This window comes from Hymenobacter aranciens, from assembly GCF_030580865.1.
GTDB classification, from domain to species: Bacteria; Bacteroidota; Bacteroidia; order Cytophagales; family Hymenobacteraceae; genus Hymenobacter; species Hymenobacter aranciens.
Map to the genome: position 1 here is coordinate 169,056 of NZ_JAUQSY010000007.1, position 57,486 is coordinate 226,541.

Consider the following 57,486-nt stretch of genomic DNA (forward strand, 5'->3'; position numbering starts at 1 on the left):
GCCTGCCGTGCCCTGCACCATTTACCAGTATAAGGTGGGCGAAAACGGAAAATTTGTGGCCGCCGACAGCGTGACCATCCCACAGATGACCACGAACGTCGGCCAGCACATCGACGCCGAAGGCCCGACCGGCATCCAGAATCTGGGCAACGACGACGGGGTAGCCTACCGGGTTGAGTTCAAAAAAGACTTCCAGCCATAAGGCTGCTTCGACCCCACGGCTTGCTAACTCAAGTTGTGAAGTAGCGAAGCGGCAGCACATTGGTAGCTCGCACCAGCTTTTAGCGCCCAGAGCCGCGACGCGGCTACGCCGCAGCTTGGGTTTGCTCTAAAAAGAAGAGGCCCTTGCCGATTGGCAAGGGCCTCTTTTGCTGCAAAAGCGGGCATGCTTACTCCACCACCACGCGGCGGGTGGCGGGCGCCTGGCCGGCGGCCTGCACCGTGAGCAGGTAGGTGCCGGCGGCCAGCCTCGTGGTTGTCAGCTCGGTGCGCAGGCCGCTGAAGCTGTGCTGCGCCACCGCGCGGCCCAGCACGTCGCGTAGCATAACGGTGGCTGTGGTGGCCTGCTCCAGCTGCACGTGCAGGGCCGCTTTGTGCGAAGCCGGGTTGGGCCACACGCTGAATTGCAGCGTACCGGGGCCGGCCGTGGCCGTCACGCCGGTGGGGCGGCTCAGTAGCAGCTCGAAGCGGCCATTGAGGGCGCCGGCCTGGGCGGCGGTGAAGGCATAGTTCGTCACCTGGCGCAGGTCGGTGCGGGTGTTGAGCTGGTGGTCGAGCAGGGTGGCGGGGGCGTTGGCGTCGAAGCCGCGCAGGTCGAGCACGTCGAAGTGGTAGGGGCCGGCAGCGGGCACGCGTAGCGTGAGCGGGATGCTGGTGACGGGCGCGCCGGTCAGCGGCAGGCCGTTGATGGCCAGGGGCTCGTGGCCGGGCATCTGGGAGGCCAGGCTGAGGCGAGCCCCGGGGCTGGTCAGCTTGGGGGCGTCGTGGGCGGCGTCGGGGCCGGTGGCGGTGGCGCCGTTTTCGAAGTACACCACGGTTTCATCGGGGCCGGCGCTGGCGGGGCCGCTCAGGGCCAGGCGCAGCTGCGGGCGGGCATCGGCCGTGCTACGCTGGAAGGCGGGGGCGAGGCTGGTATTCAGGCGGTCGGTGTTGCGGAACGTGAGCTGGCCGCTGCCGCCCACGGTGGCCGTGCGCACGAAGAAGCCCTGCCCCAGCGGCAGCACCGGCCCGCCGTTATTGGCGCCGATGCCGTTGACGTAGCTGGCGTAGCTGCCCGCGTAGGCACCGCTCGATTTAAAGACGTACAGCGCATTCTCCAGGCCCGAGAGGCCGCCGTGGGCCAGCAGCGAATCCCAGTGCAGCGGGGCGGGGTAAGGGTTGCCGAGCAGGTGCCAGCCGGCCTGGGCATCGGTGCCGCGGCCGAGGTTGGCTTTGCTGAAATCTGTCTGGGCCGGGGTGCCCACAAAATCAATCGTGATGCCGGCCGGAGCGTGTACGGTGTAGCCTTGGCCGGAGCTCATGGTTTCGCTGAGGGCGGCGGGCGAGAACCAGCCTTTGTCGAAGCCGGTGAGGTTGTTGGCCGTGCTGGCCAGGCGAGTTTGGTCGTAGCCAAATACGGTGGGGTAGGGCAGTACGAGGCCGGGCTGGGCGGCCGAGTTGTAGGCCGCATTCACCACCGGCGCGAAGCTGCCGGCGGCCAAATCGGCGAAGCTGGTGTTGGTGACCGGGGCGCTGAAGTGGCGGTAGCCGGGGCCGCTGTTGAGGCTGCCATCGACGTAGCGCTGCGCCGTGATGGGGCCGCTGATGCTACCCGCCGAGGGGCGGGTGGAGGCTACGTAGGCCGTGCTGCTGGCCGTGGAAAGGAGGGTGAGCACGCGGCCGGTGGTGGTGAAGGTGCCGGCCGCCGGCGTCAGCGCCTCACGGATGCTGACGTTGCCGCTCAGGGTCACGCCGCCGGGGTTGTTCACGGTCAGGTTGCGCACGGTGGCGGGCAGGCCGGGGCCGGTTTGCTGCGCCTGCGTGCCGCGGTAGGTGTAGCTGGCATCATCGGAGAAGCTGCGGGCGCCGGTGTTCCGGATGCTGCCGGTGGCGCCGCTGGGGCTCAGGCCGGCCGGGTCGAAGACGTGCAGGTTGCCGCCGGCTTCGAGGGCGAAGCTGCCGCCGCCCTGCACCAGGTTGTAATTGGTGATGAAGGTGCCGCCGCTCTGCACGGTCATGGTGCCGGCCACGGACAGCGCACCCGTTAGGGTGAGCGTACCGGTGCTGGTGACGGTCACGTTGTTGTAGCTGCTGGCAGGGATGCTCGTCGTGGTCGTCACCAGCAGGTCGGGCAGCGTCACGGTGAAGGCGAGGCCGTTGCTGGTGCCGCTGGGCGTGGTCACGGTGACGCTGCCGGTGCTGGCGCCGGCGGGCACGGTGGCTGTAATCGAAGTAGCCGAATTGACGGTGAAGCCGGGGGCGGCCGTGCCGTTGAAGCTCACGGCGGTGGCACTCGTCAGGCTGGTGCCCGTGATGGTGACCGAGGTGCCCACCGGCCCGCTGGTGGGGCTAAGGCTGCTGATGCCCGGGGCTGGCGTCGGGGCCGTGATGGTCCAGGTGGCGGTGGCGGGCGTGGGGTCCACGTTACCGGCCGCATCCACGGCCCGCACCTGGAAGGTGTGCGGACCCACGCTCAGGCCGGTGAAGGTGAGCGGGCTGACGACGGTAGCAAAGGCCGCGCCGTCGAGGCTGCCCTGGAAGCTGCTCACGCCGCTGCCCGCGCCATCGGTGCCCGAGAAGGTGAAGGTGGCCGAGGTGCTGGTAGTGGTGGCAGCCGGGCCGTTGTCGATGGTCGTATTGGGTGCGGCCTGGTCGAGGGTGTAGAACTCACCGCCGAAGAAGGTGTTGCTGCTGCCCACGCCGTTGCCGGCCACGTCGCGGATGGCGGTGCCGATGGCCGTCACGTTGAGGCGGAAATCGCCGGCACCGCTCAGGTTGTTCACCACCACGTCGTAGGTGGTGCCGCTGCCGCTCACGCTGGCAATGGTGCCGCTCACGCTGCCCAGGTTGCCGATGGTGAAGTCGTTGACGTCCACGTTCAGCACGGCTTCGCTGAACGTGACGCGGAACGTGACGCTGCTGCCGTTGGTAATGGCGGCCGCTGGCGTCAGGCGGATGCTGCTGAGCGTGGTGGGCCGGATACCATCGACCAGAATAGTGCTGGTATTGGGCACGTTGTTGAGCGTCAGGTTGGCGTCGGTGCCGTTGCCGCTGCGGATGGTGCCGCCGTTGAGGCTGATGGCGCCGAGCGTGATGCCGTCGGTATCAAGGTCGCCGGCCTGGATGACGTAGGCAAACGACACCTGCGTACCGCTGGTGTTGGTGGCGTCCAGCGCCGCCTGCCGCACCGTCGAGCCGATGGTCAGGGCCAGCGTGGGGCTGCCCGTCACGGTCAGGTTCTGGTTGAAAACCACGCCCACCGGCAAGGTCTGGCCCAGCAGATAAGTACCGTTGGGAATCAGTACGCTCGTCACCACCGGCACGGCGTAGGTGAAAAAGAATGTCTGGGCCGCGCCGGAAGTGGCGCCGCCCGCGCAGTTGCTCGCCACGCTCACGGTGTAGTTGGTGCCGGGCGTCAGGCCCGTCAGGCTCACCGCGGTGCCGGTGGGGTTGGGGCTCACGGTCTGAGCGCTGCCGCCGTTGGGCGTGTAGGTCACGGTGTAGCTGGTGGCGCTGGGGCTGGCCGTCCAGCCCACCGTCACCGAGGTCGAGGTCTGGTTGCTGGTGGTGAGGGCAGTGGGCGCGGTGCAGGGCGGCACCGGGTTGGTTACGCAGATGGTGAAGCTGCCCGTCACCGCTCCCGGGATGCTGGTGTAGGGGTAGAAGCGCACGTAGTATGTGCTGCCGCTGGTGAGGGTGCTCAAGGTCAGGTTTTCAGTGGTGCCCTGGCCGCCGCCATCCGCACAGCCCAGGCTGCTGAGGCTGCCGCAGGTGCCGGAAAATAGCTCCAGCACACCGTCGAGGCTGCTGGCAGCCGTGATGGTGTGGGTGGTGCCGGTGGCTACGAAGGCGTACCATACATCCTGCACCGTAGTGCTGGTAAAGCCGTTGCAGTCGAGTGGAGCGCGCGACTGCGTGGCTCCGGTGATAGTGCCCGCCATTGGACTGCAGCTCGTGGCCGAGGTCAGCAGCACCGCGCCGGCGCACTCGTCGTTGGCGGGCACGGCCACGCTGGTGGTGAAGCTCGTCGTGGCGGCCGGGGCCGTGGCGCCGGCCGCGCAGTTGCTCACGATGCTCACGGTGTAGGCCGTGCTGGCCGTCAGCCCGCTGAAGGACACGGGGCTGCCCGTCACCGTCTGGGTGGTGGTGGCGGGTGAGGTCGTCACAGTATAAGAAGTAGCCGAAGCGCTGGGCGTGAAGCTCACCGTGGCCGAGGTGCTGGTGACGCTGCCGGCCGTCAGGCTGGTGGGCGCGGCGCAGGGGCTGGTATTGGTGGTGGCGAAGGTGGTGGTGGCCGCCGTCGAAGTCAGGCCGTTCTGGCAGCTCGTGGCGATGCTCACGGTGTAGCTGGTGCCGGGCGTCAGGCCCGTCAGGCTCGCGGGCGAGGCCGTGATGGTTTGCGTGGTGGTGGCCGGCGAAGTTGTCACCGTGTAGGAGCTGGCCTGGGCATTGGGCGTGAAGCTGATGCCGGCCGAAGTGTTCGTGATGCTGCCCGCGCTCAGGGCGGTGGGCGCGGCGCAGGTGGGCGCCACCGTGCCGGTCACGCAAAGGGTAAAGCTGCCGTTGGTGGGAGCGGTATCGTAGGGATATACCCGAATGTAGTAGCGGGTGTTGGCCGTGAGGCCGGTAAGGCTCAGGGTTTCGGTGCCAGCTGCATTCTGGTCGCGGCAGCCCAGGCTGCTCAGGCTGCCGCAGCTGCCGCCGAAGGCCTGTACTACTCCGTCAAAGCCCGGGCTGTTCAGGGTTACCGTGTGGGTGGTGCCGGTCGCCACAAAGCTGTACCACACGTCGAGGGCGGTGGTGCTGGTCGCGCCGTTGCACGTCGAAGCTGCCTGCGACTGCGTGGCGCCCGTCACCGAGCCCGCCGTGGTGGTGCAGCTTGTGCCCGAAATCAGCTGAATGGCCCCGGCACAGTTATCGTTGGCCGGCGGGGTACCGAAGGTGATGCTGGCCGTGGCCGAGCCGCCGTTCGAGCAGTTCGTTTGAATGTTCACCGTGTAGCTAGTGCCGGCCGTCAGCCCGGTCAGCGCCACCGGCGAGGCCGTCACGGTGTAGGTGCTGGTGGTGGGCGAAGTCGTTATCACGTAGGTGCTGGCCCCGGCGCTGGCCGTGAAGCTCAGGCTGGCCGAGGTAGCCGTGATGCTGCCCACCGCTGCGTTGCTCACCGCATTGCACACCGGCGGGGCGGCCGTGGTGAAGGTAGTAGCGGCGGCCGTGGAAGTGGCGCCCGCCGCGCAGCTGCTTTGCACGAATACCGTGTAGCTGGTGCCGCCCGTCAGCCCGGTCAGCGTTACCGGCGAGGCCGTCACCGTCTGGGTGGTAGTGGCGGGCGAGGTCGTCACCACGTAGCTCGTGGCCGAGCCGCTGGCCGTGAAGCTCAGGCTGGCCGTGATGGCTGTGATGCTGCCCACGCTCAGGCCGGTAGGTGCCGCGCAGGCTGTGGCGGCGGTAATGGTAAAGTTGGTGTTCGAGATGTCAAAGAAGTAGTTGTCGGCCGCTTCTACCATCACGCGGGCCGTAGTAGTGGCCACGCTGGGCACCGTGACGGCTGCCGAGCCGTCGTTGGCCGTGCCGGCCAGCAGCACGGTGGGGTAGGTGAAGCCGCCGTCGGTGCTCAGCAAGATGTTGACCGTGGCGCAGTTCACGCCGTTGGCGCTGGTGCCGGCCACGTTCCAAGTCACGGTTTGCGAGGTGTTGCCGGCCCAGGTCACGGCCGTATTCGGGGCCGTCACCAGGAAAGGGCCGGCTGCGCTGGTGCTGCTCAGGGCTACCACGGTGCTGCTGTTCACGCCGCCCGTCACGCCAAAACCCGTGTTGTTGGTGGTGTAATGGTCGCGCAGCGTCACCCGGAAGTTCAGGTCGCGCGTCACCAGCGGCAGCCGCTCGCCCTTCGGGGGCGTGCTATTGGAAATAACGTAGGTGAGCTGCGGGAAGTAGCGCGTCGGGCTGCTGCTGGGCACAAAGGAGCGAAACAGCGGCACGTCGTCGTTGGCCACCTGCGTGGCGGTCGGGGTGCCGGCCGAGCCCAAATCGTATTCCTCCCAGCAATACGTCACGGCGTCGCCATCGGCATCGCTGCCCAGCGCCGTCAGCTTAAACGGCGTGCCGATGGGCAACACCTTGCCACTGGCCGGCAGCGTTGCCACCGTCGGCGGCGTGTTGCCAGTGGCCGAGTTATCGGCGCAGCTGATGGTGCCCAAAAAAGCCTGAATCTCCTCGTAGCTAACTACATGGAAGTAGGCGTTGGAATTGTTCTGCGTGTTGTTGTCGGTGCCGCAGATGCCGGCATAGGCCATGATGGTCGTGCCCGAGCCCGGCTCGTAGGCCGTGCTGGCGTTGCGGTTGCCATCGCAGGCATCGCTGCCGTTGCCATCGGCGTTGAAGGTGTGGTTGCCCCCGAACTGGTGCCCCATCTCGTGCGCCACGTAGTCGATGTCGAAGGCATCGCCAACCGGGCTGAAAGAACCCGTGACCCCCTGCGCCTTGCCGCTGCCACACACCGAGCGCAGTTGCGCTACGCCGCCGCCGCCGGTGCTGAATACGTGGCCGATATCGTAGTTGTTGACGCCGATGACGCTGTTGATATTGCTTTGATTCTGGCTGAGCAACGCGTTGGGGTCGTTGTCGGTGTACGGGTCGGTGCTGGCATTCGTGTACACCAGTGACGAGTTGTTGTTCACCAGCACCAGGCGCACAGCCAATTCTTTCTCAAACACCCCCACCACGCGGTTGACGCTCGTCACGATGGCCGCCTGGCCCAGCGCCACCGTGCCGCCGTGAAAGGCCGTGTACTCGCCCGTAGCCGCCACGGCCAGCTGGAAGCTGCGCAGCGTGCCGCCACTGGTGCGCAGCGCCGCGCCGGCCGGGCCGCTGCCCAGGCTGCGCCGGGCCGTCTGGCTCACGGCGGGCGCGGCCACGCCGCAGCTGAAGCGGCTGGCCGGCATGGCCGTGCGGGCAAAGCTCAGGTAGTGCCGCGTATCGGTCCGCGTCACGGGGTCGATGTACACCGTGCCCCGGCGGTCCGACAGTATCTGGGCGTGAAAGCCGCCCGGCGTCAGGTCCAGCCGCACGCTGGCCGTGGGGTCGTCCACGCCCACGCCGCGGTAGGTTTTGATGCCCGGAAACTGCGCCGCCAGGCCCGGCTCCATCACCGCCGTTTCCACCACCCGAAACTGCTCGCTCGTGCCATCGGGCAGGGGCAGGGCCAGCAGCAGCGGGGTCGCGCCGGGTTGGGTTTCGGACGGGGCCGTAGCCAGGGTGGCTTGCAGGCGGGCCACGTCCAGCGTCAGCGGGCGCGAGTGCTGCAGCGCCGCCGCCAGTGGCGAAACGGCCGCCGCCCGCTGCGCGCCCGCATCCTCGATAAAGTGCGCGGGCGCCGCCCGCTGCTGCGCCCGCGCCCCTAGCGCACCCAGCAATAAGACGAACAGGCCAAGGGGGCGCCACCACCCGGTGGCAACGATTGTACGAGCGAAGAGCTGCTTCATGGAGTCAGGCGTTTGCGTAAGACAATCAAAAGTAAGAATATTAGGAAGATTTATCCCCGGCCTTCGCCCGTACAAAAGCGGCGTAGCGGCGGCCTCACTTCCGAGGCCGCCGCTACGCCGCTTTTGTGTTTTAATCGAGCTACGCTTATGCGCCGGTGGGGGCCAGTCGCAGCACCAGCCCGTCGGTGCGGGGCGTGAGGCGAATCTGGCAGCTCAGGCGCGAGCCTTCAAACAGCACCGGCAGGGTTTCGAGCATGTCGAGCTCGGCATCCTCGGGTTCGGGCAAGGCCGGGCCGGCCAGCACTTCCACGTGGCAGGTGGCGCACAGCGCCATGCCCCCGCAGGTAGCCTGAATGGGGTAGCCGCTGGCTTTCAGTAGCTCCATCAGGCTCAGGCCCATGTCGGTAGGTCCTTCAATCTCGGTGCGCTGCCCGGGCGCTTCTTCAACGTAAACGCGAATGTCACTCATAAGAGAATTATGAGTTATGAGTTATGAGTTATGAGTTACGAATAGACAGCGCTAGCTCAGGGAAGAGCCAACCAACTACCAATTCATAACTCATAACTCATAACTCATAACTCACTAAAGTGAAGGTGCCCCGTTCACCGTGGTGTATTTCAGGGTGTATTTTTTGTCGGGGAAAATGTACTTAAACGCGCCCTGGCACATCAGCGCTGCCTCGTGGAAGCCGCAGAGAATGAGCTTGAGCTTGCCGGGATAGGTGTTGATGTCGCCGATGGCGAACACGCCGGGTAGGGAGGTGCTGTAGTCCAGGGTATTCACCTTCACGGCGTCATCCTCAATATCCAGCCCCCACTCGCCGATGGGGCCGAGCTTGGGCGTAAGGCCGAACAGCGGAATGAAGTGGTCGAGCGCCACAGTGTTGCTGTCGCCGGCGTTGGCCGTGATGGTGACCTGCTCCAGTTGGTCGTCGCCGTGCAGGTGCGTTACGTTCGAGCTGAGCACCAGCTTAATTTTGCCGGCCTCGTGCAGCTTCTGCACCTTCTCGGCCGAGTCGGCGGCGCCGCGGAAGGTGGTGCCGCGGTGCACCAGCGTTACGTCGGCGGCCACGTTGGCCAGGAAATTGGTCCAGTCGAGGGCCGAGTCGCCCCCGCCGGCGATGACGATGCGCTTGTCGCGGAAGTGCTCGGGGTCGCGCACCATGTAATGCACCCCCTTGCCGCCCTCGAAGCGCTCCAGGTTTTCCACGGCCGGCTTGCGCGGCTCGAACGAGCCCAGGCCACCGGCAATGGCCACCGCCTTGCACTGAATTTCAGTGCCATCGGTGGTGTAGAGCTTGAAGGAACCGTCATCGAGTTTCTCAAATTTCTCGACCCGCTCGCCCAGCGTGAACGTGGGGTGGAAAGGCTCAATCTGCTTCATCAGATTGTCAACCAGGTCGCCGGCCAGCACTTCCGGGAAGCCGGGGATATCGTAAATGGGTTTCTTCGGATAAATTTCCGACAGCTGCCCGCCGGGCTGCGGCAGGGCATCAACCACGTGGCAGCGAAGCTTCAGCAAACCAGCTTCAAATACAGCAAACAAACCGACCGGACCAGCGCCGACGATGCAGATATCAGTGGAAATGGGGGTGGACATAAACGGGTAAATCGTGCAACACAAAACGTGGGGGGCGCCGCAAAGGTACGCCCCGACAACCCGGGGATAACAACCAGCCGGCTTGAAACGTTGAAGCCGAACTCAAAATCGAAATGCAGTGTCTGTCAAAAATAACGGCTGTGCTTATCGGGTAGTAATTCGTTATAAATAAATGTGTTAAATGCGAAGGTAGAGACGTGAGCCAAAGGAAAGCCTACTGGGTAGCCGGTGCGGAGGAAGCCCGTCCTTAATTTTAACCTGAATCTGTAATCTGACCAAAAGTAGAGCAAGCTGCGTACAGGCAGCTGGGAGCGGGCAGATTGAGGCGTTATACACTTAAATCATCTGCTGCGAAAAAGTCATTTTGCGTATTCAAAATAAAAGACTTTCAATGGATTCCCCTCTGCGTAGACTCCGTTGCCTTGGCCGGATAGGCCTGCTGACTGGCCTGCTGGCATTTGCCAATTGCCCTCTTGTGCTGCTATCCGGGCAAGCTAGTGGGTTTGTGCAATCAGCCAAAGCTCAGGCGCCTACAAGCAATAGCGAGCAACCCGCCGCTCCCGCTCCGCAGCCCGCCGCCCCGATAGTTGAGTCAACGCCTCAGGCGCCGGGGCAGCAAAGCAGTGGCAATACCGGTTGGTTGTGGGCATTGGGGGGCGGTATAGTCGTGCTAATGGGGTTTTTCCTGCTGAGTATTCTGAAGGCCAAACCCAAAGAAATGCCCACTGCTACCGAGGATGAAAGCGCCCGCGTGCGCCGCCACCAGCACCGGCGGGGCCAAGGGCGCACGCCGGCCAGCCGCGAAGAGCAGCGCATCAGTGAAAACTCGCGTGATGAGTTTATGAATGCGCCTATGCGCCACACTGCTGCCGGCACTAATGAGCCCACGTCGGACGCCTCCGAAACTAAGGCGTAGGCAGCAGCACCAGCGGCGGTAGCCGCAGGCTGAAGGTGGTGCCCGGGCCTTTCTCCGACGTTACCGTGATTTGCACGAAGTGCAACTGCGCAATACTGCGCACCACGGCCAGCCCCAGGCCCTCGCCTTCGGCGGCTTCGGGGTCGAAGCGGCGGAAGCGTTCGAAGAGGTGCGGCAGGTTGTCGGCCGCGATGGGCTTGCCGGTGTTGCGAATGTTGAGCACGTAAGCCTCGCCAGCTTCCGGCTGGCCGCTTATCTCGATTTCGCCCCCCGCGCGGTTGTACTTAATGGCGTTGCTGAGTAGGTTGATAATGAGAGTGAAAATAAGGGTGCGGCTGGCCGGTGCCAGCATGGGCTGGCCCGTCAGGTTCCACTGCAGGCTGATTTGCTTGTGGCCGATGCGGTCTTCAAGCTCCTCCACGGCATCGGTAAGCACCTCGCGTACATCCACGGTTTCGTTGCGCGGAAACTGGTTGTTTTCGACCCGCGAGATGAGCAGCAGCGTGCGCAGCGTGGCCGTCATGCGTTGCAGGGTTTTCTGCGAGGTAACGAGTTGCGCCTCGGCTTCTTCGGGCAGGTTTTCGGCCCGCAGCATGTTCTCGAAGCGGTTTTGCAGAATGGAAATCGGCGTCAGCAGTTCGTGCGAGGCGTTGGCGATGAACTGCCGCTCCTGCTCGAAGACACGCTGGATTTTGAGTAGCATCTGCTGAATGCTGGCGTCGAGGTACTGGAAGTCGGAAGTGGTGGTGCGAAGCGGTGGAAAATCAGGGGCTTGCGGTCCGCGCACGGCCCGCAGCCGCTCCACGATGTGGTCGACGGGCTGCAGCAGGTGCCCAATCACGCCCAGCTCAATGAGCAGCGTGGTGAGCACCGTGAAAGCCAGCGCATAGCCCGCCGAGGTGCGCAGCAAATCATACACATCTTCCACGGAGGCAATGCTTTTGCCAATCTCGAAGGTATAGAGCTGCCCCTGGTAGTAGCCACTGTGCCGCAGCACCCGAAAATCGACCGCTGCGCCGTGCTGCCGCCGCGGAAATGTGCCGATGGTATCGCGGAAGGGCTGGCTGGTAGTGGCTTGCAGGTCGATGAATTCATCCTGCAGCAAGTCGTAGTGCGTGCGGCGCATCGCCGGACCCTGCGGCAAAAACTCGCCGATGCCCACCTGCGCAATGCGAGCCTGTACCTGCCGCAGCTCGGTGCGTAAGGCGCTGTCGGTGTGGCGCATCACCAGGGTTTGCACCACCCAGGGCAGGGCCAGCAGCAGGATGGCCGCCATCAGCCCTTTCGAGAGGGTGGTCAGCAGGACGAGCTTTTGCTGGAGCTTCATGCCGCCGGAGCGGGGGCGGGGGCCGGGGCCGGGGTGGCGTTGTCGGGCCGCAGGCGGTAGCCGATGCCGCGCACGGTTTCAATCCACTCGTTTTCGGCGTCGGCCTGGGCCAGCTTTTTGCGCACGTTTTTCACGTGCACGTCGATGTAGTTCGAGTCGTGGTCGGAGCTGTCAGTCATGGTGCTGCCCCAGATATGCTCACTCAATTGCAGGCGCGTCAGTACTTTGGCGCGGTGCAGCAGCAGGTAGTGCAGCAGGTCAAACTCTTTACGCGTGACCACGATGGGGGTGTCGCCGTGCTTCAGGCTGCGGTCGCTGAGGTTGAGCACGAAGCCACCGAAAGCGAGCTTGTCTTCCACCACGCCGTGCTTGCGGCGCGTCACAGCCTGCATGCGCGAGCCCAGCTCCAGCAGCGAGTAGGGTTTGGGCAGGTAATCATCGGCGCCCAGGTTGAGGCCGTTGATGCGGTCGTCGACCGAGCCGCGGGCGCTGAGAATGATGATGGACGCATCCTTGTTGCGCTCGCGGCGGGCCTGGGCCAGCAGCTCCAGGCCGTCCTGGTCGGGCAGGCCGAGGTCGAGTAACACGAAGTCGTACTCGTTGACAAACAGCTTCTCCGAGGCTTCGCGGCCGGTGCGGGCGTAGTCGCAGTGGTAGTGCTCGTCGTAGAGAAAAAGGCCGAGCTCGCGGGCCAGGGCCCGGTCATCTTCAACAATCAGAACGTTCATGGGAGAGAAAGAAGGAGAGGCGAAAGTTAAGAGAAAAGAAGGAGTTGAACGAGTTACAGACGCAGGGCTTCAGGCTACGGGTTGAGTATTTACGCCACGGCCGAATGCGGAGCAGCCTGCAGGCCCACCAGTTCCACGCGGCCGCCGGTGCCGGCATAACTGTTCTGAAAATGGCGCAGGCTTTCAAATGCAGTGTAGTCCACAAGTTTAGCCCGGCCGAGGTCAATGATAATATGCTGGCCGGCAGGCAAGGTGTCGAGGTGACTTTTCAGGCTGAAGTAGTTGCGGGCTACTAACGAGTTGTGCACGATAATAAGCAGCTGGCCAGCAGCAGCGTTGGCCCCGGTGCCTGCCGAAACGGTGAACAGGCTCCGAGCCGGCGCCTCTTGGTATAATTGAAAAATGAAAGTGGCCAGCCCGCCCGCCGCAACACTTGCGACCACGGTAGTAGCCAGCGCCAGATGGTGGCCCCGCCCGGCCCCGCCCCGGCTTAGCTCCTCTGCGGCGCCCACGGCCACCACGAGCAACCCTGCAATGGACCATCTGATGCTCAGCCCGAATCTGCCGGCCACCAGCTCGGCCACTCCGCCCACGATGGCGATGGCAATACCCGCCAGGGGGGGAAACCAGCTGGCCCCGCCAATGGCCATCCCCAACGGCAGCGCCAGCAGAAACGCCAGCAAGCCCGCCACCGCACCGGCCCGCCCGCACCGACGCATCCCGCCGAAGTCGCTGCCAGGGACGTTCGATTGCGGGATGCTCATACGCGGGAATGGAAAGTGGACGGGCTTGGGGAAGAAAGCCAGGCGAAGTAAGGACGCAGCTTTTCAGCTTTGCCAGAGCAAAATTTCGAGTGAATGCGTGAAAGAGGAGTGAAGAGCAAATACTGAAGCTGTTCAGGAAGTCGGTTTCTACTGGTCTGACGTCGTAGGCGTCCGGCCGGACCGCCGGACTACCTAAACAGGTTCGCTGTCGGGCTGAGCGTAGCGAGGCATGACAAACGAAAAAAGCCCCGGCCAATGGCCGGGGCTTTTTCGTGGGGTTCCCAAATTGTTAGTTGTCAGTTTGCTTGGCTTTAACTTTGCCGTTTTTCTTGGCTTTCAGCTTGGTGTCGCCGTCGCCGCTTTTGATTTTGCCTTTGCCGCCGGGGCCGGGGCGGTTCGCCTGGCCTTTGCTGAACTTGGCGTACTGCTCAGGTGTCAGCACTTCCTTGTAGCGGGCGTCGTATTTGTCGCGGTCGGCCTTCTGGCGGCTTTCCATTTCCTCCCGCGAGGGGCGGGTGCCGTTTTGCGGGCGGTTGGCCTGCATATCCTTCGCGCGCTCCTCATCAATGGCTTTGATGCGGGCGGCCTGGTCGGCGTTCAGGCCGAGCTCTTTGGTGAGGCGCTCCGATTGGTTGCCGGGGCCGCCGGGGCGCTGCTGGTCCTGGGCGGTGGCGGTGCCGATGGTGAGCGCCAGGGCGGCCAGCAGCGGAAACAAGGTCTTCTTCATAAGAATGGAGGGAGGTGAAAGGGAAATGGAAAATGGACGAAGTGGGGGAGAAGAGAGGGAAACCGAGCGGCTGGGTGGGCCGGTCGTCAGCCGGTGGGGGCCGGCTGCCAGCAACCAGCATTTGGGTGAACTATTGGTTGGCGACGGTGCAAAGCTGCAACCCGCCCCGGCCGGCACCAACCCCGGCGGGATAAAGAGGAGCGAAACATCGACCGAAACGGCCAAAAGCCGGACTGATGCGGTTTTGAGGGTGTTGAAGGGGCCCCGCTACCCCCAAACCGGCCGTAACCGACCAAAACGGGCCGGTAGTCGATACTCTGCGCCCCTCGGTCGGAGGGGCGGCGGCCGGGCTGCGGCGCGCCGTTAAGTTTGCAGCATCTTTCTTACGAGCTATGACGGCAACTACCCTCCGGACCTTCCTTACCCCGCTCACTCACATGCTGGTGTGGGGGCTGTTCGGAGTGGTGTTCGTGCTTTACCCGCCGCTATCGGGCCACGTCGTGTTTCCGGCCGAGTTCTGGCTAAAGCAGGGCGTGCTGTTTGGCGTGTGGGTGGCTATTTTCTACCTCACTGCGAAAGTGACGGTGCCGCGGCTGCTGTTTCGGGGGCATACGGGGCAGTTTGTGCTGGCACTGCTGTTCACGGCGGTGGCGGTACTGGTGTTCAGTAGGTTCCTGGAAAACCTGCTCGACCTGCACGAGAAGCTGACGCTGGCCTTCCAGGCGGCCGGAATACCGCCGCGGCCGCCCAAGCCCGGCTTCCGGCTCGATAACATGAGCAGCCTCACGACCATGCTCGTGCTGGGCATCAGCACCAGCATCACGGTGGTGCAGAAGTGGCAGCACGAAACCCGGCAGCGCGAGCGGCTGGAGCAGCAGGAAATCAGCGCTGAGCTGAGCTTTCTGAAAGCTCAAATCAACCCGCACTTTTTCTTTAACACACTCAACAACATCTACTCACTCACCATTAGCAACGGCGAGAAAGCGCGCACGGCTTTGCACCGCCTCTCGCGCATGATGCGCTACGTGCTGTATGAAACCAGCGGCGGCACCACCCGCCTGAGCCAGGAAATCAGCTTCGTGCTCGACTATATGGAGCTGATGCAGCTGCGCCTCACCGACCGCGTGACGGTGACCTTCGAGCGCCCCGAACCGGTTCATGACGTGCTGATTGCGCCCATGCTGCTGCTGCCCTTCATCGAAAATGCCTTCAAGCACGGCGTGGCGGCCACGGCGGCTAGCCGCATCCACATTGCCCTGCGCCAGCCCAATTTGACGACCGTCGATTTTGAAGTCTGCAACACCAAGCTGGCCCTGCCCAACTCCGACCTCACCGGCAGCAACGGCATCGGCCTCGTGAACACCCGCCGCCGCCTCGACTTACTCTATCCCGGCCGTTATTCGTTGGAAGTAACCGACCCCACCGCCGACAACGAATTCTGCGTTAAACTGACTTTGCGCCTGGCATGAAAACCCTGAACTGTATTGCCGTCGACGACGAGCCGCTGGCCCTCGACCTCGTGTGCGCCTTCATTGAGCAAACGCCTTTTCTGAAGCTGGTGGGCCGCTACGGCAGCGGCGTGGAAGCCCTGCGCGGCCTGCACGAGCAGGAAGGCAATGTCGATGTCGCCTTTCTCGACATCCAGATGCAGGAGCTCAACGGCCTGGAGCTGGCCCGGGTGCTGGGCGCCAAAGCTCCGCGCATCGTTTTCACCACTGCCTTTCCGCAGTATGCGCTGGAAAGCTACAAGGTAGATGCGCTTGATTATCTGGTAAAACCCTTCAACTACGAGGAGTTTCTGCGGGCCGCCACCCGCGCCCTCAACTACGTGCAGCTGGCCCAGGCCAGCCAGGAGGCGTCCGTGGCCGCGCCGGTAGCCGCTCCGCCGGAAGAGGACCATATTTTCCTGAAAGTGGAATACCAACTGGTGCGCGTGGCGCTGGACGATATTCTCTACGTCGAAGGCCTGAAGGATTACGTGAAAGTGCACCTCCGCAGCACCCCCAAGGCCCTGCTTTCGCTTATGAGCCTCAAGGCGATGGAGGACCGGCTGCCGGCCCGGCGCTTCCTGCGCATTCACCGCTCGTTCATCGTGGCGCTCGATAAGATTGAGGCCGTGCGCCGCCTCACCGTGCAAATCGGCAGCCTCACGATTCCCGTGGGCGACCAGTACAAGGAAGCGTTTTCGCAGTTCCTGAGCCGCTGGTCGTAGCGGAGTTAAAAGTTAAAAGTGAAGAGTTAAAAGGGGAGAAAGCGTGCGGTTTTTAACCCTTCACTTTTAACTTTTAACTCACCGCAGCGAGCGGTCTGCTAAACCACCTTTTTGGCCGACGATTTCGGGGTGTTTATCCACTCCCGGGGCTTTTGTGCCTTTTGCCTTGCAACGCCCGGTGCCCCCCAGGGCTCCTCTATGTGCCGGGCTTGGCGTTCCTCCGAACTAACTAAACGACCCTACCTACGCTTTCATGAAAAATTTGCTTTTGGCTGCCCTGCTCACGCTGGTGGCCCTGAACTTTAGTGCCTGTTCCTCCGACGATGACGAAACGACTGTTATTCTGGGCGACTGGAAAAAAGTTTCTCAATACGAAGGCGTTGCCCGCAATTCGGCCGTCGAATTCACCCTCAACGACAAGGCTTACGTGGGCCTGGGTACCGATGGCGTGGACAAGCTCACCGACTTTTGGGAGTACACGCCGGGCACCAATACCTGGCGGCGCGTGGCCGATTTTCCGGGTGTGGGGCGCTACCTGGCGGTGGCTTTCGCGGCCAACGGCAAAGGCTACGTGGGCACCGGCTACGACGGCGTGAACAAGCTCGCCGACTTCTGGGAATACGACCCCACGGCCAACCAATGGACCCGCAAGGCCGACTTTGGCGGCTCGGCCCGCTACAGCGCCGTAGCGCTGACTATTAACGATAAAGGCTACGTGGGTACGGGCTTCGACGGCAACTCGAAAAAGGACTTCTGGCAGTACGACCCGCTGACGGACACCTGGACGGTGAAGCCCAGCTTCGGCGGCAACAAGCGCCTGGGCGCCTCGGCCTTCACCATCGGCAACGTAGGTTACCTGATGCTGGGCTCGAACAATGGCACCTACGAGACGGATGTGTGGTCGTATGACCCCGCCACCGAAAGCTGGACCCAGCACCGCGACCTCGTGCTGCACGACGACGATGACGACGCCAAAGACTACAATTTCAGCGCCGTGCCGCGCCAGAACGCGGCCAGCTTCGCGGTGGATGGCAAGGGCTACGTGGTGGGCGGCACCAACAGCGGCAACCTCATCAGCTGCTGGGCCTACAACCCCGCCACCGACATCTGGTACCAGAAAACGGACTTTGAGGGCTCGGCCCGCAACTACGCCGTGGGCTTCGGCATCGGCGACCGCGGCTACGTGGCGCTGGGCCTGAACGGCACCACCCGCCTCGATGATACCTGGCAGCTATTCCCCGAGAAGGAAAGTGAGTAAGCGGCTGATTGTGCGCGGAGTGCTGGCCCTGCTGGCCGGCCTCCCCCTGCTCCTGACGGCCTGCGACGACCCCACCGTGGACCTGGAGCTGAGCACCGACCCCACCGAGCGCAACGCCTACTACACCGACACCATCACGGTGCGCAGCAGCACGGTGCTGGTCGATTCGGTGCCGTCGTCGGCCACGGCCTACCTGCTGGTGGGGCGCTACGTGGATGCGCAGCTGGGTACCATCGAAGGCCGCAGCTACCTGCAGCCCAGCCTGGCGGCCGCCTTCCAGCCTACTACCGAGCTAAGCTACGACTCGCTGGTGCTGGCCCTGACGCCCGACGCCTACCGCTACGGCGACACCACCCGCACTCAGCAGCTGCTGGTGCACCGGGTGCAGCAGCCCTTCGTGGCCACCAAAACCTACTACACCCGCGACGCCCTGAGCTACGACGCTACGGCGCTGGGCCAGCGCACCTTCCGCGCCCCCAAGAGCCTGGCCAGCCTGCGCGTGCGCCTGGGTGGCACCCTGGGCCCGGAGCTGTGGCAGGCCGGCCTCAATAACCGCCTGACCAGCAACGACGAGCTGCGCGAGGTGCTGAAAGGCCTGGCCCTGCTGCCCGGCCCGGCCGACAATGCCGCCATCGTGAGCTGGAGCCCTACCGCCACGCTGCACCTCTATTACCACGACCCGCTCGACCCTACCACGGCCCTGAATACGGACTTTGAATTGGGCACCCGCCACTTCTTCCAGCTCGAAGCCGACCGCAGCAGCACGCTGCTGGCTTCGCTCACGCAGGTAAAGAAAGGGCTGCCCAGTACCGCCACCGCCAACCAAACCTTCATCGAGGCCGGGCTGGGCCTATACACCAAGCTCGAATTCCCGTATCTGCTTAACTTCCGGGACGTGGGCTCGGGCTTTGTGTTCGGCTCGGCCGAGCTGAAGCTGGAAGTGGTGAGTAACACGGCCACGCGCCAGCTGCCGGTGCCCGCAGTCGTGGTGCCGCAGCTCGTCAGTCGCGGCAACCAGCTGGGCGCCGCCTTCCTGAACTCGGCCGGCACTACGCTCACCATTCCGGCCGTGACGGCCGTTTCGACCCGCACCGGCCTCGACCAAACCAGCTACACCCTCGACTGCTCGGCCTATATTGAGGCGGTGGTGCTGGGCACATTGGCCAATGATGGCCTGCTGCTAAACGGTGATGCGCAGGTTGCCACGGTAGGCCGGGCGGTGCTGGGCGGCCCTGGGCACGCAACGAATCCGCTGAAAATAAGTGCTTATTACACGCGGCGCTAGCGCTTGCGCTGCACAATCAAGGTAGTCCGAATTTCGCTGGGGTTCCGTTGGGCGTTGCCGGAAAGAAGGAGAATAGAAAAGTCAGGGAAAAGCCGCGCAACCATTGCGCACCGGGGCCGGTCTGGCAGAAAGACGGCTGGCCTGCTTTTCTTTACTTTCCCACTCTTTCACTTTTGTTTGTGATGAAATCCCTTCCCTTCCGCTCGGCGCTGCTGGGCACTGCCGTAGCCCTGACGCTGACGGCCTGCCAGAAAGACAACACCAAGCCCGAGAACCCGTCCACCCAGCGCCCGCTCAACACCGCCGAGCGCCAGACGCTAAACAGCTCCAACGACTTCGCCTACCGGGCCTTTGGCGCCCTGCGGCAGGAAGACCCGCAGGAAAACCTGTTTATGTCGCCACTGAGCATTTCGGCGGCCCTCACCATGGCCTACAACGGCGCCGACGGCACCACCAAGGATGCCATGAAGCAAACCCTGGGCTTCCAGCCGATGACGGACTTGGAAATCAACCAGTCGTACCAGAGCCTGTTTGCGCTGCTCGGCGGCATCGACAGCCGGGTGACGTTCACGGCGGCCAACTCCGTCTGGCACGCGCCGCGGGTGCAGCTGGCCCCGACCTTCGCCCAAACCAACCAGACTTACTTCGGGGCCACGGTGCAGAGCGCGCCCTTCGGCAATCCGGCCGCCGCTGCCACCATCAACGACTGGGTATCGACCAACACGCGGGGGAAGATTTCGACTATTCTGGACGCGACTACGCCCGACGACGTGATGTACCTTATCAACGCCATCTACTTCAAGGGCGCCTGGACGTACCAGTTTAACCCCCAGCTGACGCGCCCCGAACCCTTCCGTCTGGCCAGCGGCAGCACCCGCAACGTGGACTTTATGACCTTGCTGCGTGGTAAATACCTTCATTACCAAGATGCGCAGCAGCAGGTTATCGACCTGCCCTACGGCAACCGCCAATACAGCATGACCTTGGTGGTGCCGCAGGGCACCACTACCTTGGACAACGTGGCCGCCAGCCTCAGCAGCGCCCAGCTCAGTACCTGGCTGGCGGCGGCCGACACCAGCAGCATGGAGCTGCACCTACCCAAGTTTAAGCTCGCCAGCGACAAAGACCTCAAGCCGATGCTCGCGCAGTTGGGCATGGGCGTGGCCTTCGGCGGTGGCGCTAATTTCGGCCGGCTGCTGGCCAACAACTCCGATGGGCTGTCCATTACGTCCGTCAAGCACAAGGCGGTGCTGGAGGTGAATGAGGAGGGCTCGGAGGCGGCGGCCGTCACGTCCGTGGGTATTGGCACCACCTCGGTGCCGCCCAGCGTGCGCATCGACCGGCCGTTCATCTTCCTCATCCGCGAGAAGTCGTCGAACGCCATTCTCTTCATGGGGCAGCTGACGAATCCGCAGTAGGCTTAACCTTTGGGGCTTTAAGGGAGTATGCTGGAGGAATTTCCCACCTCCAGCATACTTTTTTTATGGCTAACACGCCCGACATCCACGCCGCCTTCAAGGCCGATGTAAACATGACTGCTTCCGAACTGGAGAAGTGGCTCAAAACCGACGAATCGAAGTCCGTGGGGCAGGACAGCGGCGACGGCGAAAGCATCGGGCACCACTCGGGCGAGCACATCGTGCGCATTCTGCACAAGAAAAAGGCCGACCTCACGGCCGACGACGAGGCCCACATGCACAAAGTGCACAGCTACGTGAGCCGCCACCGGGCCCAGGGCCCGCACGATAAGAAGGACGTGGAAACCTCGCGCTGGCGCTACTCGCTGATGAACTGGGGCCACGACCCGCTGAAAAAGTAGCCCCGCCTTACGGCGCCGGCACGGCCGCCAGCAAGTCCTGAAAAAACGCGCCGGTGTAGTCCGGCGCGCAGTGGCGCACGTTGGCGAGGTCGGCAAATTCGGCGGCTTCGTGGGTGGTGAGGAGCACCACGGCATCCATGCCAGCGTTGCGGGCGGCCTCGGCGCCCTTGGGCACGTCTTCGAACACGAGGCAGTCGGCCGGGGCCACGCCGAGCTGGGCGGCAGCCCGGAGGAAAGTTTCGGGGTGGGGCTTGCTCAGCGTCACGTCGTCGGCGCTCACGATGGCCTGGAAGTAGTGCCGGATGTGCAGGTTATCAAGCACAAAATCGATGTTGAACGGAATGGCGGCCGAGCCGATGGCCATCGGGATGCCGCGCTGGTGGGCCTGCTCCAGGAAGTCGGCCAGACCGGGCAGCAGCGCCAGGTGCGGACGAAACTCCTGTTGGTAGCGCTGCTCTTTTTGCAGGGCCCAGTGGTCCATCTCGGCGGGCGTAAACCGGTCGGGGCCGAACAGGCGCACCAGCACCTCCTGGTTTTTGCCGTACATCTGCGGCTTCACCTCGTCCCAGCCGAAGCTGCCGCCCAGGTCGTTGTTCAGCAAATGCTGCCAGGCCCGGGTGTGGTATTCCATGTCGTGAATAAGGGTGCCGTTGAGGTCGAAGAGGAATGCCTGCATAGAGCGAAAAACGAGGTAGCGAAAGGAAAAATGGCCCTGAATAAGGCCGGGCGTTGGGAGTAGAACCGGTGGCCCGGCCGGGTGTTCGGGCTGTGCCAACAAATGAGCCAACCAGCGGGGGAGCGCTGCTCCGGCGGTTCGGGGTTATCTTCGCTGGCCCGCCGCGGGTATTGCTGTTCTTGAAAACGTATGCGCCACTACGCCTGCCTGCTTGCCCTGATGGGTGCCGCCCTGCTCGGCGGCTGCGCCGATAAAAAGGCCGACCCCACGCCGCCGCCCGCCCCCGTGGGCAGCCTCCACATCGACGTGGAAAACGTGGTGGGCCCCGACCCGCTGGTGCTCGACACCCGCACCTACACTAGCCCGGCCGGCGAGCCGTTCACGGTGTCAACCTTTCGCTACTACCTTTCTAATTTCAAGCTCACCCGGGCCGATGGCAGCCAGTACGCCGTGCCCGAGAGCTACTTCCTGGTGCGCGAGCTGCGCCCCACCGACCCCTGGACCGACACCGGCAAGCACATCGTGCTCGACAGCATTCCGGCGGGCGACTATACCGGCGTCTCGTTTCTGATTGGGGTGGATGAGGCGCGCAACACGGCCGGCGCCCAAACCGGCGCCCTTGCCCAAAGCAACCACATGTTCTGGGACTGGCGCCAGGGCTACATCTTCCTGCAGATGGAAGGCCACTCGCCCGCCTCCGGCGACCCCGTGGCGCACCTGCTGTCGTACCACATCGGCGACTTTGCCAACCCCAACAACCTGCGCGAAGTGGCCCCGCCGCTGCCCGGTGGAGCCACCATCCGGCTGGCGGCCGGCGGCCGGTCGGCGCTGAAAATGCGCGCCGACCTGCTGCGCCTCTTCACCGGCGGCACCCCCGACACCGACTTCCCGGTCGAGTTTGGCCCGTACTGGTCGGCCTCGGGCGGGCGCGACGCCAGCACCATCGCCACCAACTACGGCGGTAGCCCCGAGCGCGGCGTGGTGGGTACGAACTCGATGTTTGCGGTGACGGAAGTGCAGAACTGAGGAAACTCTTAGTCCGGTTTTTGAAGCCGGTAGCGCAGCGCCTGGCTCAGGGTATCGACGTAGAAGGCGCCCTGTGCCCCGCTTTCGGTGTTGACACTAAAACGTACTTCGGTAGCTCGTTGCGGGGGCTGAAACGTGGCCAGCTGCGCCAGCTTCAGCAGGCGCAGGGCGCGGGGCTGGTCGTGCGGGAGCAGGCCGATTTGCTGGTGCTCCTCATCGAACAGGTAGTAGGTGCGGGTTTGGCCGAGATAGGCGGCCTGCATGCGGGTGCCGAGCTCGCCAATCACATTTTCGAGGGGAAAAGACGCCAGCTGGCGGCCCGTGAGGTCGAGCAGGCGGGCGCTGGCCCCGGCAGTGGCATTGCCCTGCGGGTCGTAGTCGGGCAGGTAGCTCACCAGCACGTGCTGGTTGTTCACCAGCAGGGTGCCGCCCACTTGCAGCCCGGGCTTTTCGAAGGGCGTGACGCGGCCATCGGCCCGGATGATGTGGAAGCTGGTGAGCAGCGTGCGGCCGTCTTCCGACAAGGCCACCGGCGAGTTGCAGCCGCCCGTCCAGCTACTCAGGCGCTGCTGGCGCAGCTGGCCGGTGCGGGCGTCGAGCAGCAGCAGCAGCTGGCCGCCCGCGTCGCTGTCGGGCGGGGTCAGGTCGAGTTCGAAGGCCAGGGCCCCAAACTGCGGCAGGTAGCCCAGGAAGGCCGGCTGCCGGGCCACGGCGCAGGCGGCCAGGTCTTCGGTCATCTCCTTTTTCAAACTCGACTTCAGTATCCGCCGCGTGAACTGCGGCTGCCCGTCGGCCCGCAGCAGGCGGAAGGTGTAGGTCACCTCCACGCCCTGCACGGTGCGGTCGTCGAGGCCGGGGGCGGGGTCGCCCAGGTTCACCTCGCCGGCTTCGGGCGGGTAGGTGTAGCGCAGGGGCCGGGTGCTGTCGGGGGCGGCGCTGGCCTCTACCCGGTAGCTTAGGCCGTCGATGCGCACCAGCGGCGACACGGGCACCTGCTGCTCGCCCCGCCAGGCGTAGGGCTCCAGGGCGGTGTAGGGCGGCACGGTATCGGCCAGGGCCAGCGCGGGGCGTGCCACGGCGGCCACCGGCGCGGGGGCGGGGAGAGGCTGGGCCGGAATGGTGGGGGCCTGGCGCTGGGTGGGCTGCTGCGTGCAGCCGGCCAGCAGCAGGCCGGCGGTGAGAAGAGAAAGAAGACGCATGCTGGTAGCTGACAAGGGCCGGGGAGGGGTACTAAGGTAGAAGGTTTTCGCGCCGCCGGGCGGGCGGCAGGGGGCTTGAAAAAGCCGGGCCCGTCGTGTACCTTGCGCCCGCTGGCGGCGCTGCACCACCCCCGCCAGCCCCACTCGCATGGCCGATGCGCCCGAAGAAGCCGCCACCCCCGGCCCCCGCTCCAAAGAAGAAATTCTGGCCGACCCACAGCTGCGGGCGCAGCTGGCGGGCTACGAGCCCACGCTGCACGACCTGGTGCTGCAAGAGTACGCCCGCCTGCTGGCCGACCTCCACCGCCACGGCGCGCTATACGAGCAAAACCTCGAAGCCCTGCTGCACCAGCACTCCCGGCAAGCCCGCAAGTATCTCTGGTTGATTCAATATCAAAAGCTCTTTGACCTCGAATGCCAGTGGCGCGCCGAGCTCGTGGAGGTGCCCGAAGCCCGGCTTACGGCCGACTTCGACGACTGGCACAACTACATTGAGGAGTGCCCCGTGCTGCCGCCCATCAGCCCCGAGGAGGTGGACCTGCTGAGCGCGTTCATCGGCCAGTGCACCGAGTCGGACGAGCTGAACGAGGGCAACTTCTGCAACCTGTTCTGGATGCGGCGTCAACACCCGAACCTCTACTCCGACGACGACGAGGATGCCCACGAGGTCATCAAGCCCTTCACCCATTTCTGGGACCTGCGCCGGGGCACCGGCTACCTGCGCCGGCTGCCCAACCCGCGCGGCGAGCGCGAGCAGCGCTACCTCGATGCCGTGATAGCCGACTACCACCGCCAGCAGCCGCCCGCTACCCCCCACGACGAGGACGACGCCCTGCCCCAGGCGCCCACCTTCGGCCCGGCCCACGACGAGCTGATGCGCGACTGGCTCCGCCAATTTGAGCCCGCCGCCCGCCAGCGGCAGTTCGAGGCCAAGCTCCAGCTCCGCGCCTTCGACGCCTCCGAAGGCAGCTACCACCTTGCCCTGGCCCTGGAGCGCCTCCGCAATGCCGGCCCCTCCGGGCCGGTGCCTATCGATGCCCACGCCGACTGGCGCGAGGCCATCATTGCCGCCGGCCACCGCCACTACCTCGCCCAGGTGCGCGCCGCCCTGCCCGGTGCCTATGCCGACTACTGCCAGCGCCAGCAGCTTGGCATCAGCCACGAGCCGCCTACCGACAGCCATCGCTACCAACCCCGCGGCTCCGTCTTTGCGCACTGCGCCGAGCGCATCCGCCGGGGCCGCCGCCTGCTCGGCGAGCCCGACGATTTAGATTTCTAGCGGCCCGGGGACTCCCACCTCGGGCGGAATTGGAATTCCGCGTGAGGTGGGGAGTCCACCTGCTTCGGAATTCCAATCCCGCCCAAGGTGGGGAGTCCACCTGCTTTGGGATTGGGATTCCGCCCGAGGTGGGGAGTCCCCGGGCTTCGGAATTCCAATTCCGCCCGGGGTGGGGAGTTTTCCGGGTAGTTGGGCGGCAGCCCGGGTATTTTTCTGACAGCCGGCAGGTTGAGTTTGGAAAGTTGCGAAAAATAAATAGTTTTGCGGCTCACCTTTATTCAACTGCTTAAGTATGGAGCCTACTCCCAACCCCGGCCCGGCCACCGCGCCCGCCTACACCCCCTTCATCCCCCGCGACCAGGACGAAAAGGCAGCCCTGTGCCTGCGCCTGGCTACCGCCTGGAAAAAGAACCCCCAGCTGGTGCTTATCTGGATAACCCAGGCGGCCTTCGAAACCAAGGCCAAGAACTACTACCAATCCGTCATCGACAAAACGGCGGTGGCGGCCAAGCGCGGCGGCATCACCCTCACCCTGGAAGAGGCCGATGACAAAATCCGGGAAGGCCTGCCGTACCTCAAGGCCATCCTGCTCACTAAATTCAAGAAAGGCCACGACAAAGCAAAATATCCCGAGTTCGGCATCATCACCCGCAACGACGGCTTCGAGCTGCCCAAGAAACACACCGAGCGCGCCAAAGCTCTCACCGCCATGCTCAAAGCTCTCAAGGATTACAGCCTCGAAGACGGCGAATTTGGCACCGAGTACTGGGGCCCCATCGAACAAGCCTACGTGAAAGGCGACAAAGACTCGAAAGACAACGACGCCACCGTGGGCAGCCTCGTGGGCACCAAAGACGCCCTCGAAGACGAGGTGACCCTGGTGCTCTCCAAAATGCTGACGCTGCTGGAGGCCCAGTACCCGGACGAAAAGGAGCTGGCGGGCAAGCGGCGGGAGCTGGGGTATTTGAAGGAGTACAGCTAAGCGCCAAAAGGCCCCGCTGGAATGAGTCCGGCGGGGTATTTTTTTAGCAGTCAACCGCTCTTCGCCGATAGTTGTAGACAAATTATTACCTTGTGTGGCGAACTGGCCGGGTGACCGTCGGTTTGGCGTACTGCTAATTTTCAATAGCTATGAAACAGATTATACTTTATTTACTTCTGCTGCTACTGTTGGCTACGCCAGCAATGGCTGGCCCCGGTCCTCTCGTTGTTTCTCAGCATGCGGCTGGTAGCCCCCTGGCCAATGTGCTTAATCCCGACGGCACCCTGCGCCCTGGCACCACGGGCTCGTTTGATGCCGGGCAGCTGGCCCTCTGCACTACCCCCGATGGACGGCCCGCGTTTCGGCCCGCCGGCCCGGCTGGCGCGGGCGACGAACACTGGCAGGGCGGCGGTAGCCGGGACAATGGCACCGACGGTGTAATCTGTGCCGTAGCAGTAGCCGGCTCCACCGTGTATGTCGGGGGCTACTTTCGCAAGGCCGGTAATTTATCTGCTCCAGCGGTGGCCAAATGGGATGGCTCGGCCTGGAGCAGCTTGGGCACCGGCCTGAACGGCAGGGGCGCCAGCAACTTTGGCGTCCGGGCTCTGGCCCTGGCCCCCAACGGCGACCTATACGCGGCGGGTAATTTCAGCGCCGCGGACAGCACGCCGGTCAGCAACATCGCCCGTTGGAACGGCAGCACCTGGAGTGCCCTAGGCACCGGCCTAAGTGGGGGACAAGTGCGCGCCCTGGCCTTGGCCCCCAATGGCGACCTGTATGCCGGCGGCGACTTCACCCAGGCCGGCACCGCCACCGCCTCCGGCATTGCTCGTTGGAACGGCAGCACCTGGAGCCCCCTGGGCACCGGCCTAAGTGGCGGTAACATTTATGGCACTGGCGTGAATGCCCTGGCCGTTGCCTCCACCGGCGACGTGTATGCGGGGGGGACCTTCGACCACGCCGGGGGCTTGCCCGCCAATCACATCGCCCAGTGGAACGGCACGGCCTGGAGCAGCCTGGGCACCGGGGTTGATGGTTATAGGGTGACTACCGTGGCCGTGGCCCCCAATGGCGACCTGTATGTGGGAGGCGACTTTGCCCTGGCCGGCAGCACCCCGGTTGCGATGGGCGTAGCCAAATGGAATAGTACGGCTTGGAGTGCGCTGGGTACCGGTTTGGGTATTGTTGACAGTGAGGTTCAGGTCTTGGCCATCGCTGCTAATGGGGACGTGTATGCGGGCATCTATTTTCCCGAGTTGGGGCCTAGTGGGGTAGAGAATCAGGGCCATCGGGTAGCCAAATGGAATGGCGCCACCTGGAGTGGCCTGGGTACTGCCGCAAGGGGGGCGGAGGGTGGGGTGTTAGCGCTTGCGCTGGATGCCAGTGCCAATCTGTACGTGGCCGGAAATTTCATCATGTTTGGCAGAATGCCGAACAATCGCATAGTCCGGTGGAGCATCACTGACAGCAACTGGAACAGCCTGGGCAGCGTTTCGCCGTTAGGCTTATATGGGCAGGGGGGCCTGGCGTGGACCGTCGTGGTGGCTCCCAACGGCGACGTATACGCGGGTGGCTATTTCACGCAGGCTGGCAACACCCCGGTCAGCAACATTGCGCGCTGGAACGGCACCGCCTGGAGCAGCCTGGGCACGGGGCTGAATGGGGTGGTAGCAGCCTTGGCCATCGCTCCCAACGGCGATGTGTACGCGGGCGGCACCTTCACCCAGGCCGGTGGCAGCGCCGTCAGCAACGTTGCCCGCTGGGATGGCACCACTTGGCACCCACTCGGGGCTGGCCTGAACCAGCATGTTTTGGTATTGGCCGTTACTCCCAATGGGCAGGTGTACGCTAGCGGCAGATTCAACAGCACCGGCACCACCCCCATCAACGGCATTGCGAAGTGGGATGGCAGCACCTGGAGCAGCGTGGGCCCAGGGACCTCTGATACAGCCGTAGCCTTGGCCGTAGCGCCTAATGGGGATGTGTATGCTGGTGGCTTCATTCAGGGTAGTAATGTAGCCCGCTGGGATGGCGTAGCGTGGAGCACTATCAATACTCCAGCCAGGAACGCGAATATTAAAGCCTTAGCCCTGGTCGCCAACGGTGATATGTACATCAGTAGTTATTCCAGCCTGGGCCTAGGCCCGCCGCTCAGCACCATCTACAAGTGGAACGGCACCACGTGGAGCACTCTGGCGACTAATTTTACGGCATATGTATACAACATGACCATAGCTGCCAACGGCGACCTCTACGCGGCAGGTGGTTTCCATCGGATTGAGAGCCTAGCGACTAAAAACGTGGCTCGCTGGGATGGCACTACCTGGAGAAGCCTAGGTACTGGCATCAACGGCGAAGTATATAGTGTCGCCACCGGCCCGGCCGGTCAGGTGTATGTAGGTGGGCGCTTCAGCGCCGTTGGCGATGACAGCAAGGAGATGATTAGCTTCGGTATCTACGGCGCTACGGCCCTGACTGCCCAGGCGCCCGCTGCTGCTGCGCCGCTGGCCGTATTCCCTAACCCCGCCCACGCCACGGTCACCGTGCGTCTGCCCACTGGCGCAGCCCCGCAGCCCCTGCAGCTGACCGATGAACTAGGTCGCACTGTGCGCCATTATCCTGCCCCCGCCACCCCCAACGCCGTGCTCGACCTGCATGGCCTGCCCGCCGGTGTATACCTAGTGCGTAGCGGCCACTACAGCCAGCGTCTGGTGGTGGAGTAATTTGTTGCTCTCGTGTCCCAGGTGACTCGGATGTTCTCCAAGATGCTGACGCTGCTGGAGGCCTAATACCCGGATGCGAACGAGCTGGCGGGCAAGCGGCGGGAACTGGGGTATTTGTAAGGAGTATAGCTAAGACGTGAAAAGGCCCCGCTGATGGATGTCGGCGGGGCTTTTTTGGGTTATTCGGCGTAGTTTCGCGGTATGTTAAAGCACCTCAACATCCGCAATTTTACCGTTTTCGCCGAGGCTGATTTTGAGTTCAGCAAGGGGCTGAATGTGATTGTGGGGACGAATGGGACGGGGAAGAGCCATGTGCTGAAGTTGGGGTATGCGGTGTTGAAGGGGTTGAACAGCCAACTGAATGAGGCTTTAGCAGAGCGGTATTTTACGGATACGTTTTTAGGAACTATCCTACTAGATGTTTTCCGGCCAGCACCTAATAATTTAGATGAGTTAATTCGCAGAAGCAACAAGGTAGATGATGCCAAGCTCGCCTTTACGCTCTACAATGAGACGATAAGACCAGGTGACTTCACTTGTAGTTCAGATGGAACTGCAATGGAAAATCCTTTCATTATAAATGTGCCTTCAGTGCCATTGTCCACCGAGGCTGCTACCACCCTCCTCAATGAGATTGGGCAACCGGTATACATTCCTGCAAAAGAAATATTGACATTAGGATGGATATTGCCCGCATCTAAACAACTTGTGCTTCCGATAGACAAGAGTTATTTGGACTTATTAACTCAGCTTAGTGGACTGTCTTTGCAGCAGCCAGAACCAGCTGCTGCAACAGCTATAAAAGAACTTGCCAATGACCTAAAAGGTGAGGTGCAGGAAGAAGGAGGACGTTATTACTTAGTGTATCCTAAGCAACCTCGTATGGAAATGACGATGGTAGCTGAAGGATTACGCAAATTCGGCACTTTACAAAAACTACTCGCAAACGGTAGTCTTACTTCTAAAGCAACATTGTTTTGGGATGAACCAGAGGCAAACCTGAATCCTGCTCTACTGCGCAAACTGGCAGCGGTATTGCTAAAACTGGCTGGTCAGGGTTACCAAATCATCCTCGCCACCCACAGCCTATTCCTGCTAAAGGAATTCCACATCCTGGCCCAGCGCGAGCCCACGCCCATCCGCTACTTCGGTCTCTACGAAGGCCCGGACGGGGCCACCCAGGTAGAAACCACCGACGACTTCGAAACCCTGGAGCACATCGCCGCCCTTGATGCGGAACTAGCGCAAACGGTCGATTTCCAACAAGCCCTCGACCACAACGATGCCAACTGAAACCGAGGGCTGGCTCACGTTTGAGGTTCCCGAAACGTGGTACTTGTTGAAGTACGACGACCGGACGAAGCCCGGGTTTTATAAAACCCGAATGGAAGTCATTGATGGCACGAAGGGCGTTGACTTCATAGCGGGCCAGCCGCCGCATTTTACGCAGGTGTGGTTGCTGGAGGTAAAAGACTTTCGGGAATATCAGGCCGAACTGGACGCGGAGCTGAAAGCCGGCACCCTGGTGCTGGAAGTAGTGCAAAAAGCCGTGCATACCTGCGCCGGCTTGTACCTGGCCGCCTGCGGCAAGCACGAATTGATTCCGGCTGACCTGCGCGCCGCCGCGCTCCGACCGCCGCAGTGGAAGCTGGTGTTGTTTCTGCAACAAGACCCGTTGCCAGATTCGCCTCACGAGCAGACGAACAAGAAGGCAGTACACAATCGTGTGGTGCAACGGCAAGACATTGCCAAGAAGTTGCGCGCAAAGCTCAAGCCGCTAGGCATCGGCTCCGAATTGGCCGAGCTGGACCACCTGCCGAAAAACGCAGGCTGGATGGTTACTTCGGCCTAATCTTTCTCCAGCACCTGCCGGATGCCGCCGAGCCCCCCAGCAATGTTCTCCAGCTGGGCCAATACGCTTTGCAGCTGGCCGCCGCTGCTCTGGCGCAGGTTGCGGGCGAAGGTGGCTTTGATGTCGGCCCAGCGGGCTGCCTCTTCCGCGTTGAGCCAGCCGAGCAGCTCGCGCAGCTTGAGCAGGTTGGCCTCGGTGCCGGTGGTTAGGGTCTGGGCCTCGCTGAGGTAGTGGGTTTCGAGCAGGGTGCGGATTTCGGCGTCGTTCATTACCGGGCGCACTTTTTCGGCCAGCTTGGCCATGTTGCGGTAGGAGCCCTGCAGCTTGAAGGGCGGCTCGGTGCGGTACTCGGCGGCCTGCGCGGCCGAGGCAATGTAGGCCTGGTTGACGCGGGCCACCACGTCGCGCAAGGTCAGCAAGTGGCGCAGCACGGCCACGTACTCCTGGATTTCGGCCGGCGAGTGGCTGGCCTCGAACGAGAGGCCGGTGCTGTCGTCGGTGGCGGCCAGGCGCAGCAGCGGGTGCAGGTCGGCGGGGCTTTTGGCGGCCAGGCGCGCCAGCACGGGGTTCGAGACGAGGGCGTTTTCGAGGTAGCTCAGGGCGAAGGCCGGGGCCGAGTCGCCGATGATATCACCGAGGTTGTAGATGTCAGCACGGTTGGCCAGCATGTCGGGGATGCGGAACTGCTCGCCGCTCTCGGTGTAGGGGTTGCCGGCCATCACCACGGCCACCTTGCGCCCCCTAAAGTCGTAAGTGCGGGCCCGGCCCTGGTACACACCCTCGATTTTGCGCTGGGCATCGCAAAGCGAGATGAACTTCTGCAAAAACTCCGGGTTGCAGTGCTGGATGTCGTCGAGGTAAATCATGACGTTGTCGCCCATCTCGAAGGCTAGATTGAGCTTCAGCAGCTCCTCGCGGGCGCCGGAGTTGGGGGCCTGAGCGGGGTCCACGCTGGTCACGGCGTGGCCGATGGCGGGGCCGTTGATTTTCATGAAAATCAAGCCCAGGCGGTTGGCCACGTACTCCATGAGGGTCGTCTTGCCGTAGCCCGGCGGCGAGATGAGCAGCAGCAAACCCATGAGGTCGGTGCGCTTGTTCTCGCCCGCCGTGCCGATTTGCTTGGCCAGGTTGGCCCCGATGAGCGGCAGGTACACCTCATCAATCAGCTTATTCCGCACGAACGACGACAGCACGCGGGGGCGGAATTCCTCCAGCCGCAGCTCTTGGGTGAAGTTAGCCAGTAGCTGCTTTTTCAACTCGCCGAAGGCTTCGAACTGCGGCACTACCACGCGTAGGTAATGATGCAGGCGGTGGCGGAACTGGGGGAAGTCGAGCGCGTAGCTGCGGTCGTGGATGCGCGGGTGCGTGCCTTGCAGTTCGGTGATGGTTTCGTGCAGCGGCGTGCGCACGATGCGGGCGGGGTCAAAGGAGTTGGTTAATAACAGGACTGCTACCTCGTTCACCCCACCCCCCAGCCCCCTCCCCTTCGGGAGAGGGGGAGCCGAGGCGACGCTGATGCTGGCAGTTGCATTCGTCAGGCTCCCCTCTCCCGAAGGGGAGGGGCCGGGGGTGGGGTGACCGGTGCTAGACTTTTCGAAAGCCCCCACCCACTGCCGCACCAGCTGAAACTGCTGCGCCGGCTGCTCCGCCAGCGCCGCCACCGAGCCCTCGTACAGCTCCGTTGCGTTGCGCTCCTTCAGCGACTGCTGAAACGCCTGATATAGCTCGGCCGCCTCGGGCGCGATGACGAACGTCTCGCCCCGCGTGAGCTCGGCGAATAGGTAGTCACCCGCCTCATCCACCTCGGCCAAAGTAAACAAGCCGGTGCCGCTGGCGAATTCCTCCACCGCCGTTTGTAGCTCCAGTTTCAGCGCCTCGAATTCCCGCGAATCGGGAAACACCTGCAGCAGCACGCCGATGCCGTGCAGCTGGTGCTGCCAGGCCGCCTTGCGCTTGCGTCCGGCGAAGCGTTGCCAGTAGAGCGCGGCGGCGGCGCGGGCGGCGGCCGGGTAGCGCAGCAAATCGGCGGTGCGGGTGAGGCGCACCAGCGCTTCGAGCAGGCGGGCCGCATCGTGGTCGTGCACACCCTTGAGGTAGCCCTCGGCGTAGCGCGGGACCATGAACTGCTGCACGTAAGCCGTGAGCTCGGCCACGGTGAGGTGGGCCAGCTCATTCAGGGAAAGCGTGGCGGGGGCGCCGTCGCGGGCGGGCGCGGGGTGCTGGGCGGCCTGCAAAATCAGCCAGGCCAGGTACTCGGCGCGGTACACGTCGGCGTTTTCCGACACCACCGTCTGGTCCCACACCGCCCGGGCGGCCAGGATGGCGGGCTCGGTGATGGGCTGGAAAAAGTTGGTGCCGGTGAGGTGGTAGTGCAGCTCGCCGTCGCGCAGCACCACGGTCAGGTCGAGCGGCTGGGTGTTCACGGTGAAGGCGTAGGGGCCGAACTTCAGCGCCTGCCCACCGTCGGTGAAGAGCTCGGCGCGGTCGCGCAGCTGGCGCAGAGCGTCCTCTTTCACCGTTTTGAGGCGGCTCTGGATGTCGTCGGCCTTCACCGGGTCGCCCAGGTTCAGCAGCTCCTGCACGGTCTGGCGCACCTTCTCCACCATCATATCCGAGGCGAAGTAGCCGTTGATGTCGGCCACCGTCTCGAAGCGGGCCAGCCGGGCCTGCACGGCTTTCAGAATGCGCTCGGTGGATTGCAGCAAAGCCGAGGCACGTTGGTTGCGGGCCGCCACCAGGGCCGCCTTGCGCGTCTCAAAGGCCTCGTACACCGCCTCGCGCTTGTCGGTCAGCTGGGCCAGGAACTCGTCAAAATCCGGAAACTTGCCCTCCAGCTCTTCCAGCTGCACCAGCAGCTTCGAGCTGTACTCGTCGCACTTGGCGGGCGTGTCGCTCAGGTCAAGGTAGTTTACCAGGGCCTGGTCGAGCAGCTTGAGCTGAGCCGTGAATTCGGCCTGGGCCTCGGTGCCGGCCAGGGCCTGCCGCCGCCGCTTCAGCGCCGCCCGAATCTGGTTGAAGCCCGCGTAAATCGTGGAGATGCTGTCGATGATGCGCGTGGTCTGGGTGGGGTCGTCCATCGGCAGGTTGCTCACCACCTCAATCAGCAATTCCAACTCGCCCGACACGGCGGCGGCTTCCTTTTCGCGCTCGTTGGCCTCGGTGGTTTTCTGGATTTTCTCCACCCCGTCGGCAATGGCCTGCACCCGCGTGGCGTAGGGCGTCAGCGCGTCGGGCCGCAGCAGGAACTCCACGGTCTGGGCGGCCACGTCCTTGCTGAGCTGCTCCAGGTCGGCGGCGGCTTTTTCCACCGTGGGCAGGTCGGCGTAGCGCAATTCTTTTAGCGAAATCACCGCCCCGCGCACGCTGCGCAATTCCGCCAGCAAACCCACGTACTCGTTCACATCAGCCGGGGCGCTGCGCTTGATGCGGCCCGTCAGCTCGTCGGCCAGGGCCAGCACGCGCTGGGTTTCAGCGGCGGTTTCGCGGCGGATGCTCAGCACCTTGTCGAACTCATCCACGGCCGCCTTGGCGGTTTGCTGGATGTCGCGCAGGGGCTCGGCCAAGGCCTGGGCCGCCGGCTCGCGCAGCCAGTGGTAAGTGTCGGTGAGGGTGGTGGTGAGGCGGATGAGGTCGAGGTAGAGGCCGGCGTAGCTGTCGTCCTTGCCCAGCAGGGTCAGCACTTCCTGGGCCTCGGCCATGGCCCGCACGATTTCGCGGTTGCCCAGCTTGTAGAGGTAGGAGTCCGAGGTCACCGGCAGCTCAAAATCCGGCCCCACGTAGGGCGTCTGCCAGATTTGCACGGCGTGGTGCTTCTTGGGCTCCTCGTCGGCGCGGAAGTAGCACAGTTCGCCGTTCTCAAACAGCGCGTAGCCGTGGCAGCTGATGGGGTTATCCACCCGCTGCGCAATCAGATTGTACGACAGCAGCAAATACGCGCCCTGCTCCTTATTGAAGAATACGTACAGAAAATCCTCCCCATTCGGCGCGGCAATGCGCTTCTCAAACAGCATATCCCGCGGCCCTTTCTCAAACAGCTTGCCCTCGCCGGTTTGCAGGTAGAAGCCGTGGGCAAAAATCAGTCCCTGCCCGTCGGGCAGCAGCACGCAGGCGTCGGCCAGCGCGTCGAGACGCTGGGCGGTTTGCAGCTTCGAATTGTAGATAAAATACCGGTAGTCCGGCTCCTGGTAGGGCCGGATTTTGAGCAGCACCAGGTTGCCCACCACGGCGTAGTAGATTTCCGAGTCGTCCAGCGTCTGGTCCTTATCGGCCACCGGCTCGGCCAGGATGCCGCGCCCGGTAGCGGTGTTGTCCTCAATTTTGATGGTGAGGTCGCCGCCGATGGTTTCCACGAACACCTTATCCTCGATGCTGATGTGCGGGTGCTTGCCGGGCCGCTGCATGTCGCGCGTAGTGCGCTGCCAGTTGAACTCGTGCTGCGGCGGGTAGGTGTACTCGTGGTCCGAGCGGTTGTCGATGTACGTCAGCGTATCATCCTTCAGCAGCCACTTAAAGGTCTTGATGTCGTTCACGCTCTTGCCCACCCGGAACACCATAAACAGGCTGTTCTCGCGCACGGCAAACTTGACGAACTGCGTGTTCTTGTAGTAGCGGTAGAGGTTGCGGAACTCCTCGGCAAACTGCGCATTGTTAATCAATTCCAGCCCCAGCGGCCGAAACTCGTGGTCGGCATAATCATACACCCCGAACACGTCGGACAGCTCCACGTCCGTTTTCAGCCCCAGCACCACATTGTAGCCAAACAGGAATTTATTCCCCACCGGCACCATGTCCCAGGGCACGCAATTATGCTCGGTGGTGATGCGCCCCGTACCGATAAGCCGCGTGTCGATGGCCCCGAACACGGCCTTGCGCTCGGTATTGAGCGTGGCCAGGCGGGCGCGGAGGTCGTCGGCGCTTTTTTGCAGGCGCGTGCGAAGGATGTCGTAGGTGCCGCCTTCGAGCTTGAGGTCGGGCGCGGTAGTTGGTTCCATGCAGGGGAGGAGGGAGGGCGGAAAACTCCCCTCCTTTTCAAGGAGGGGACGCCAAGCCGCAGGCTTGGCTGGGGTGGTTAGTTGTCGGCAGGGCTTTCGGGGGAACCTCACCCCCTCACCCCCAGGGGGTCAGGGGGTGAGGACGATTCTATTGCCGAACTCGCTAGGAGCATGTCTGGTGCCCCCTCTTTTTTGGGAATGCGCATCAAGCATTCTTCGGGGGGCAGGGGGTGAGGTTGACGTTCGGGTATCGTTCAACGACTTCAACCACCCCCGTTCGCGCCTCTTCAGCGCTCACATCCCCTCCTCATCTGAGGAGGGGAGTTCGTTCTAGCCCAGGTTTAAGGTCTTCACCATCTTATCCCCAATCCCCAGCGCCTTAGCCGTACTAGCCAGCTGCGTAATCGTATTCCGCGTCGCATCATCCCCCGCCTTGTTCATCATCTGCAGCAGCAGCGCCGAGATGCTTAGGTTTTTCACGTCGTCCGAGCTCAGCCCGAACTTATCCACGAACCGCCGCAGGTTTTCCTTAAAATCCCCGCCGTCGGCCCCGAAGAAGGCGTCCTTCACCGTACCCAGCACTTCGGAGTTGTGCACAGCCCGGTCAATCATTTTGCCCTTGGTGATGGAGCCGATAATCTGGTCGAAGAACATCGTTTCGCCGCCCACGATGTCGATTTTAGCCGACTTCAGGGCCTCCGAAATCACGCCCGACTGCGCGGCCGCAATGTCCTTCTGGATGTTGATTTGAGCCAGCTCCACTGCTTTGTCCTTGTCGAGGCGCAGCTTGAATTCCTCGTGGTCTTTGCCCACGCCGTCGAGCTTTTTCATAGCGTCAGCCTTGGCCTCGATGCCCTTGGCTTCGACGGCGAATTTCTGCTCGTTCACGGCCGCTTCGGCGAAGCCCTTTTTCTGCTCGGCATCGGCTTTGGCCTGGATGATGTCGGCGTCGGCGAGGCCTTGCTCGCGGTTGATTTTAGCGGCCACCAGGCCCAGCTTCTCGTTGGCGTCGGCCTGGGCCACGGCGCGGGTCTGGATGGCCTGGGCCTCGGCGGTGGCGGTGAGCTGCATCACGTTGGCTTCCGATTCGCCCTCCTTCTGGCGGGCGCTGGCTTTGGCCTGCATCACTTGGGCTTCGGCCAGGCCCACGGCGGTAGCTTTGCTGGCCTCAGCTTCAGCCAACGTGCGGATGGCCTGAGCCTTGAACTCGGCGGTGGCCTTCTCGGCCTCGGCGTCAATTAGTGACTGCTTGGCGCGGAACTCGGCGGCCTGCTTGGCCATGTCGGCCTCGCCTACCAGGCCCACGGTAGCGGCCTCGGCGGCCTGCTTGGCGGCGGTCAGGGCCACCAGCTTCTCACGGTCGGCCTGGGCCTGGGCGCGGGTGTCCTTGATGCGTTCTTCTTCCACGACGGTGGCTTTTTCCACCGTAATCCGCTCGCGGATGATGCTTTGGATGTTCTTGCGCTCTTCTTCCAGCGCCTTTTCCTTCTCAATCTGGGCCAGGGCCACGATGCGCTCCCGCTCGTTGATTTCCAAGGACCGGGCCTGCTCCACGCGCTCGGTTTCGACGGCATCGGTGCGTTGCTTGTTGCGCTCGGCCACCAGGATTTGACGGTCGCGGTTCTGCTCGGCAATCTGGATTTCTTCGTCGGCGGCGATGCGGGCTTTTTCGCCTTTCAGCCGCTCTTCCTGGCGTACTTTCTCAGTTTCGGCCGCCTCGCGGTCCTTGATGTTGGCAATTTCGCGGAGCTGCTTCTCGGAGTTTTCGGCCAGCTGCTTCTCCAGCTGCATGATGGTTTCTTGCGCCTCCACGTCCTGCTTCTTGATGGTTTTCTGCTGGTCGCGCTGAATCTGGTTGGCCTGGATTTTCTGCTCCGAGGTCAGAGCGATGATTTTCTTGATGCCCTCGGCGTCGAGAATATTGTCCTGGTTGAGCGAGTGCAGCGGCGTCTGCTCCAGATAGTCGATAGCACAGTCGTCGAGCACGTAGCCGTTCAAATCGGTGCCGATGATGCGCAGAATTTCCTGCTTGAACTGCTCGCGTGAATTGTACAGCTCAATGAAATCGAAGTGCTTGCCTACTGTTTTCAGGGCTTCCGAAAACTTGGCATCGAACAGACTTTCCAGCGCCACCGAATCGGAAGCGCGGTGTGCACCGATGCTCTGGGCCACGTTCACCACGTCGTCGTGCGTTTTATTGACGCGGATGAAGAAGTTCACCTTCACATCAGCCCGCAGGTTGTCCTTACACACCAGACCTTCGGCTCCGGCGCGGGAAATGACGATGGTTTTCAGCTTAATATCCATCACCTCCAGCGTGTGGAGGATAGGCACGACGATGATGCCGGAAAACGACACCTTGGCGTCACCCATGCCGGTGCGCAACAGGGCCTCGCCCTGCACGGCTTTCTTGTACATCCTAGCGATAACCGCCAAAAAGCCAAGGAAAAACAGACCGAGAATGACGAGCACGGCCCAGGAAAGAGAGGCTACCATGAGAAGTAGAGGTTGTTGAAAATGAGTCGAAAGTTGAAGTTTGTTAGTCAAAAAGATGCTCAACTGCTTTGGAAATAAAGCTTAAAAGTCCGTCAAGTGCGGCTTCGACGGCACCTTCGATAAGGGTGTCCGTCAGCAGGCTTCCGAGGTATTTAAGCAGTGAAAGCATTGGGCCGGATAGTAAGAGAATGGGCAGCGCTAATCAGCATAATTCAATGATGGGCTTGCAGCGTTTAAAAAACCTCTGCCAGCATCGCTACTAATTCCAATATCGCCTCTAGTATGGCACCGGGCGAATGCCAGAAGGACTTGGGGTCAGCAGGCATAAATGGTTGAATTTGGGGGCTAAACTGGCTCAATCAAATAGCAGCGCCGCTGCTCATCAAAGTCAATCACTAGCGCCTCATCGCCCTTCGCCAGCGCCGCGCCGGTGCTGCGCACGTTCAGCATCAGCGGTGCCCCGTTGATGCGAACGGAAGCTTGGCCGAGGTGCTCGGCCGAGGCCGGCAGCAGCACCGTGCACACCTTGCCGATGGCCTGGGCGCCGCCGTCGTGCTCCTTTTCCATCGCGGCGAACAAGTGGACGAAGGGCAGGGTCAGAAACTTGGCAACGAACAGGCTGCCAATAAACAGCGGCACGAAAAACAGCAGTCCCAGCAGCAGCGAAGTGTTGCCAATGTAGTAATTGAGCAGGATGCTGCCCACCCACAGCGGCAAAAAGACGAAGCTGAGAAATATCATCAGCGGGATGCGGCCGAGGTTGAAAAAGGCCAGCGCGCCGTTCAGCCAGGAGGCTTCGTGGTGGTGGTCGAAGTGATGCCCGTCAGCGTCCATGTCTACGTCGAGGTCCACCGTTTTCATATCTAGCAGCCCCACGATGACCGTGAGCCAGTAGAGCAACACGAAGAGCAGCAGCCCGGTGGGCAGTAGGTTGGCCGGGGCGACGGCCGCGTGGTAAAGTTCAAGCATAGGCATGGCGGCGGCTGAAAGGTAAGGCGAGGGAAGGAATTTCAGGGGCGGCCCGCCGGTGGTTATTGTCCGGCAAGCCCGAGTTTGGATTTTAAGGCCTGCAGGTCGGCGGCCGCTTTGGTGGTGCCGGTGCTGCCGAGGGCCTTGTCGATTTCGGCATCGACGCTCTTGCTTTCCTGCGCAATCTGGCCGTAGGATTCGGCCAGGGCTTCCTGCACCGCTACCTTCTCCTTCATGCGCTCCAGCAAAGCCACTGTGCCCGATGAGTCGAGCTGTGCCAGCTGCTTGTTGATGTTGATGGTGGCGGTGCTCACCGTCACGCGGGCCTTCAGCGTTTTGAGCTCGTTTTCCCACTGGCTGATGGTGCTTTTGAGCGTCTGCACATTCTGGTCCATCTGGGCGGCCGATTGCTCGAATTTCGTTTGGTCGGCCGCCGCGCGGGTGGCGTGGGCTTCGTTTTCCGCCTTTTTTACCAAGGCTTCGCCGGCTAGCCGGTCGGCCTCGGCCGCATCCAATTCGCCGCGGTGGGCGCGCTGCAACAGCAGCACGGCTTTGTTTTCGTAGTCGGCGGCTTTGGTGCGGGCCGCTTCACTCTCGTTGCGGGCGCGGATGACCATGGCCTTCACCTCGGCCAGGCCGTGGAGGCTTTTGTCGAGGTCCTGGCGCAGGTCGCGCAGGCCCTGCTCGGTCATCTTGATGGGGTCTTCGAGCTGGTTGACGGCCGCGTGGGCTTCCGACTGGCCGATTTTGAAGAGACGATTGAGGATATTCATGGCTGGTGGGGTTTGATGGTGAAAGTATCTATTCTCCTTTCGAAAATCGAATTAATTCGTCTGAAAACTCGCTGAGCAGCAGCCCCAACGAATTAATGCAGGCTTCCAGCTCACTCACATCGAGCGTGTCGATTTGCAGCGTGTCGCGGAAGATGAGCCGCAGGCCGGTTTCATCGAGGGCGAAGGCGCCGTGGATGATGTCGCGGTTCTTTTGCAGCAGGCGCTGGTACACTTCCAGCGAAGGCTTGGGCAGGTCGAGCAGGTACTGTTCCAGAATCAGCAGCGGGTCGCCGCAGCCGATGACGAGGTTGCGGATGGCCAGCTCCGGCTTATCGACTACGAACAAACCCTGCGCCTCGTCGGCGTGGCAGATGTCGAAGCCCAATTCCAGCAGGTAGCCGCGGATAGTCGTAAAGTAGTGGTTTGGCATTGGCAATTGTTAGTGGTTGCTCAAAAAAGTAGCGGTGTAGCGGGCGGCTTTGCGCCGGGTATGCTAGTTTTACGACACAATATTAAGCAGGGTTTTGTGATTGCTCATGCTTTGAGCGAAAATAATTTTTTGATAAATGTCCTACGTTGGCAAGAATATCCGGAAAATACGTACAGTTAAAAAGCTGAGCCAGGCAGCATTTGCCGAATTGTTTGGCTTGGCGCGGCCTAGCGTGGGGGCTTACGAAGAGGGGCGTTCGGAACCAAAAATGGAGACGCTAACGAAAATTGCTCATCATTTTGGCCTTTCAGTCGACTTGCTACTTACAAAAGAGCTTACCGTGAATGAGCTCTACAACTTCGATATTTTTCAGCCCAAGGAAGCCGAGCAGCTGCCTACGGAAGCCTTGGCCGAAGCTGATAAAAAGCAGCATGTAACTCCACTGGTCTATCGCAACCGCGCCCTGGAATATATTGTGCAACATCATAACCCGGCTTTTATCGATGCGCTGCCTTGGCTGCAGTTGCCGCACAACCTGACGGGCCCGACGCGGGCTTTCGAAGTATCAGGGGCGGATATGCTGCTGCACCGGCAGGGCCTGCGCCACCAGGATATCGTGCTGTGCTGCCGCATGAACAAAGCGCAGCCGCAATTGCAGAAAGGGCGCGTGTACGTGTTCGTGACGCAGGGAAAAATTCTCATCCGCCGCCTAGCCGAGCGGCTGCCCGACGGCAGCTTGCGCCTGCAGGCCGACAATCCCGACTTCGGCACGCAGGATTTGGAGCTGGCGCAGGCGCTGGAAATATGGGAAGTGAAGGGCGTGTTTACAACGCATATGCGCCCACCGGCGCTGCTCGATGAGCGCGTGGCCGAGCTGGAGCGTAAGGTGGAACGCCTGCTGGAACGGCTGAGTATGGAGGAGTAGCCAGCGCGCCAGCCGGGTATTGCGCCTCTACCTCATGCTACAAACGGCGCATTGGTGCGGCCCAGCCACGAGCTCAGAAAGGTCGGCGCCGCTTGAAGCCCATGCGGTATCATCAGCGCCGGTTGCTGCCTTCGGCTTCAGCGCCTTACACCAGGTCTTAACGGCTGTAATAGCGGTTAAAAACTTCGTGATACCGGCTACCACCGGGCGATTGAACGTCGGCCGACGTGCGCAGATGCAGCCGGTGAGCGGTAAGCTCCACGATGACGTGTTTTTCGGGTCCGGAAGATTGGGTGAACGGAACGTTGTGGTAGTTGACGAAGCCGGGCGAGACAATCAGCGTGTCGCCCTGGCGGGTGTAAGCATACACTTCGTTCCCAGCCCGCAGGGAGTCGGTCCAGATACCGGGGCTGATGCGGGTATAGTGCAAGTAGCCAATCGTACTGAAGCCCGCCAGCGTCCCATCCGTCTGGTAGCTGGCAAGGGAGTCGGTCTGACAAAACCAGCGGCCCTCCAGCTTAGCGGGTGTAATAATATTCAAAAGAAATCGAAACGGCCCCGTCGACAGGAGCCTGAGCAGGTTCGGGTGGCGGCGGCTTGCGGGCGCGAAGGGTGGGGCGGTGGCTGCATGGGGCATGTGGTGCGCCCGCATACGGCCTTAACCAACTTGTCCACGTACAGCGAATCAGCAGTGGTAGTAACCAGCGGCATACGCTTCCTTCAGGCATCTGGCAGTTCTGGACCGGGCTACGCACCGTGCTGCTGAAGCAGGACTACGAGGCCGCCAGCCAGGAGTCGGAAACGCCTGCGAAAACTTATGTGCAGGTGGAGCTGCCCCGCTAATCGGCTTTTGCTGCTACTGATAGCCACCTGCCGTTGCTGCACCGCGAGCTGGCCGCCGAGCTGCCGGCGCTGACGTTTCTGGCCTGGGTGCGCCAGTGGCTGCACCACGGCTCTGCTAATCCTGCGCCCTTCTGGTAGCCGACGCAGGTAGCTGTTCCATCAGGTGCATGTACTCATTTCTGCTAAAAACCAACGCGTTTGCCGTGTCAGCTGGCGCTTGTTCTCTACGTAAATCCAAAGGTGCATGGGCAAAGCGCACAGTGTGCCCCATCAGTCAGCACTACCTGCTGCGTACCGGCGCAGCTGACGCGCCGGTACGTTTCGGCGGGGTGAAATTGCCCTCAAGAAAGCATTTATTGTGAAGCCACGCCTGCTGCCGGTAGCGGCAATTTGCTGAGCATTAAAGCAATGTCTCTAAATTATTTCGTGTAATCTTTATTTTACTTGCCGGCTACAAAACCCTGACTGGTAAGCTTTAGCTGACTCAAATCCAGGCCATACTGCGTCTTGAAGAGTTGACCGATGCTCTGCTGGTAGGCCGTTAGCTTACCTTCTTTGATGGCTGATTGCCAGCCGCCCTGCACGATGACGGTTTGCAGCTTCATTTCCTCGCCCAACTGCGCAGCACGGCCGCGGGCCTGGGAGTTGGCGGCCAGCAGCGGGGCTACCTGCGCCCGTACGCCCCGCGCCATGGGCACCGTGATGGCCTTACCATCCTGAATGTTATGCACAATGGCATAGCCCATGAGCATGTAGGCGGCCAGCGCGTCGGCGGCATCGTTGTCGCGCAGGCCGGTGCCGTCGAGGATGCCGCGGTACACATGCCCGTAGTCGTACTTGCCGGGACCAAAGGCCGCGGTCACGGCCTGCGCACCGGACGGGTTGCTGGTTTTGAGGCGGTTGGCATAGCTCTGCACCGTTTGCTGACGCAGGGCCGGGGTAGACTTATAGGCCGTGCTGACCGCCGGGCGCGTGGCCCTGGTTTTACTCCGGGCGCTGGTTCCGCCGTTACCATTGCGCTCCATGGCGTTGTCCAGCATGCTCTTGTTGATAATCCCGCTGGTAATTACCTGGATGTTGTTGTTGTAGTTTTCCATTATCAGGTCAGGCGACATCTGCGCCTGTGCCGAGCCGACGGTGCCCAGCAAAGCCCCGGCAAGTAGTATCAGAGAACGTTTCATTGACGTGAAAAAGGGTTGGATACTTTGCCATACGCCCGGCGCTAAACAGAGGTTAGCCACTGGCAATATTGACCGAACTTCGGGCACCTGCGTAATCAGCCGCTGGCTTTATTCCCCTCGCATATGTCGTCTTCCGTTTCGCTGCCCGCTGGTTTAGCGCATCCCATCCCATTCTACGTCACGCCGTACTATAATTCTGAAGGGCCCGAAATCAACGTCGGCCCGTTGAGTGAGGCGCTGGCCTTGGCCACGCCCGCCACCATCGGCCCAATGGCCGAGGCGTGGCGCCCGGCGCTGGCCTTGCAACCGGCCACTACGCTGTTCGTGCTGGCGGTGCGCCTCTTCGACCTGGGCCAACACGACGCGGGCCTGTATTGGTTTTATCAGGCCCAGTACCGCGCCCGGCTGTTGCACCGCGTGCTCGACGCCACCGGGGGGGCCAGCTGTTTGCCCCGGCCTTTGAGCTGAATAGCGCCCACGAGGCCTTTATAGAATTGGCTGGCCCTCACTTCAACGGCTACGCCGGCTGCTCGCAGGCGCGCTGGCTGGGAGTTGTCGAACGGGTACGGGCTGAAAATCAGGTGACTCCCGATTTCACGCTTATCTACCCCGACCTGGCTTTGCGCCCCGCCGCCGAGTGGCCAGCTCTCAACCAGGAGGTAAACGATGGTATGCACGGCTTGGCCCAGGCCCTGCGTGAAGACTGGGACGACATGCAGGCCCAACGGCGCGCCAATGGCACCCACGCGCAATATTGCGGCGGGGAAGCGTGACGAGAATACCACTGCTCAGCGCGGCATCGGCAGCTGCACGTAGCTCACCGGCGCGTCGTTGGGCAGCTCGCCCTGGGCGTTGGTGTGGCGTATCTTCAGGATAGTGATGCCGGGGTGAGCCCAGCGGGCTTCCTCGGCCTGCCAGGCGGTGAGCTCGCGCTGCCAGCGCAGGCGTGGGCCGTCGTCATCTATCTGCACCAGCGACACGGTGTTGGGCTGGTCGCCGCCGCCCAGGCCGGGGCTGGTCAGCACCAGAAAGCGTCCGTCGGCCGACATGGCGGGCTGCCCCAGCACTTCCAGACGGCGGCCAGTGCGCTGGTCTACCAGCAGCGTACCGGTTGATTCCCAGAACCAGGCCCGCACCACCCACTGATGGGCGCCGGGCAGGCTGCCCTGGTACTGGTAGCGCACGGCGTCGCCGTTCTGGATGGTGAATTCGGCGGCCGGGGTGGAGGTCAGACGCACCTCCCGGCCATTATCAGCCTTGAGCAGCAGGTCGCGCCCGGTGCGGCGCACCCGACCCTGGGCCGTGGCCAGGGATTTCACTTCCTCCAGGCTGTCGTTGGCCACATCGGGCACGCTGCTGGCGGGCAGCTTATTAAATTCTTCCGCCGAGCTGGGCAGCAGCTGCACTACGCCGGTGGGCAGGTGCAGGGTATCGGCGGGGTGGGCAACGGTGGCAGTGGCCACGGGCGGGGCGGCCTGCTCGGTGGCCGGGGCATCGGGGCGGCAGGCGGGCAGCGCGGCTAGCAGCAGCACACAATAAGTAGGCTTCATGGGGAGTGGCTATTCCTTATAAATGTCAAACTTTTGCAGCGGCACCCGGCCAAAATCCTTGCTGGTGCGGGCCGTGGTGGTGCCGTGCTCAGGGTCGAGGGCGTGAAAATGCTCACTGCCATCGCGGTGCAGCAGCCAGCTGCGGGTGGCGGCGTCGTAGCGAAAGGTCACGTAGCGCGTCCAGCGCTGGGCGCTGCCGCCGTAGTGCTCCACCGTGAAGTAGCCTTTTTTAATGGCCAGACCCGTAAACGGGTCGCCCATTATGCCGCCGCAGTCCACGCAGTACACGGCGTTGTCGGTGCGGGCGGCCAGGGTGAACGTGCCGTTTGCGCCGCCCACAAACAGCAGCAGCGGCCGCTTGGTGGGGTGGTCGATGACGTCGGACGTTTTTTGCTCGTCGGGCCGGTGCAGCACCACCAGCCAGTCGGGCAGCGCGTCGCGGTTCAGGTCGCCGCGCTCGGCTTCGAGCACCACGTAGCCGGCGGGCAGAGCGCGGCGAATGGCGGCGGGCAGGGGAGGGGCCGCGGGCGGTGAGGCCGGCGGCAACAAGCTGGTTAGGAGTAATCCCAGGGCCGGAAGAAGCAGTGGCGCAATCATCGTGGAACGTGCTTACTCAAATCCCGGCTCAGGCATCAGCCCGCGCACAAAGGTTTCGAAATCGGGAGCCAGCCAGGTGATTTTGTAGTCGCTTTCCTGGTCGACGTGCACCACGGCGGGCTCGCCCTGCGGGCCGCAGGCGCGGTAATCGAGCATCACCAGGTCGTGGCCGGCCGAGGGGCAGTCGGCCACCACCACGCCGATGGCTGGATATTCCCACTGGTCAATCATAAACTGGCTGCCCAGCCCGCCGCAGAGCGAGTACAGCTTCTCGTAGCCAATGCCGCTGATGCTGGTGATGGCAATGTGGTCGTCGGCCCAGCTGGTGGCCTCGGTGGTGGGGAAGCAGGTATGCACCGGAATGCCGCCGTTGCGCACCCGCATCAGGGCTACGTAGAAGGCGGGCAGGCGGTAGCCCAGGTCGGCTTCCACGCGGGCAATCAGCTCGTTGCTAGGGGCGGGCTCGGTGTGGGCTTCGGTGGCGTAGGCACTGTCGGCCCAGAAGTGCTGGGCGTCGAAATCGGCGGGTAAGGTCATGGGCAGTGATGGAAAGCTCCGGCTCAACCATACGCAAGGCCTGCCGCTGCGTTGGGTGCCATTGGGGTGGTCCGTATCGGTTTCGGCCGGGAGCCGGCGGCAACCTTCTGCGGGGCGGGGCGGTAAAGTCTTCGCTGACTTGCTGGCTTTACTCAACCATACATTTCTTCCCTCCATGCCCGCCACCACTCCCCCCGCCCAGACCGAGCAAGAGCTGCTGGAGCGTTACGCCGCCCTGGCGTTTGACAAGCAGAATGATGTGTACGAAGTGATTGGCGACAACTCCTGGAACGTCGATATGACGGCCGGTACCATTTCCTTCGGGCCGCAGCTGGTGTTTCCCATGCAGGTGCTGGGCTCCTTCTCGCATTCTTCCGAAACCTGGCTGTGGGCCTGGGCCAATGAGCAATCGGACCTGCCGGAGCCGCTGCTCGCGCAGGCCCGGCAGCTACGCGCCTACGGCGAGCAATACAGTATTGAGTTACTTACGGTCAGTCAGTTCGATGCCACCCAGACGGACCTGCACGCTATCGGCTCCATTGCCAGCGGCATGTTCGGAGCCAGCGGCTACTACCTGGCCAACTACGGGCAAGGCACGCTGGTCGTCACCATCCAGAGCGAGCAGATTGACGAGGTAGCCAAAAACGACTTCGCCCGTATTACGACCGTTTTTCCGCAGGTCATCAGCGTATTTGAAATGCGTCACCGTCCGGCTTTTATTCACTATCTCAGCGCGAAAGGCTATGCCATAGCCGAAGCCGCCGACGCCGTGACGGCCACCGTAGACGCTGGTACGCTTACCGCCACCTTCGACAGCCTGGAACGGCTAACCAACCTCCAAGGCACTGGCGGCCGCTAGGGCAGTCCTGCTTACTTTTCGGTCATGACCGTTGCCATCTGGTTTGCCGGCGGCGAGGTTAACGTTGACGCCTTCGCGCCCTGCCTGCAGTGTGGGGCCGAGCCCGCCACCATCGACGAGCAAGCCCACTCGCTGGCCCTCACCGGCCACTACCTCAAGGCCGATGGCCTGGAGCAGGTGCCGTAGCGCGCCGCCCATCCACATCGACGCAGACTTGCTAGAGCTGCTGCAACAAACCCTGCGCGAGCAGCAGCGCCGGCCGTGGCGAAAATTCTGGTGATTTTCAGGCATTATCAAATACCGCGCACCACGCGGCATAGTGCGGCCCAGCCCACTGCTTCATCTGTGGAAACAGCCACGCCGCCGCCTGCGGGGCCAGATTAAATCCCCGGGCATCGTCCACAAGCGGTTCTTCCTCAAACGCGTGGAGGGCATGGTGCAGCGCCGCACTGCACAGCAGAAACTGCCCCAGCGTATCGGCCACAGCTTCGCCCGCCTGCCAGCTGCCCGCGCCGTGCTGCAGCTTGTGCAGGCCAGCCGCGGGCTGGCTCAAATTGAGCACTACCGGGTCGGCGCCCTCATCGGCCAGCAGGAAAAAGGCAGGGTTCCAGCCAGCAATGGGCGCTTGCTGCCGCGGGTTCCAGTTGTAGCCCGGCTGCCGGGCGCCCAGGCTTTCGAGGCCGTACAGGCGCAGGGGGGTGCCAACGGTATCGAAGTACACATCCTGCGCCGGCGCAATGAAATCCAAGTAAGTAACCAGCTCAGCCGGCAGGGCTTGACTGAATTCGTGGGCCAGCCGCCCGGCCGCTTTGCCCTGGCCAAACTCAAACGGCAAGCCACCGGGCCAGAACCGACGTATTTCAGCGAAAGCATCATCAAGAGACATGGGGTAAGGCATTGGTTGAGAAGGATAACGTCAGGTGAGTCAGGTAAGGGTACGGATTTGGCTGAGCGGACTCTATGCGTACTGGTACGCGGCTTTAGGTGGTGCCAGACAGAAAAGGGTTTACGCCGAATGCTAAAAGCACGATTGCCACGTTTAAGTATCACCAAATCGGATGTTGCGGCGAATCTGCTTTGACCGAGCCTACCTTTACAGGGTCGCTGTTTTATTCTCCTGCCACTTTACCGCCAGACCTCATGCGTCAATTTATTGCTGTGTTAGTGGGTGTTGCGCTCGTCGGAAGTGTGGGCGGCTGCCAGCCCGCCCCGCCTGCTACCCCGCGCCAGGTGCGTAGCGTAGGCTACGGCCACGTCACCGTGTATCCCGACTATGCCGAGCTGACGGTGGATGCCGCCTTCACCCGGCCCCGCCTGCGCGATGCCGTGACGGAGGTGCAGCGCGTCACCGACCAAGTGCTGCGCCTGTCGAAGCGCTACGCACCGGGACGCAACGACGTGCGCGTGAGCAGCACCTCGTCGAATAAGGAATTTGACTACGTCAAAAACAAGCAGGTTTTTGTAGGATTCAATTCCACGCAGTCGGTCACGGTCCGTATCAACGATTTGCGCCAGCTTTCGCCCTACCTGGAGGAACTGCTGGCCACGCCCATCAGCCGCATCAAGGACTTGAGCTACGGCCACAGCCGGGCCGACAGCCTGCGCCGCGAGGCCGACGTACTGGCCCTGGCCGACGCCGTGAAAACCGCCGACAAGATGTGTGCGGCCCTGCACGTGCGGCGCGGCGCAGTGCTCGAAGTCAGCGACTCATCGAGCCCCGAAAGCAGCAACACTAACGGCTACCGCCCCTCGGCCGATATTGAGCTGTATAGCAAAAGCTTCGGTGGCCGGGGCTTCACCGTGAGCCCCGAGCTGCTGCGCTTCGACAGCATGTGCAGCCTGTCGTCGGTTATCGAGTAGCCAGGAAGTGTGCTGGAAAAGTAGCAATCAGGCCTTCAACAAAGCGGTAATGGCCTTTTTCAGACTACCCACTGGCTGCCACGCGCGCAGCTTCTCCTGCACCACGGCGGGCACCGGCGGCGCAGAAACAGGCCGCAGGTCGGCGTAGGCCGCCAGCAGCTTAGCGGTGTTGCGCAGGGGCTCGGCGGGCAGTTCGGGCAGCAGCGCCTCCAGTAGCTGCCGCAGCGCGTCGTCGGTGGCAGGCGAAATACCCCGGGCCGATGGCAGGGCTTCGGCCAGGCGCAGCACGGGGGCGTAGGCGCTGGCCAGCAGCCGCCCCAGCGCCAAGCCTAGTGCGGCAGGCACCAGCCGGCCGGTGCCCACGGCCGCCAGCACCACCTCCCAGGCTAAGGCGCGGCCCGCCGGAAAATTGTATAGCAAACCCACCGCCAGCAGCGTCGAGGCCGACTCGTTGTAGGGAGGGCCATCAACCAGCAGGGCGTGCAACTGCTTATTCATCAGGGCGTGTTCCTCGCTGTAGCCTTCGCTGGTGCGAAAGGCCGAGCGCAGCAGATGCCACTGCAGCGGGGCGGGGTTGTTGGGCAGCAGCGAGAGCAGAAAGCTGTGGTCCTCCACCAGTGCCCACAGGTAGGTGTGGTCTTTCTGCGGCAGCCGGGCGTGCAGCGAATACAGCAGCAGCGGCGAGGGCGGCGTGGCCGATTCCGCCGTGGCCACGCTGAGCTCACGGTAGTGGTAGGCACGCTCGGGCTCGTCCTTGTTCCAGGGTTGTTTATAGATTTCGGTTCGGGTGGCCACGCTCCAGGCTGGCACCCAAGGAGTAGCCAGGCCGGGGTAGTCGCCCAGCGCCGCCAGGGCCGGTAAGCTTGCCTGCGGCAGACGGGTGCGGGCCGCTACGGCCCACAGCCAGGGCAGCACCTCATCCAGCGCGGGCGGCACCGGTGCCTCCCCCGACACCCACTGGCTGAACCGGCTGGCCGCCTTACGCAGCAGCGACCTGTCGGGCGCTTGTACGGTTGGCAGGGGCCGGCTGGCATCGACTGGGGCTAGTAGCCAGTCAAGAAGTTGTCGTAGGCCCGTGTGCTGCAGATGGGCGAGCTGGGCTCGCGCTGCTGCCGCGTCGGCCGGTGCGCTCCAGGCCAGGCGGCTCAGGGCCAGCACCAAGTCGGCTACGTCGGGAGCGGTGGCGGCGGCTTCGTAAGCTTGCAGGCGGGCCACGAGCGCCGTAGGAGCCACCCAGTGTGGGGCGTGGCTGGGCGTGCTGAGCAGCGGCAGTGCCGGTCCGCCGGCGGCGAGGCGTTTTTCAGTCGCCAGCAGGCGCTGCAGGGCCAGCGCCAGCAGCGGGTCGGGGTAGAGCTGGTGCTGGGGCGCGAGGCGCACCCGCGCCAGCTGCGGTTGGGCAAAGCCACCGTACCAGCTTAGCAGTAGGGCCAACAGGAAATCGTGCTGCCCCACCCGGCCCTGGCCGTAGTTGAAGTTGCGCAGCAGGTCCAGCGTTTCGGCTTCGGTCTTGCCTTTCAGTAAGTAAGGCAGCGCTTGCAACAGGTAAGGCCGCAGTTGCCGGGCATGGTCGGGCGGGTACTGGGTGCGCAGCCGTAGCAGGCCATCGAGCCAGCGCTCCTGGGCAGCGGGCTGGTCGGGCTGCAGGGCCTGGCCGGTCAGGAATAGGAGTTCGTGCCAGTCGGCCACCGGGGCAATGGCCGTGGCCGCGGAAATATCGGGCGTGAAATCAAGGCGGGACGCATAAGATACCGTTTCGGCCGCCGAAGCCGGAGTAACCCTCAGCCAGGCGGCCAGTAGCGTGCGGGCCGACGTGCTCAGTAACTCGCCCAAGCCCTCTACAGCGGCCACGGCTTCGGCTGTGGCGGCGGCGTCGAGCAGGGGCTTTTTAGGGTTCAGCAGCGCAACCAAGCCTTTGGCGGCCCGCTCCTGCACGCCGGCATCGGGGTGGGCCAGGGCGGCGCTGTAGAGGCCGGCCAGCGCAGGAGCCTGGGCCGGGTTGTTTTTCAATAGCTTATCGAAGCCGCCAAACAAGGTTTTGAGACCGGTTTTGAGGTCGGGCCGGGTCATCAGGTTGTCGGCGTAAAGCAGCAGGGCTTCCGGCTGAAAATCATCCAGCGCCCATAGGTCCTTGAGCTGGTCGAGGGCGAAATTCACCACCAGCGGCAGCGGGTGGGCCAGCAGCTCCACCAGCTCGCTTTGCCGGGCCAGGCGTTCGTTCAGCGTCGGCCGCAAGGCCCCGAATATTTCCTTGAACCACGTCAACAACGGGCGACGGAAGTCGCGGCGCAGCGCCAACAGGCAGTTGGTGAGCACCCAATCCCGCTCAAGGTGCCCCGACTCCACCAGTTCCGGCAGCACGTCGAGCCAGCGCAGGTGCTCCACAGGCTTGAGGCTGTGGCAATACGTAGCCACCGAGTCAGCCGGCGTGTCAAACTCGAATAGCAATGGCAGCCCCTCACGCAACAGCACCGAATTGGCCCGTAGCGCCGCCAGCACCAGCCCCCGAAACGACGGCAGCGCCCCGCCAGCCGCCAGGGCAGGCCAGCGCGTTTTCAAATCGGCCCACATCTCAATCTGCAAGTTATTCAGCTTCTTGCCCTTCGCCTGTTCCTGCGCCAGGGCAAACGCCGTATCCAGCTCACTGCCTACTGTGTCGAGTTGCCGGGCGGCGGCCTGTGCCAGCAGCGCAGGCACAGGCTCCAGCAGGCCCTCGGCCACTAAGGCCTGTTGCATATCGTAGTCTGGTGTCGTCCAGGGACTGCTGCGGTCGTTACGCACCATCCATTCCGTCAGCCAGGCGGGGCGGGCGTGGCGCAGCACTGCCCACACCCACGGCAAGGGGTTGCACTCGGCGCGAAAGCGCGGATTGACGCTGAGGTAATGGCCAGCCCGCAGGCCGCGGCCGAAGGCCTCCTTTTGCGTGTAGGTAGCCAGGCCGGTCAGATACAGCATCAGGTCCTGCTCGGGCTGCATCAGCCGCGTCCATTGCCCGTTGGCGCGTTTCACATACTCGTCCAGCTCCTTATGCAGGCTTTTAGCGCGGGTGCGCACCGGCACCACGTCGGCCTTTTCCAGCGCCAGCAGAAACGGCGTCAGCTCGGCCGCCGTACCGCGCCGGATGAGTTGTTCAAAAGTGTCGACGGCAGCGGAGATGGCAGGCATGTTATTGTCAATAAGAATACTAAATCCAAGGTGGCTAGGCTAGCGCCAGGCGTAAAATCGGGCTGTCACCCAAGGGCTGTTACCCCGCTTCGGTGCCAAACCGCAGCTGCGCCGCCAGAATATGCTTACACGGCCCGCGCTGGCCCTGATTACCCGTAAACCACTGGCAGGTGCAGCGCGGCGGCTCGCTCCCGCCTACCAATACGGTGTGCCACACATCGGTACCGCGCACGCGCACCTCGCTGCGCCCACCGGCCCCCACGCCCACCAGCTGCACATCATCGGCCGCTTCGAGCAAAGCGCGGGCGTTCTTGAGGCGTGGGTTTAGTTTCAGGATGCGCTCCATTTTAAAGGGCAGGCGGCGGTAGAAATAGTGGTTGCTGCGCAAATCGAAACCCAGCAGACCCATGGCCGAGAGGCTGGCGCACAGCCGGTCTACGGTGCCCGGGGCGAGGTCATTTTCCAGCGCAAACAGCGACGGGTTAAAGGTTTCGTTGCCCCGAAACAGCTTGTTAGCACCCGCAATCCATTCGGCAGGCAGTTCATCGAGTAACGTATCAAGCTGGTTGCCTTCACCCGAGAAGCCCCGGTTGGTTTCGGCACTGAGGGCCAGTACAAACTCGTGCCCGCCGCCCAGGGCCAGCACGAAGGCCGAGGCCTGGCCGTCGGCCGTGGCATACACGCGCAAACTCTCGCAAAGCGGCAGCAGCCCGTCGAGCAGCCGCAGGCGGTGCGCCCCGCCCACCCGCACCGCGCCCGCGCTGCTCAGTGGCACGAAGCTCGGCCGCGACCCGCGCAGCACCAGAAACAACTCGCCGCGGCTGGCCCCCGCTGGTAGCCCCTGCACCAGCTGCGTGGCCTGCACCCGGTTCAGAATCAGTCGTTCCTCCATAGTCGCCAGGTAGCCCTGCACGGCGGTCAGACCCTTAATCCAACGCTCGGGCAGCGACACCTTGCGCTCGGTCACGGTGCCGGCGGCACGCTCCAGAACTATCTCCTGCTCGCCTACGCGCAGCAGTACCGGCTCGGTTCGGGCCACGCGGGCCAATGCGTTCACCATTGGCTCATTGAAGTCCACGTTGGTGGTGCCGCTGGCCAGAAATTCGCCATCCAGCGCCTCGGGGCCCAGGTCGAGGCGGGCGTATACGCCGTTGCACGATGAAAATGCCTCGAAGCGGAGCAGCCCTGCCCCGGCCGTCACGATAGGGTCGCGCAGGGCCGCGCTCTGCGGCACGAAGCGAGAGGCTACTACTTTGGCTAACGTGGTTAGTCCGCGGGCGGCCAGCCAGGAGTTGCGCAGCCCGCCCCGAAAGAAGCAGGCCGCTCCACGCGCCGGCGCATCCTCGGCATAAGCCGCCAGCGACAATACGTTGCCAGTTGCGCTGGGCGTTAGCGAAGAAGCTTGGACGTAGGCATATGCGAAATCAGCCATGAGCAGTTGTTGTTAAGTGGGGTTGGGGGCTTCGGGAATTACCCCGGGCTGCTGTAGTACCGCAAAGCAGGCGTAAAAAGTTTAGCCATTATGCTAAAAAATTTGTCATTTAATTTTTGTTAACTGAACGACAGTGCATTTTGGATAACGGAAATGTGCGAATGAAGGACGGTGCTAGTGATGTATTAGCAGTTTGCGTTTGCCAAAGCAGGTCGAATGCTCAAAAAATTAGTTGTTGACTGAGCTAGCTGTAAATGCTATTTGGATACAGTCACGATTTTTTGGCCAAAGAATCTTTGCGGTTTCTTGTCCTTTTCAAGCAACAGCCCATTTCCGAAAACGAAATCGTTTTTTTGCGAGCGATATCGTTATAGTTCGCCTACTTCATTCTGAAAGGTACCTGCGCCAGTACTACGTCAATTCCGACGTAGGCGAAAGCATGACTTTCCTGGGTAAGGTATTATTATAAATATTTAATATTTTATCTGAAATGGGCAGTGCGCGCTGGCGTAAGGGCCCAGGTTCTGGCCAGTGGTACACAGCAATTATGTGAATGGTAAGTGCTTGACAAGTAGATGATAGGCGGCTACTGTTTCCTGTGCGAAAAGCAACACTGTACCGAAAGCCCCGAAAACGCAAGTTTGTGGGCCTTTTCTGGCAAGGTTTCCGCATAGCCTTCTAAGGCGCCATTCGCTGCTGGTACTGGTAGGATGGGGTGGCCGTGCTCCGCAGCTAGTTGGAACCCGTAGAAACGGTCGCAGGGATAGTGGCAAACTCGTATGGCCTGACAACCAAGCCGTTTTCGGAGTCTCGCTTTTTTTAAAACAACTGGGCGATTTATCTAACGTTCACAAATCGACTCTTTACCGCATCGAATTTGGAATTGCCAGCCCTAACCTCGACCTGCTAATTTCTGTAGCAAGAGCCCTAGACTTGCAAATGCACGAGTTAATGGACCACGCGGCAATAACGACGTCGGGCAGGGGTATGAACCAGGCCCAGGATAAGTAGGCCGAGAAGGGTGAGTTGCTTATATACTGAGGGCTATTCTATATAAAGGTGGGGGTGGTTGCGGACGAAAGGAATGATTTTCGTCGACCGGGTGAGTGCTTCTGGGCGGGCGCTCATTTTTCGGTGGTTGGATTTCATAGAATTTATTTTCATGATTTTAATCCGCTATCCTGAATGCCGATTGTTCTTATAAAAACCCGTGGGATAGTATCACCTCATAAAAACGCTTGCCATTAGCATGCAAAAAGCCCTGCTACCTAAGAAGAAGTAGCAGGGCTTTTTGCACTCTTACAGGGGCTTCTTACTACTCTACCACCAAGCGTCGGGTGATAGTGCCGGTAGCGGCCGTCAGGCGTAGCGTGTACACGCCAGCGGCCAAGCCGCGCAGGTCCACAGTGGTGCTGGCGCTGGTGAGGGACAACTGCCGTACCGTTTGACCCAGCGCGTTGAGCAGCACCGCCGGGCCGGTGCGCAGACCCGCAGGCACTTGCAGCGTGGCCGTGCCGTGGGCCGGGCTCGGGTACAGCAGCACCTGAGCCGCCAGCGCGTTGTCAGCCATACCCAGCGCCCCGGCCGAGACTAGGTTCAGGAAGAAGCGGCCCGGCAGCGTGGTGGTCGTGGTGGTGAAAGCGTAGCTTACGCCCGCCGCCAGCGCCGTACGGGTGTTCTGCAAGGCATCTACCAGCACCAGCGTGGTGCCGGGGGCCAGGTTTTGCAGAGCAGTTGCCGTGAAGGTGTAGCTGCCCACGGCAGGTACTCCCACTTGCAGCGGAATGGTGGTCGCCGTGCTCAGGTCGGCCCGGCCGTCGATGGCCAGTGCCGGGCCTGCCGTTGTAAGCGTGGCCACGTTCAAGCCGTGCGGATTGAGCAGCTTGGTCGCGTCAAAGGCGGCATCGACGGCTGCCGTGGCGCTGGCTTCGGCGTAGAGGTACACATCATCTGTGAGTCCAGCCCCGGCCAGCGTCAGCTGGAGTTGCGGGCGGGTATCGGCAGCTGTGCGGCGCACCGGCACCTGCGTAGCGTAGCTCGTTAGGCGATGAGCGTCGCGGAAGGTGAGCGAGCCAGCCGTTTGCCCCGTGCTTACTTGCACCCAGAAGCCCTGCGCCGCGCCGATGAGCGGCGAACCGTTGCCCACACCGTTGACATAGGACCGGTAGGCCCCACCGTAGGCGCTGCTGCTCTCATACACATAGATGGAGGCATCCAGCCCAGGGCGGTCGGCCGGCGCGATGCGCGTCCAATCGATGGGAGCCGGGTAGGGGTTGCCCACCAGGGCCCAGCCGCCAGCAGCGGCTGTGGGGCCAGTGGTGCGGGCCAGGTTAACCGCGTACGTACCCGTGTTCAGCGTGCCGGTGAAGTCCACTTTCTCCGTCCCGGCCAAGTACGTCGAATAGCCTTGGCCCACGGTGAAGGCAGCCGGGGTGGTGGGGCTGGTGGCGGGCGAGTACCAGCCTTTGTCGAAGCCGGAGTACGTGCTGGCGGGCCCGGCTACGCGCGCCTGGTCGTAGCCCAGTACTGTTGGGAAAGGCGTGACGTAATTAGGTGTGGCTGATGTATTGTAGGTCGGGTTGAAAACGGGTGTGAAGGTAGCCGTCTGCAGGTCGGCCAGCGTATTGCCACGCACCGGCGAGCTGTAGTGACGGTAGCCTAGGCCCTGGTTCGTGGTCGTCAGGTAGCGTTGCACGGTGGCCGTGCCGCCCGTCACCACACCGCTGCCGCTGTTCACTACCAGGGCGGTGCCCGTAGCGTCCGAGAGCAAGGTCAGCGTCTGGCCGCTCAAGTCTAGGTTGCCGGCAGCCCCGATGGTAAGGGTCTGGGCGACGGCGGTAGGCGCGGTCAGCGTCAGCGTGGCGGGGTTAGTCGTCGTCAGGCTGCGTACCCGGGCGGGTAAGCCGGTACCCGTTTGCTGGGCCACGGTACCGTTGTAGAGGTAGTTAGCATCGGTCGAGAACGAGCGGCTGCCCGTTACCCGCACCGCACCAATAGCGCCGCTGGCACCGATGCCCTCGGCGTTGCAGATGGCTAGTGTGCTGCTGGCCGCCAGCGTGAAGCTGCCGATACCCGTCAGCACTTGGCAGTTGGTGCTCAGATAAGCACCCGCTTGCACCGCGAAGCTGCCGTACGCCACTACCCCACTGCCCAGGCTGGCCGCACCCGTGCCGGTGATGGTCACGTTGCGGTAGTTGCCGGCGGCAATGGCTACCGGGCTGCCCATTGTGCCCGTGCTAATGCTCAGGTCAGTGAGCACCGTGAAGGGCAGGCCGTTCGAAGTACCGCCGGCCGTGGTCACGGTCACGTTGCCGGTGCTGGCGCCGGCCGGCACCGTGGCCGTAAGGCTGGTGGCCGAGCTCACGGTGAAGCTGGCGGCGGTGCCGTTGAAGCTCACTGCCGTGGCGCCGCTCAGGGCGCTGCCGCTGATAGTGATGGCATCGCCTACCACACCGTAGGCTGGCGTGAGGGCCGTGAGGCTCGGTGCGGGCGTAAGGGCCTGCACCGTCCAGGTGTAGCTGAGGGCTGGGCTTTCCACGTTGCCGGCGTTGTCGATGGCCCGCACCTGGAAGGTATGCGCGCCCACGCTCAGGCCGGAGTAGCTAGCCGGCGAAGCAGCCGAGGCAAAGGCTGCACCGTCAAGGCTGGTTTCGTAGCGGGCCACGCCGTTGGCATCGGTGGCAGCGAAGCCGAAGCTGGCCGTGGTGCTGGTTGTGGTGGCGGCTGGCTGGTTGCTGATGGTCGTGACGGGCGCGGTGTGGTCGAGCAGATACGTTTCGTACACCGCCGCGCCGCGCACCAGCGCGTTGCCCGCCGCATCGGCGATACCAGTGTTAGAACCCAGAAACAACGTGAGCGTGCCGTCGCCGGTTAGGTTGCGCACTTCCACGTCGTATACGCTGCCGCTCACGGCCGTGACGCTACCGATGGCGCCCTGGGCCGAGTTAACGGTCGTGAGGCCCATGATGGCGGCGCCAACGCCCGTCACCGGCTTGGTGAAGGTGAGGCGGAACACCACGCCCGTGCTGCCGCTGGCGTTGGTGAGGGGCGCCGTGGGCGCGTAGCGCACGAGGCTGGCCACGGTGGGCGCCACGCCATCCACCAGCACGGCAGCCGTGCTGGGCAGGGTGGGCAGCGCGAGGCTGGCATTGAGCCCACCACTGCTGCGGAGGCTGCCGCCGTTCAGCGTCAGCACGCCCACGGCAATGCCGTCAGCATCGAAGTCGCCCACCTGCGGAATGTAGCGGAAGGTAAGGCCGGTGCTGCCCGACCCGCTGACGTAGCTGGCAGCCATGCTGGCGCTGCCGATGGTCAGGCCCAACTGCGGCGTACCGGTCACGGTTACGGCCTGGTCGAAGGTCAGCACGAAGTCCAGGGTGCGGAAGGCGCTGGCGGCGGCCGGGCCGTAGGTGCCATTGGCCGGCACGGCTACGCTGGCAATGATGGGCGCGGTGAGTACCGTGAAGGCCAAGCCGTTTGAGGTGCCGCCGGCTGTAGTTACTACCACGTTGCCGGTAGTAGCACCTACCGGCACGTTCAGTACGATGCTGTTGGCCGAGTTGCTGGTGAAAGCATTGCTGTTTACCACCGTGCCGTTGAAGCTCACGCTGCTGGCGCCGCCCAGGTTGCTGCCCGTAATAGTGACGCTGGTGCCCACCGGCCCACTCGTGGGCGAGAGGCTGCTCAACACCGGGGCCGGCGTCCGGCCGGTACCAGTCAGGTTCACTGTGTAGGTGCCCAGGCTGGAGGTAATCATTAGTGTACCCGGGCGCACTCCCACGGCCGTGGGCGTAAAGACGACGTACACCGCCGCCGTGGCCCCTGCC

The 57,486-nt window shown here is 62.8% G+C and carries 45 protein-coding genes (2 of these 45 running past the window's edge); 21 read left to right on the top strand and 24 right to left on the bottom strand.

The genetic code is table 11. The annotated features are described in order from the left end of the window. Positions 1-202: the 3' end of a hypothetical protein gene (locus Q5H93_RS12000; RefSeq protein WP_305006769.1), read on the top strand. The gene continues 296 nt to the left of window position 1, outside the view; 202 of the gene's 498 nt are visible here — the last part of the coding sequence; its start codon lies off the left edge, out of view; its stop codon occupies positions 200-202. Between the two features lie 187 nt (positions 203-389). Here Q5H93_RS12000 and Q5H93_RS12005 read toward each other — a convergent pair whose 3' ends face one another. The 3 genes from Q5H93_RS12005 to Q5H93_RS12015 form a co-directional block, all read right to left on the bottom strand. Next, complete coding sequence (locus Q5H93_RS12005; protein ID WP_305006770.1) at positions 390-7,682, bottom strand: fibronectin type III domain-containing protein; 7,293 nt, start codon at positions 7,680-7,682, stop codon at positions 390-392. 145 nt (positions 7,683-7,827) lie between these two features. Continuing rightward, positions 7,828-8,151 (bottom strand): 2Fe-2S iron-sulfur cluster-binding protein, encoded by a 324-nt coding sequence (locus Q5H93_RS12010; protein WP_305006771.1) that lies wholly within the window; start codon positions 8,149-8,151, stop codon positions 7,828-7,830. Between the two features lie 114 nt (positions 8,152-8,265). Further along, complete coding sequence (locus tag Q5H93_RS12015) at positions 8,266-9,282, bottom strand: NAD(P)/FAD-dependent oxidoreductase (RefSeq protein ID WP_305006772.1); 1,017 nt, start codon at positions 9,280-9,282, stop codon at positions 8,266-8,268. 718 nt (positions 9,283-10,000) lie between these two features. Between Q5H93_RS12015 and Q5H93_RS12020 the strand changes: the two genes are divergently transcribed. After that, a complete protein-coding gene (locus tag Q5H93_RS12020; RefSeq protein WP_305006773.1) occupies positions 10,001-10,198 on the top strand; it encodes a hypothetical protein in 198 nt (65 codons plus the stop codon). On the opposite strand, the gene Q5H93_RS12025 is transcribed toward Q5H93_RS12020, so the two are convergent. From Q5H93_RS12025 to Q5H93_RS12040, 4 genes are all read right to left on the bottom strand, one after another. Next, positions 10,188-11,525, bottom strand: coding sequence for a sensor histidine kinase (locus Q5H93_RS12025; RefSeq protein ID WP_305006774.1), 1,338 nt, complete (start codon positions 11,523-11,525; stop codon positions 10,188-10,190). The genes Q5H93_RS12020 and Q5H93_RS12025 overlap by 11 nt on opposite strands. Then, entirely contained in the window at positions 11,522-12,253 is a 732-nt protein-coding gene (locus Q5H93_RS12030) for a response regulator transcription factor (protein WP_305006775.1), read from the bottom strand. The genes Q5H93_RS12025 and Q5H93_RS12030 overlap by 4 nt, the downstream gene beginning before the upstream one ends. Before the next feature lie 89 nt (positions 12,254-12,342). Next, a complete protein-coding gene (locus Q5H93_RS12035) occupies positions 12,343-13,017 on the bottom strand; it encodes a hypothetical protein (RefSeq protein ID WP_305006776.1) in 675 nt (224 codons plus the stop codon). A gap of 289 nt (positions 13,018-13,306) precedes the next feature. Further along, complete coding sequence (locus tag Q5H93_RS12040) at positions 13,307-13,744, bottom strand: Spy/CpxP family protein refolding chaperone (RefSeq protein WP_305006777.1); 438 nt, start codon at positions 13,742-13,744, stop codon at positions 13,307-13,309. A 392-nt stretch (positions 13,745-14,136) separates the two neighbouring features. Here Q5H93_RS12040 and Q5H93_RS12045 point away from each other — a divergent pair, with 392 nt between their 5' ends. The 6 genes from Q5H93_RS12045 (at position 14,137) to Q5H93_RS12070 (ending at position 20,318) form a co-directional block, all read left to right on the top strand. Continuing rightward, entirely contained in the window at positions 14,137-15,213 is a 1,077-nt protein-coding gene (locus tag Q5H93_RS12045; RefSeq protein WP_305006778.1) for a sensor histidine kinase, read from the top strand. Then, positions 15,210-15,956 carry a LytR/AlgR family response regulator transcription factor gene (locus tag Q5H93_RS12050; RefSeq protein WP_305006779.1) on the top strand — a complete coding sequence of 249 codons (747 nt, stop codon included), beginning with the start codon at positions 15,210-15,212 and terminating at the stop codon, positions 15,954-15,956. Before Q5H93_RS12045 ends, Q5H93_RS12050 begins: the two co-directional genes overlap by 4 nt. Before the next feature lie 253 nt (positions 15,957-16,209). Next, positions 16,210-17,214 (top strand): Kelch repeat-containing protein, encoded by a 1,005-nt coding sequence (locus Q5H93_RS12055; protein ID WP_305006780.1) that lies wholly within the window; start codon positions 16,210-16,212, stop codon positions 17,212-17,214. After that, positions 17,207-18,499, top strand: a complete 1,293-nt coding sequence (locus Q5H93_RS12060; RefSeq protein WP_305006781.1) for a DUF4270 family protein — start codon at positions 17,207-17,209, stop codon at positions 18,497-18,499. The genes Q5H93_RS12055 and Q5H93_RS12060 overlap by 8 nt, the downstream gene beginning before the upstream one ends. Positions 18,500-18,681: 182 nt before the next feature. Continuing rightward, positions 18,682-19,917 carry a serpin family protein gene (locus tag Q5H93_RS12065; RefSeq protein ID WP_305006782.1) on the top strand — a complete coding sequence of 412 codons (1,236 nt, stop codon included), beginning with the start codon at positions 18,682-18,684 and terminating at the stop codon, positions 19,915-19,917. A gap of 65 nt (positions 19,918-19,982) precedes the next feature. Next, the gene (locus Q5H93_RS12070; RefSeq protein ID WP_305006783.1) at positions 19,983-20,318 is read left to right on the top strand and encodes a DUF3140 domain-containing protein; all 336 of its coding nucleotides are present in this window, start codon (positions 19,983-19,985) and stop codon (positions 20,316-20,318) included. A 7-nt stretch (positions 20,319-20,325) separates the two neighbouring features. Here the strand turns inward: Q5H93_RS12070 and Q5H93_RS12075 are convergent, their stop codons facing one another. Next, positions 20,326-20,994 carry an HAD family hydrolase gene (locus Q5H93_RS12075; RefSeq protein ID WP_305006784.1) on the bottom strand — a complete coding sequence of 223 codons (669 nt, stop codon included), beginning with the start codon at positions 20,992-20,994 and terminating at the stop codon, positions 20,326-20,328. Between the two features lie 189 nt (positions 20,995-21,183). Here Q5H93_RS12075 and Q5H93_RS12080 point away from each other — a divergent pair, with 189 nt between their 5' ends. Continuing rightward, complete coding sequence (locus Q5H93_RS12080; protein ID WP_305006785.1) at positions 21,184-22,020, top strand: MbnP family protein; 837 nt, start codon at positions 21,184-21,186, stop codon at positions 22,018-22,020. Between the two features lie 8 nt (positions 22,021-22,028). On the opposite strand, the gene Q5H93_RS12085 is transcribed toward Q5H93_RS12080, so the two are convergent. Beyond that, complete coding sequence (locus Q5H93_RS12085; protein ID WP_305006786.1) at positions 22,029-23,219, bottom strand: hypothetical protein; 1,191 nt, start codon at positions 23,217-23,219, stop codon at positions 22,029-22,031. Between the two features lie 148 nt (positions 23,220-23,367). On the opposite strand from Q5H93_RS12085, the gene Q5H93_RS12090 reads away from it, so the two are divergent. From Q5H93_RS12090 to Q5H93_RS12110, 5 genes are all read left to right on the top strand, one after another. Continuing rightward, positions 23,368-24,498, top strand: a complete 1,131-nt coding sequence (locus tag Q5H93_RS12090; protein ID WP_305006787.1) for a hypothetical protein — start codon at positions 23,368-23,370, stop codon at positions 24,496-24,498. Positions 24,499-24,790: 292 nt separating this feature from the next. After that, complete coding sequence (locus Q5H93_RS12095) at positions 24,791-25,480, top strand: hypothetical protein (protein ID WP_305006788.1); 690 nt, start codon at positions 24,791-24,793, stop codon at positions 25,478-25,480. Between the two features lie 149 nt (positions 25,481-25,629). Further along, positions 25,630-28,203: a T9SS type A sorting domain-containing protein gene (locus tag Q5H93_RS12100; protein ID WP_305006789.1), complete on the top strand. Its 2,574-nt coding sequence runs from the start codon at positions 25,630-25,632 to the stop codon at positions 28,201-28,203. A 201-nt stretch (positions 28,204-28,404) separates the two neighbouring features. Then, positions 28,405-29,496, top strand: a complete 1,092-nt coding sequence (locus Q5H93_RS12105; RefSeq protein ID WP_305006790.1) for an AAA family ATPase — start codon at positions 28,405-28,407, stop codon at positions 29,494-29,496. A gap of 46 nt (positions 29,497-29,542) precedes the next feature. After that, positions 29,543-30,055: a hypothetical protein gene (locus Q5H93_RS12110; RefSeq protein WP_305006791.1), complete on the top strand. Its 513-nt coding sequence runs from the start codon at positions 29,543-29,545 to the stop codon at positions 30,053-30,055. Here Q5H93_RS12110 and Q5H93_RS12115 read toward each other — a convergent pair. From Q5H93_RS12115 to Q5H93_RS12140, 6 genes are all read right to left on the bottom strand, one after another. Then, positions 30,052-35,046, bottom strand: a complete 4,995-nt coding sequence (locus Q5H93_RS12115; RefSeq protein WP_305006793.1) for a DNA repair ATPase — start codon at positions 35,044-35,046, stop codon at positions 30,052-30,054. The two genes, Q5H93_RS12110 and Q5H93_RS12115, sit on opposite strands and share 4 nt — an antisense overlap. 330 nt (positions 35,047-35,376) lie before the next feature. Next, positions 35,377-37,542 (bottom strand): flotillin family protein, encoded by a 2,166-nt coding sequence (locus Q5H93_RS12120; protein ID WP_305006794.1) that lies wholly within the window; start codon positions 37,540-37,542, stop codon positions 35,377-35,379. 43 nt (positions 37,543-37,585) lie between these two features. Beyond that, a complete protein-coding gene (locus tag Q5H93_RS12125) occupies positions 37,586-37,711 on the bottom strand; it encodes a hypothetical protein (protein ID WP_305006795.1) in 126 nt (41 codons plus the stop codon). A 176-nt stretch (positions 37,712-37,887) separates the two neighbouring features. Then, positions 37,888-38,511, bottom strand: a complete 624-nt coding sequence (locus Q5H93_RS12130) for a hypothetical protein (RefSeq protein ID WP_305006796.1) — start codon at positions 38,509-38,511, stop codon at positions 37,888-37,890. Positions 38,512-38,573: 62 nt separating this feature from the next. Then, positions 38,574-39,284: a PspA/IM30 family protein gene (locus Q5H93_RS12135; RefSeq protein WP_305006797.1), complete on the bottom strand. Its 711-nt coding sequence runs from the start codon at positions 39,282-39,284 to the stop codon at positions 38,574-38,576. A 28-nt stretch (positions 39,285-39,312) separates the two neighbouring features. Next, positions 39,313-39,714, bottom strand: coding sequence for a YbjN domain-containing protein (locus Q5H93_RS12140; RefSeq protein ID WP_305006798.1), 402 nt, complete (start codon positions 39,712-39,714; stop codon positions 39,313-39,315). A gap of 136 nt (positions 39,715-39,850) precedes the next feature. Between Q5H93_RS12140 and Q5H93_RS12145 the strand changes: the two genes are divergently transcribed. After that, positions 39,851-40,639, top strand: coding sequence for an XRE family transcriptional regulator (locus Q5H93_RS12145; RefSeq protein WP_305006799.1), 789 nt, complete (start codon positions 39,851-39,853; stop codon positions 40,637-40,639). A gap of 157 nt (positions 40,640-40,796) precedes the next feature. On the opposite strand, the gene Q5H93_RS12150 is transcribed toward Q5H93_RS12145, so the two are convergent. Beyond that, positions 40,797-41,180, bottom strand: coding sequence for a hypothetical protein (locus Q5H93_RS12150; RefSeq protein ID WP_305006800.1), 384 nt, complete (start codon positions 41,178-41,180; stop codon positions 40,797-40,799). 742 nt (positions 41,181-41,922) lie between these two features. Then, positions 41,923-42,663, bottom strand: a complete 741-nt coding sequence (locus Q5H93_RS12155; RefSeq protein ID WP_305006801.1) for a hypothetical protein — start codon at positions 42,661-42,663, stop codon at positions 41,923-41,925. A gap of 123 nt (positions 42,664-42,786) precedes the next feature. Here Q5H93_RS12155 and Q5H93_RS12160 point away from each other — a divergent pair, with 123 nt between their 5' ends. Together Q5H93_RS12160 and Q5H93_RS12165 are read left to right on the top strand one after the other, a co-directional pair. Beyond that, positions 42,787-43,131, top strand: a complete 345-nt coding sequence (locus tag Q5H93_RS12160; RefSeq protein WP_305006802.1) for a hypothetical protein — start codon at positions 42,787-42,789, stop codon at positions 43,129-43,131. Between the two features lie 26 nt (positions 43,132-43,157). Beyond that, positions 43,158-43,436 carry a hypothetical protein gene (locus tag Q5H93_RS12165; RefSeq protein ID WP_305006803.1) on the top strand — a complete coding sequence of 93 codons (279 nt, stop codon included), beginning with the start codon at positions 43,158-43,160 and terminating at the stop codon, positions 43,434-43,436. 15 nt (positions 43,437-43,451) lie between these two features. On the opposite strand, the gene Q5H93_RS12170 is transcribed toward Q5H93_RS12165, so the two are convergent. From Q5H93_RS12170 to Q5H93_RS12180, 3 genes are read right to left on the bottom strand one after another with little or no spacing between them, the layout of a single operon-like run. Next, positions 43,452-44,213: a hypothetical protein gene (locus Q5H93_RS12170; RefSeq protein ID WP_305006804.1), complete on the bottom strand. Its 762-nt coding sequence runs from the start codon at positions 44,211-44,213 to the stop codon at positions 43,452-43,454. 9 nt (positions 44,214-44,222) lie between these two features. Beyond that, a complete protein-coding gene (locus tag Q5H93_RS12175; protein WP_305006805.1) occupies positions 44,223-44,810 on the bottom strand; it encodes a hypothetical protein in 588 nt (195 codons plus the stop codon). Positions 44,811-44,822: 12 nt separating this feature from the next. After that, the gene (locus Q5H93_RS12180; RefSeq protein ID WP_305006806.1) at positions 44,823-45,347 is read right to left on the bottom strand and encodes an SMI1/KNR4 family protein; all 525 of its coding nucleotides are present in this window, start codon (positions 45,345-45,347) and stop codon (positions 44,823-44,825) included. Between the two features lie 175 nt (positions 45,348-45,522). Here Q5H93_RS12180 and Q5H93_RS12185 point away from each other — a divergent pair, with 175 nt between their 5' ends. Both Q5H93_RS12185 and Q5H93_RS12190 read left to right on the top strand, forming a co-directional pair. Next, entirely contained in the window at positions 45,523-46,206 is a 684-nt protein-coding gene (locus Q5H93_RS12185) for a DUF6882 domain-containing protein (protein ID WP_305006807.1), read from the top strand. A 24-nt stretch (positions 46,207-46,230) separates the two neighbouring features. Next, on the top strand, positions 46,231-46,392 hold the full coding sequence (locus Q5H93_RS12190; RefSeq protein WP_305006808.1) for a hypothetical protein: 162 nt from the start codon (positions 46,231-46,233) through the stop codon (positions 46,390-46,392). Positions 46,393-46,489: 97 nt separating this feature from the next. Here the strand turns inward: Q5H93_RS12190 and Q5H93_RS12195 are convergent, their stop codons facing one another. Beyond that, the gene (locus Q5H93_RS12195; RefSeq protein ID WP_305006809.1) at positions 46,490-47,104 is read right to left on the bottom strand and encodes a hypothetical protein; all 615 of its coding nucleotides are present in this window, start codon (positions 47,102-47,104) and stop codon (positions 46,490-46,492) included. Between the two features lie 242 nt (positions 47,105-47,346). Here Q5H93_RS12195 and Q5H93_RS12200 point away from each other — a divergent pair, with 242 nt between their 5' ends. Further along, positions 47,347-48,066, top strand: coding sequence for an SIMPL domain-containing protein (locus Q5H93_RS12200; RefSeq protein WP_305006810.1), 720 nt, complete (start codon positions 47,347-47,349; stop codon positions 48,064-48,066). 27 nt (positions 48,067-48,093) lie between these two features. On the opposite strand, the gene Q5H93_RS12205 is transcribed toward Q5H93_RS12200, so the two are convergent. Both Q5H93_RS12205 and Q5H93_RS12210 read right to left on the bottom strand, forming a co-directional pair. After that, on the bottom strand, positions 48,094-51,228 hold the full coding sequence (locus Q5H93_RS12205) for a DUF6493 family protein (RefSeq protein ID WP_305006811.1): 3,135 nt from the start codon (positions 51,226-51,228) through the stop codon (positions 48,094-48,096). 79 nt (positions 51,229-51,307) lie between these two features. Next, complete coding sequence (locus Q5H93_RS12210) at positions 51,308-52,660, bottom strand: SWIM zinc finger family protein (protein ID WP_305006812.1); 1,353 nt, start codon at positions 52,658-52,660, stop codon at positions 51,308-51,310. Positions 52,661-53,488: 828 nt separating this feature from the next. Here Q5H93_RS12210 and Q5H93_RS24200 point away from each other — a divergent pair. Continuing rightward, positions 53,489-53,671: a helix-turn-helix domain-containing protein gene (locus tag Q5H93_RS24200; RefSeq protein WP_369811016.1), complete on the top strand. Its 183-nt coding sequence runs from the start codon at positions 53,489-53,491 to the stop codon at positions 53,669-53,671. Between the two features lie 304 nt (positions 53,672-53,975). On the opposite strand, the gene Q5H93_RS12215 is transcribed toward Q5H93_RS24200, so the two are convergent. Further along, positions 53,976-57,486 carry the 3' portion of an FG-GAP-like repeat-containing protein gene (locus Q5H93_RS12215; RefSeq protein ID WP_305006813.1) on the bottom strand. 9,164 nt of this gene lie beyond the right edge of the window, so 3,511 of the gene's 12,675 nt are visible here — the last part of the coding sequence; its start codon lies beyond the right edge, outside the window — the gene reads right to left on this strand; the stop codon is at positions 53,976-53,978.

Bases quoted from the DNA above. Each gene is read 5' to 3' on its own strand.
- Q5H93_RS12005 (WP_305006770.1), bottom strand. From the start codon at position 7,682: ATGAAGCAGCTCTTCGCTCGTACAATCGTTGCCACCGGGTGGTGGCGC.
- Q5H93_RS12010 (WP_305006771.1), bottom strand. From the start codon at position 8,151: ATGAGTGACATTCGCGTTTACGTTGAAGAAGCGCCCGGGCAGCGCACC.
- Q5H93_RS12015 (WP_305006772.1), bottom strand. From the start codon at position 9,282: ATGTCCACCCCCATTTCCACTGATATCTGCATCGTCGGCGCTGGTCCG.
- Q5H93_RS12020 (WP_305006773.1), top strand. From the start codon at position 10,001: ATGCCCACTGCTACCGAGGATGAAAGCGCCCGCGTGCGCCGCCACCAG.
- Q5H93_RS12025 (WP_305006774.1), bottom strand. From the start codon at position 11,525: ATGAAGCTCCAGCAAAAGCTCGTCCTGCTGACCACCCTCTCGAAAGGG.
- Q5H93_RS12030 (WP_305006775.1), bottom strand. From the start codon at position 12,253: ATGAACGTTCTGATTGTTGAAGATGACCGGGCCCTGGCCCGCGAGCTC.
- Q5H93_RS12035 (WP_305006776.1), bottom strand. From the start codon at position 13,017: ATGAGCATCCCGCAATCGAACGTCCCTGGCAGCGACTTCGGCGGGATG.
- Q5H93_RS12040 (WP_305006777.1), bottom strand. From the start codon at position 13,744: ATGAAGAAGACCTTGTTTCCGCTGCTGGCCGCCCTGGCGCTCACCATC.
- Q5H93_RS12045 (WP_305006778.1), top strand. From the start codon at position 14,137: ATGACGGCAACTACCCTCCGGACCTTCCTTACCCCGCTCACTCACATG.
- Q5H93_RS12050 (WP_305006779.1), top strand. From the start codon at position 15,210: ATGAAAACCCTGAACTGTATTGCCGTCGACGACGAGCCGCTGGCCCTC.
- Q5H93_RS12055 (WP_305006780.1), top strand. From the start codon at position 16,210: ATGAAAAATTTGCTTTTGGCTGCCCTGCTCACGCTGGTGGCCCTGAAC.
- Q5H93_RS12065 (WP_305006782.1), top strand. From the start codon at position 18,682: ATGAAATCCCTTCCCTTCCGCTCGGCGCTGCTGGGCACTGCCGTAGCC.
- Q5H93_RS12070 (WP_305006783.1), top strand. From the start codon at position 19,983: ATGGCTAACACGCCCGACATCCACGCCGCCTTCAAGGCCGATGTAAAC.
- Q5H93_RS12075 (WP_305006784.1), bottom strand. From the start codon at position 20,994: ATGCAGGCATTCCTCTTCGACCTCAACGGCACCCTTATTCACGACATG.
- Q5H93_RS12080 (WP_305006785.1), top strand. From the start codon at position 21,184: ATGCGCCACTACGCCTGCCTGCTTGCCCTGATGGGTGCCGCCCTGCTC.
- Q5H93_RS12085 (WP_305006786.1), bottom strand. From the start codon at position 23,219: ATGCGTCTTCTTTCTCTTCTCACCGCCGGCCTGCTGCTGGCCGGCTGC.
- Q5H93_RS12090 (WP_305006787.1), top strand. From the start codon at position 23,368: ATGGCCGATGCGCCCGAAGAAGCCGCCACCCCCGGCCCCCGCTCCAAA.
- Q5H93_RS12095 (WP_305006788.1), top strand. From the start codon at position 24,791: ATGGAGCCTACTCCCAACCCCGGCCCGGCCACCGCGCCCGCCTACACC.
- Q5H93_RS12100 (WP_305006789.1), top strand. From the start codon at position 25,630: ATGAAACAGATTATACTTTATTTACTTCTGCTGCTACTGTTGGCTACG.
- Q5H93_RS12105 (WP_305006790.1), top strand. From the start codon at position 28,405: ATGTTAAAGCACCTCAACATCCGCAATTTTACCGTTTTCGCCGAGGCT.
- Q5H93_RS12115 (WP_305006793.1), bottom strand. From the start codon at position 35,046: ATGGAACCAACTACCGCGCCCGACCTCAAGCTCGAAGGCGGCACCTAC.
- Q5H93_RS12120 (WP_305006794.1), bottom strand. From the start codon at position 37,542: ATGGTAGCCTCTCTTTCCTGGGCCGTGCTCGTCATTCTCGGTCTGTTT.
- Q5H93_RS12125 (WP_305006795.1), bottom strand. From the start codon at position 37,711: ATGCTTTCACTGCTTAAATACCTCGGAAGCCTGCTGACGGACACCCTT.
- Q5H93_RS12130 (WP_305006796.1), bottom strand. From the start codon at position 38,511: ATGCTTGAACTTTACCACGCGGCCGTCGCCCCGGCCAACCTACTGCCC.
- Q5H93_RS12135 (WP_305006797.1), bottom strand. From the start codon at position 39,284: ATGAATATCCTCAATCGTCTCTTCAAAATCGGCCAGTCGGAAGCCCAC.
- Q5H93_RS12140 (WP_305006798.1), bottom strand. From the start codon at position 39,714: ATGCCAAACCACTACTTTACGACTATCCGCGGCTACCTGCTGGAATTG.
- Q5H93_RS12145 (WP_305006799.1), top strand. From the start codon at position 39,851: ATGTCCTACGTTGGCAAGAATATCCGGAAAATACGTACAGTTAAAAAG.
- Q5H93_RS12155 (WP_305006801.1), bottom strand. From the start codon at position 42,663: ATGAAACGTTCTCTGATACTACTTGCCGGGGCTTTGCTGGGCACCGTC.
- Q5H93_RS12160 (WP_305006802.1), top strand. From the start codon at position 42,787: ATGTCGTCTTCCGTTTCGCTGCCCGCTGGTTTAGCGCATCCCATCCCA.
- Q5H93_RS12170 (WP_305006804.1), bottom strand. From the start codon at position 44,213: ATGAAGCCTACTTATTGTGTGCTGCTGCTAGCCGCGCTGCCCGCCTGC.
- Q5H93_RS12175 (WP_305006805.1), bottom strand. From the start codon at position 44,810: ATGATTGCGCCACTGCTTCTTCCGGCCCTGGGATTACTCCTAACCAGC.
- Q5H93_RS12180 (WP_305006806.1), bottom strand. From the start codon at position 45,347: ATGACCTTACCCGCCGATTTCGACGCCCAGCACTTCTGGGCCGACAGT.
- Q5H93_RS12185 (WP_305006807.1), top strand. From the start codon at position 45,523: ATGCCCGCCACCACTCCCCCCGCCCAGACCGAGCAAGAGCTGCTGGAG.
- Q5H93_RS12190 (WP_305006808.1), top strand. From the start codon at position 46,231: ATGACCGTTGCCATCTGGTTTGCCGGCGGCGAGGTTAACGTTGACGCC.
- Q5H93_RS12195 (WP_305006809.1), bottom strand. From the start codon at position 47,104: ATGCCTTACCCCATGTCTCTTGATGATGCTTTCGCTGAAATACGTCGG.
- Q5H93_RS12200 (WP_305006810.1), top strand. From the start codon at position 47,347: ATGCGTCAATTTATTGCTGTGTTAGTGGGTGTTGCGCTCGTCGGAAGT.
- Q5H93_RS12205 (WP_305006811.1), bottom strand. From the start codon at position 51,228: ATGCCTGCCATCTCCGCTGCCGTCGACACTTTTGAACAACTCATCCGG.
- Q5H93_RS12210 (WP_305006812.1), bottom strand. From the start codon at position 52,660: ATGGCTGATTTCGCATATGCCTACGTCCAAGCTTCTTCGCTAACGCCC.